The organism is Arthrobacter sp. YAF34 (assembly GCF_052113245.1).
Taxonomy (GTDB): domain Bacteria; phylum Actinomycetota; class Actinomycetes; order Actinomycetales; family Micrococcaceae; genus Arthrobacter.
Genome location: NZ_JBFRCV010000001.1, coordinates 282,557 through 338,751 on the forward strand (window position 1 = coordinate 282,557; position 56,195 = coordinate 338,751).

At 67.5% G+C, this 56,195-nt stretch carries 52 protein-coding genes and 1 tRNA gene (2 of these 53 running past the window's edge); 21 read left to right on the forward strand and 32 right to left on the reverse strand.

The window, feature by feature from the left end; all coding sequences use genetic code 11:
- Positions 1-549, reverse strand: the 5' portion of a protein-coding gene (locus tag AB4Y72_RS01365) for a TetR/AcrR family transcriptional regulator (protein ID WP_441424380.1). It extends 39 nt beyond the left edge of the window; 549 of the gene's 588 nt are visible here — the first part of the coding sequence; the start codon lies at positions 547-549; its stop codon lies off the left edge, out of view.
- Positions 550-767: 218 nt separating this feature from the next.
- Between AB4Y72_RS01365 and AB4Y72_RS01370 the strand changes: the two genes are divergently transcribed.
- The 4 genes from AB4Y72_RS01370 (at position 768) to AB4Y72_RS01385 (ending at position 5,663) form a co-directional block, all read left to right on the forward strand.
- Entirely contained in the window at positions 768-1,472 is a 705-nt protein-coding gene (locus tag AB4Y72_RS01370) for a TetR/AcrR family transcriptional regulator (RefSeq protein ID WP_441424381.1), read from the forward strand.
- Between the two features lie 134 nt (positions 1,473-1,606).
- Complete coding sequence (locus AB4Y72_RS01375; protein WP_441424382.1) at positions 1,607-2,863, forward strand: acyl-CoA dehydrogenase family protein; 1,257 nt, start codon at positions 1,607-1,609, stop codon at positions 2,861-2,863.
- Between the two features lie 29 nt (positions 2,864-2,892).
- Positions 2,893-4,089 carry an acetyl-CoA C-acetyltransferase gene (locus AB4Y72_RS01380; RefSeq protein WP_441424383.1) on the forward strand — a complete coding sequence of 399 codons (1,197 nt, stop codon included), beginning with the start codon at positions 2,893-2,895 and terminating at the stop codon, positions 4,087-4,089.
- A gap of 23 nt (positions 4,090-4,112) precedes the next feature.
- Entirely contained in the window at positions 4,113-5,663 is a 1,551-nt protein-coding gene (locus tag AB4Y72_RS01385; protein WP_441424384.1) for a long-chain-fatty-acid--CoA ligase, read from the forward strand.
- Here AB4Y72_RS01385 and AB4Y72_RS01390 read toward each other — a convergent pair.
- From AB4Y72_RS01390 to AB4Y72_RS01400, 3 genes are all read right to left on the reverse strand, one after another.
- Positions 5,660-8,053, reverse strand: coding sequence for an ATP-binding cassette domain-containing protein (locus AB4Y72_RS01390; RefSeq protein ID WP_441424385.1), 2,394 nt, complete (start codon positions 8,051-8,053; stop codon positions 5,660-5,662). The two genes, AB4Y72_RS01385 and AB4Y72_RS01390, sit on opposite strands and share 4 nt — an antisense overlap.
- 118 nt (positions 8,054-8,171) lie before the next feature.
- On the reverse strand, positions 8,172-8,594 hold the full coding sequence (locus AB4Y72_RS01395; RefSeq protein ID WP_441424386.1) for a VOC family protein: 423 nt from the start codon (positions 8,592-8,594) through the stop codon (positions 8,172-8,174).
- A 5-nt stretch (positions 8,595-8,599) separates the two neighbouring features.
- Positions 8,600-9,094, reverse strand: coding sequence for a helix-turn-helix transcriptional regulator (locus AB4Y72_RS01400; RefSeq protein WP_441424387.1), 495 nt, complete (start codon positions 9,092-9,094; stop codon positions 8,600-8,602).
- Positions 9,095-9,199: 105 nt separating this feature from the next.
- Between AB4Y72_RS01400 and AB4Y72_RS01405 the strand changes: the two genes are divergently transcribed.
- The 5 genes from AB4Y72_RS01405 to AB4Y72_RS01425 all read left to right on the forward strand — a co-directional run bounded on the left by AB4Y72_RS01405 (position 9,200) and on the right by AB4Y72_RS01425 (position 14,165).
- The gene (locus AB4Y72_RS01405; RefSeq protein ID WP_441424388.1) at positions 9,200-10,471 is read left to right on the forward strand and encodes a type III polyketide synthase; all 1,272 of its coding nucleotides are present in this window, start codon (positions 9,200-9,202) and stop codon (positions 10,469-10,471) included.
- 8 nt (positions 10,472-10,479) lie between these two features.
- Positions 10,480-11,247, forward strand: a complete 768-nt coding sequence (locus tag AB4Y72_RS01410; protein WP_441424389.1) for a class I SAM-dependent methyltransferase — start codon at positions 10,480-10,482, stop codon at positions 11,245-11,247.
- Positions 11,240-12,394, forward strand: a complete 1,155-nt coding sequence (locus AB4Y72_RS01415) for an FAD-dependent oxidoreductase (RefSeq protein WP_441424390.1) — start codon at positions 11,240-11,242, stop codon at positions 12,392-12,394. The genes AB4Y72_RS01410 and AB4Y72_RS01415 overlap by 8 nt, the downstream gene beginning before the upstream one ends.
- Before the next feature lie 97 nt (positions 12,395-12,491).
- The gene (locus AB4Y72_RS01420) at positions 12,492-13,484 is read left to right on the forward strand and encodes a hypothetical protein (RefSeq protein WP_441424391.1); all 993 of its coding nucleotides are present in this window, start codon (positions 12,492-12,494) and stop codon (positions 13,482-13,484) included.
- 9 nt (positions 13,485-13,493) lie between these two features.
- Positions 13,494-14,165, forward strand: a complete 672-nt coding sequence (locus AB4Y72_RS01425; protein ID WP_441424392.1) for a peptide deformylase — start codon at positions 13,494-13,496, stop codon at positions 14,163-14,165.
- On the opposite strand, the gene AB4Y72_RS01430 is transcribed toward AB4Y72_RS01425, so the two are convergent.
- Positions 14,162-16,231, reverse strand: coding sequence for a S9 family peptidase (locus tag AB4Y72_RS01430; RefSeq protein ID WP_441424393.1), 2,070 nt, complete (start codon positions 16,229-16,231; stop codon positions 14,162-14,164). The two genes, AB4Y72_RS01425 and AB4Y72_RS01430, sit on opposite strands and share 4 nt — an antisense overlap.
- A 162-nt stretch (positions 16,232-16,393) precedes the next feature.
- Here AB4Y72_RS01430 and AB4Y72_RS01435 point away from each other — a divergent pair, with 162 nt between their 5' ends.
- The 4 genes from AB4Y72_RS01435 (at position 16,394) to AB4Y72_RS01450 (ending at position 19,802) form a co-directional block, all read left to right on the forward strand.
- Positions 16,394-17,341, forward strand: a complete 948-nt coding sequence (locus tag AB4Y72_RS01435; RefSeq protein WP_441424394.1) for a putative RNA methyltransferase — start codon at positions 16,394-16,396, stop codon at positions 17,339-17,341.
- Between the two features lie 264 nt (positions 17,342-17,605).
- On the forward strand, positions 17,606-18,067 hold the full coding sequence (locus AB4Y72_RS01440; protein ID WP_441424395.1) for an NfeD family protein: 462 nt from the start codon (positions 17,606-17,608) through the stop codon (positions 18,065-18,067).
- Between the two features lie 94 nt (positions 18,068-18,161).
- A complete protein-coding gene (locus AB4Y72_RS01445; RefSeq protein ID WP_441424396.1) occupies positions 18,162-19,115 on the forward strand; it encodes an SPFH domain-containing protein in 954 nt (317 codons plus the stop codon).
- A gap of 339 nt (positions 19,116-19,454) precedes the next feature.
- Positions 19,455-19,802: an RNA polymerase-binding protein RbpA gene (locus AB4Y72_RS01450; protein ID WP_026266329.1), complete on the forward strand. Its 348-nt coding sequence runs from the start codon at positions 19,455-19,457 to the stop codon at positions 19,800-19,802.
- Between the two features lie 114 nt (positions 19,803-19,916).
- Here AB4Y72_RS01450 and AB4Y72_RS01455 read toward each other — a convergent pair whose 3' ends face one another.
- From AB4Y72_RS01455 to AB4Y72_RS01540, 18 genes are all read right to left on the reverse strand, one after another.
- A complete protein-coding gene (locus AB4Y72_RS01455; RefSeq protein ID WP_441424397.1) occupies positions 19,917-20,651 on the reverse strand; it encodes a polyprenol monophosphomannose synthase in 735 nt (244 codons plus the stop codon).
- Between the two features lie 488 nt (positions 20,652-21,139).
- Positions 21,140-22,825 (reverse strand): amidohydrolase, encoded by a 1,686-nt coding sequence (locus tag AB4Y72_RS01460; protein WP_441424398.1) that lies wholly within the window; start codon positions 22,823-22,825, stop codon positions 21,140-21,142.
- Between the two features lie 149 nt (positions 22,826-22,974).
- Positions 22,975-25,926 (reverse strand): DEAD/DEAH box helicase, encoded by a 2,952-nt coding sequence (locus AB4Y72_RS01465; RefSeq protein WP_441424399.1) that lies wholly within the window; start codon positions 25,924-25,926, stop codon positions 22,975-22,977.
- A 24-nt stretch (positions 25,927-25,950) separates the two neighbouring features.
- Positions 25,951-26,745 carry a twin-arginine translocase subunit TatC gene (tatC, locus tag AB4Y72_RS01470; RefSeq protein ID WP_441424576.1) on the reverse strand — a complete coding sequence of 265 codons (795 nt, stop codon included), beginning with the start codon at positions 26,743-26,745 and terminating at the stop codon, positions 25,951-25,953.
- Positions 26,746-26,793: 48 nt separating this feature from the next.
- Positions 26,794-27,063, reverse strand: coding sequence for a Sec-independent protein translocase subunit TatA (gene tatA, locus AB4Y72_RS01475; protein ID WP_441424400.1), 270 nt, complete (start codon positions 27,061-27,063; stop codon positions 26,794-26,796).
- 35 nt (positions 27,064-27,098) lie between these two features.
- Positions 27,099-27,488, reverse strand: a complete 390-nt coding sequence (locus AB4Y72_RS01480; protein ID WP_441424401.1) for a hypothetical protein — start codon at positions 27,486-27,488, stop codon at positions 27,099-27,101.
- 32 nt (positions 27,489-27,520) lie between these two features.
- Positions 27,521-29,536: a helix-turn-helix transcriptional regulator gene (locus AB4Y72_RS01485; protein ID WP_441424402.1), complete on the reverse strand. Its 2,016-nt coding sequence runs from the start codon at positions 29,534-29,536 to the stop codon at positions 27,521-27,523.
- Positions 29,537-29,652: 116 nt separating this feature from the next.
- Positions 29,653-30,048 carry an FKBP-type peptidyl-prolyl cis-trans isomerase gene (locus AB4Y72_RS01490; RefSeq protein ID WP_441424403.1) on the reverse strand — a complete coding sequence of 132 codons (396 nt, stop codon included), beginning with the start codon at positions 30,046-30,048 and terminating at the stop codon, positions 29,653-29,655.
- Between the two features lie 40 nt (positions 30,049-30,088).
- On the reverse strand, positions 30,089-31,030 hold the full coding sequence (locus tag AB4Y72_RS01495; RefSeq protein WP_441424404.1) for an FKBP-type peptidyl-prolyl cis-trans isomerase: 942 nt from the start codon (positions 31,028-31,030) through the stop codon (positions 30,089-30,091).
- Positions 31,031-31,141: 111 nt separating this feature from the next.
- A complete protein-coding gene (gene pafA, locus AB4Y72_RS01500; RefSeq protein ID WP_441424405.1) occupies positions 31,142-32,506 on the reverse strand; it encodes a Pup--protein ligase in 1,365 nt (454 codons plus the stop codon).
- 1 nt (position 32,507) lies between these two features.
- Positions 32,508-33,215, reverse strand: coding sequence for a proteasome subunit alpha (prcA, locus tag AB4Y72_RS01505; RefSeq protein WP_441424406.1), 708 nt, complete (start codon positions 33,213-33,215; stop codon positions 32,508-32,510).
- A 1-nt stretch (position 33,216) separates the two neighbouring features.
- Positions 33,217-34,059 (reverse strand): proteasome subunit beta, encoded by an 843-nt coding sequence (prcB, locus tag AB4Y72_RS01510; RefSeq protein ID WP_441424407.1) that lies wholly within the window; start codon positions 34,057-34,059, stop codon positions 33,217-33,219.
- A gap of 86 nt (positions 34,060-34,145) precedes the next feature.
- Positions 34,146-34,349, reverse strand: coding sequence for a ubiquitin-like protein Pup (locus AB4Y72_RS01515; protein WP_441424408.1), 204 nt, complete (start codon positions 34,347-34,349; stop codon positions 34,146-34,148).
- Positions 34,350-34,439: 90 nt separating this feature from the next.
- On the reverse strand, positions 34,440-36,050 hold the full coding sequence (gene dop / locus AB4Y72_RS01520; RefSeq protein ID WP_441424577.1) for a depupylase/deamidase Dop: 1,611 nt from the start codon (positions 36,048-36,050) through the stop codon (positions 34,440-34,442).
- Between the two features lie 59 nt (positions 36,051-36,109).
- Positions 36,110-37,921: a proteasome ATPase gene (arc, locus tag AB4Y72_RS01525; protein WP_441424409.1), complete on the reverse strand. Its 1,812-nt coding sequence runs from the start codon at positions 37,919-37,921 to the stop codon at positions 36,110-36,112.
- Between the two features lie 84 nt (positions 37,922-38,005).
- Complete coding sequence (locus tag AB4Y72_RS01530; RefSeq protein ID WP_441424410.1) at positions 38,006-39,109, reverse strand: tRNA (adenine-N1)-methyltransferase; 1,104 nt, start codon at positions 39,107-39,109, stop codon at positions 38,006-38,008.
- A gap of 101 nt (positions 39,110-39,210) precedes the next feature.
- Positions 39,211-40,398: a site-2 protease family protein gene (locus AB4Y72_RS01535; RefSeq protein ID WP_441424411.1), complete on the reverse strand. Its 1,188-nt coding sequence runs from the start codon at positions 40,396-40,398 to the stop codon at positions 39,211-39,213.
- Positions 40,391-41,200 carry an HAD family hydrolase gene (locus tag AB4Y72_RS01540; RefSeq protein ID WP_441424412.1) on the reverse strand — a complete coding sequence of 270 codons (810 nt, stop codon included), beginning with the start codon at positions 41,198-41,200 and terminating at the stop codon, positions 40,391-40,393. The genes AB4Y72_RS01535 and AB4Y72_RS01540 overlap by 8 nt, the downstream gene beginning before the upstream one ends.
- A 151-nt stretch (positions 41,201-41,351) precedes the next feature.
- Between AB4Y72_RS01540 and AB4Y72_RS01545 the strand changes: the two genes are divergently transcribed.
- Entirely contained in the window at positions 41,352-42,257 is a 906-nt protein-coding gene (locus AB4Y72_RS01545; protein WP_441424413.1) for a PAC2 family protein, read from the forward strand.
- Positions 42,258-42,345: 88 nt separating this feature from the next.
- Positions 42,346-42,864: a DUF1269 domain-containing protein gene (locus AB4Y72_RS01550; RefSeq protein ID WP_441424414.1), complete on the forward strand. Its 519-nt coding sequence runs from the start codon at positions 42,346-42,348 to the stop codon at positions 42,862-42,864.
- Between the two features lie 31 nt (positions 42,865-42,895).
- On the opposite strand, the gene mshC is transcribed toward AB4Y72_RS01550, so the two are convergent.
- Both mshC and AB4Y72_RS01560 read right to left on the reverse strand, forming a co-directional pair.
- The gene (gene mshC / locus AB4Y72_RS01555) at positions 42,896-44,176 is read right to left on the reverse strand and encodes a cysteine--1-D-myo-inosityl 2-amino-2-deoxy-alpha-D-glucopyranoside ligase (RefSeq protein WP_441424415.1); all 1,281 of its coding nucleotides are present in this window, start codon (positions 44,174-44,176) and stop codon (positions 42,896-42,898) included.
- Between the two features lie 15 nt (positions 44,177-44,191).
- Positions 44,192-45,025: an undecaprenyl-diphosphate phosphatase gene (locus AB4Y72_RS01560; protein WP_441424416.1), complete on the reverse strand. Its 834-nt coding sequence runs from the start codon at positions 45,023-45,025 to the stop codon at positions 44,192-44,194.
- A gap of 52 nt (positions 45,026-45,077) precedes the next feature.
- Between AB4Y72_RS01560 and AB4Y72_RS01565 the strand changes: the two genes are divergently transcribed.
- Positions 45,078-46,013, forward strand: a complete 936-nt coding sequence (locus AB4Y72_RS01565) for an aldo/keto reductase (RefSeq protein WP_441424417.1) — start codon at positions 45,078-45,080, stop codon at positions 46,011-46,013.
- A gap of 19 nt (positions 46,014-46,032) precedes the next feature.
- Here the strand turns inward: AB4Y72_RS01565 and AB4Y72_RS01570 are convergent, their stop codons facing one another.
- Together AB4Y72_RS01570 and AB4Y72_RS01575 are read right to left on the reverse strand one after the other, a co-directional pair.
- Positions 46,033-47,586 (reverse strand): N,N-dimethylformamidase beta subunit family domain-containing protein, encoded by a 1,554-nt coding sequence (locus AB4Y72_RS01570; protein ID WP_441424418.1) that lies wholly within the window; start codon positions 47,584-47,586, stop codon positions 46,033-46,035.
- Positions 47,587-47,790: 204 nt separating this feature from the next.
- The gene (locus AB4Y72_RS01575; protein WP_441424419.1) at positions 47,791-48,066 is read right to left on the reverse strand and encodes a hypothetical protein; all 276 of its coding nucleotides are present in this window, start codon (positions 48,064-48,066) and stop codon (positions 47,791-47,793) included.
- A gap of 39 nt (positions 48,067-48,105) precedes the next feature.
- Here AB4Y72_RS01575 and AB4Y72_RS01580 point away from each other — a divergent pair, with 39 nt between their 5' ends.
- On the forward strand, positions 48,106-48,339 hold the full coding sequence (locus AB4Y72_RS01580) for a DUF5703 family protein (protein ID WP_018772920.1): 234 nt from the start codon (positions 48,106-48,108) through the stop codon (positions 48,337-48,339).
- A gap of 51 nt (positions 48,340-48,390) precedes the next feature.
- Here the strand turns inward: AB4Y72_RS01580 and AB4Y72_RS01585 are convergent, their stop codons facing one another.
- Both AB4Y72_RS01585 and AB4Y72_RS01590 read right to left on the reverse strand, forming a co-directional pair.
- On the reverse strand, positions 48,391-49,551 hold the full coding sequence (locus tag AB4Y72_RS01585) for an acyl-CoA dehydrogenase family protein (RefSeq protein WP_441424420.1): 1,161 nt from the start codon (positions 49,549-49,551) through the stop codon (positions 48,391-48,393).
- Positions 49,552-49,566: 15 nt separating this feature from the next.
- On the reverse strand, positions 49,567-50,883 hold the full coding sequence (locus AB4Y72_RS01590) for a M20/M25/M40 family metallo-hydrolase (protein WP_441424421.1): 1,317 nt from the start codon (positions 50,881-50,883) through the stop codon (positions 49,567-49,569).
- 164 nt (positions 50,884-51,047) lie between these two features.
- On the opposite strand from AB4Y72_RS01590, the gene AB4Y72_RS01595 reads away from it, so the two are divergent.
- Positions 51,048-51,130 (forward strand) — tRNA-Leu (locus tag AB4Y72_RS01595).
- A 108-nt stretch (positions 51,131-51,238) separates the two neighbouring features.
- Positions 51,239-51,463 carry a tautomerase family protein gene (locus AB4Y72_RS01600; RefSeq protein WP_441424422.1) on the forward strand — a complete coding sequence of 75 codons (225 nt, stop codon included), beginning with the start codon at positions 51,239-51,241 and terminating at the stop codon, positions 51,461-51,463.
- A 23-nt stretch (positions 51,464-51,486) separates the two neighbouring features.
- On the opposite strand, the gene AB4Y72_RS01605 is transcribed toward AB4Y72_RS01600, so the two are convergent.
- A complete protein-coding gene (locus AB4Y72_RS01605) occupies positions 51,487-52,887 on the reverse strand; it encodes an NAD(P)/FAD-dependent oxidoreductase (RefSeq protein ID WP_441424423.1) in 1,401 nt (466 codons plus the stop codon).
- Positions 52,888-53,028: 141 nt separating this feature from the next.
- Between AB4Y72_RS01605 and AB4Y72_RS01610 the strand changes: the two genes are divergently transcribed.
- On the forward strand, positions 53,029-53,922 hold the full coding sequence (locus AB4Y72_RS01610) for an aminoglycoside phosphotransferase family protein (RefSeq protein WP_441424424.1): 894 nt from the start codon (positions 53,029-53,031) through the stop codon (positions 53,920-53,922).
- Positions 53,923-54,045: 123 nt separating this feature from the next.
- Positions 54,046-54,258, forward strand: a complete 213-nt coding sequence (locus AB4Y72_RS01615; RefSeq protein ID WP_441424425.1) for a hypothetical protein — start codon at positions 54,046-54,048, stop codon at positions 54,256-54,258.
- 36 nt (positions 54,259-54,294) lie between these two features.
- Here AB4Y72_RS01615 and AB4Y72_RS01620 read toward each other — a convergent pair whose 3' ends face one another.
- Both AB4Y72_RS01620 and AB4Y72_RS01625 read right to left on the reverse strand, forming a co-directional pair.
- Complete coding sequence (locus AB4Y72_RS01620; protein ID WP_441424426.1) at positions 54,295-54,981, reverse strand: TM2 domain-containing protein; 687 nt, start codon at positions 54,979-54,981, stop codon at positions 54,295-54,297.
- Between the two features lie 156 nt (positions 54,982-55,137).
- A protein-coding gene (locus AB4Y72_RS01625; RefSeq protein ID WP_441424427.1) for an AI-2E family transporter crosses the window boundary here: on the reverse strand, positions 55,138-56,195 show its 3' portion. The gene runs 40 nt beyond the window's last position; 1,058 of the gene's 1,098 nt are visible here — the last part of the coding sequence; the start codon falls outside the window, past its right edge — the gene reads right to left on this strand; the stop codon is at positions 55,138-55,140.

Here is a 56,195-nt window from a genome sequence, read left to right on the forward strand (position 1 = left end):
ATCCAGCGAGATTTCGCGGTCCACGGTCCAGCCGAGCCGCATTCGGCGCCGCGAAAGGAAGTCCAGCTCCCCGGAGGCCAGGGCGCAGCGCACCCGGCGGCTGCTGGGGTCAAACCGCCCGGCCCGGTCAAGGCCGGCCTGCATGTCGTCAATCGCCGTGTCGAACCACTGATCAAGGGCCGTCTGGATGTCCGGTTCACTGGCTGCGGCCTGGTGCGCCGCCACCACGTAGGGCCGGATTTCGGCCCACTGATCAAATTTGCGTCCGAGCCAGGCCCGGATCTGTTCACGGTCCCCGGATTCCACCACCGAATGCAGCGGCGGGACATCGGCCTCGGTCAGCATCTCGTTAGACCGCTCGACGAGCGCCCGCATCAGCTGGCCCTTGGACGGAAAATGCGAGTAGAAGGTGGCCCTGGTGGTTCCCACGGCGGAGGCTATGTCATCCACCGTGGTGGCGGCATAGCCCTTCTGCTCAAAAAGCTCCAGCCCCTTTTCAAGCAACAGCCGGCGGGTCATCTGCTTCTGAGCTTCTCGGATGCTTGCCACTCCCCCAGAGTAGTGCCATCAGGCTCCCACGCTGGGGTGTCCGCACCGGCTGCGGGCGACTCCCGGAGCGCTCCTTCCCAGTTGCCGGCCGGGAAGTCGGCCCGGAGCCGGGGACACGCCGGAGTGTTCCGCGTGTCGGCGTCAGCAACCGGGCAGGAGCGCGGTGCCCCGGCCCCCGGGGCGGATCCGGCACCCCCGGCTGTGCTACATTTCGGCCCATGACCTCGCACCCGCCAAGCCACCATGCCGACGCGCCCGCCGCCGCCGCGATCGGGCTGTTGGCGAGGCAGGGCTATGACGCAACGTCCGTTGACGACCTTGCGGACGCCGCAGGCATGAGCCGCAGCACTTTCTTTCGTAAGTTCGGTTCCAAAGAGGACGTGGTCTTCGCCGACCACGAGCGGATCCTGCGGCAGGTGACGGACAGCCTGGCGGAAACGATGCAGGAACCACTGGCAGCGATCGGGGACGCGGCGCTCCTGGTTTTCAACCATCACGTGCGGAACCGGGAAACGTCCCGGGCGCGCTATGAGCTGATGCAGGCCGTTCCCGCGCTCCGGGACCGGGAGCTGGTCACCTCGCACCGGTACGAAAGGGCTTTCCTCCAGCACCTTCTGGACAAGCTGCCCGACGCCGAGCATCGCGAATACAAGGCCGTCTCCTTCGCCGCGGCCGTGGTCGCCGTCCACAACGCCTTCCTCCGGCGGTGGCTTCGCAGCGGGCCGGCCCAGGAAGCGGAGACGGCAGCCCGGGACAGATCAACGGCGCTCGCGAATGAGCTTCAGGCCCTCGCCGAGATCTTCCGGCCGGCCCTGCTGGGCTCCGGCCCGGCGCACGAGTCCCCCGCCGTCGTCGTGACTGTCCTCGCGGCGGGCGCAGACAAGGAAGCGATACTGCAGGCTGTCCGGGACGCCCTTCCCTAAGGTCGGTCGACACACGCACTTTCTGACACTGAGTTTCTTGACGTGGGACTCAGTTTCAATGCATCCTTAGTCGGTGTGGTCTGAGCCACATTACGTTGGCGGTCAAAGCCCGCGCCCCAGACAGAGGATTACTCATGACGACGACGTCGCCCGGCTCCGGGCTCACCGCCACAGCGGCCGCGGATCAATTTCCGCTCGGCACAGTCGAACCCGACTACGTGCTGACCGAGGCCTTGGGCACGGATCCCGCCTCCCTGTTCACCGGCATCGGCGCCGAAGACCGCGCCTATTGGGACCGTGCCCGCAGCTTCGTCCAGGACGAGGTTCTCCCGGTCATCGACGGCTACTGGGAACGCGCCGAATACCCCCGCCAGCTGCTCCGGCGCCTCGGCGAGCTGGACCTGCTGCGCGACGGCGTTGCCGTGGAAGGCTTCGCGCCGATGAGCAGCATGGCTGCCGGGCTCGTGAACATGGAGATCAGCCGCGGCGACGGTTCCGTGGCGACGATGATCGCGGTCCAGGGCGGCCTGGCCCTGCGGTCTGTCGCGGAGTGCGGATCCGAGGAACAGAAGAAGCGCTGGCTGCCGGCGATCGCCGCCGGCACCGAGTATGCGGCGTTCGCCCTGACCGAACCCACACACGGCTCGGACGCAGTGGGGCTGGAATCGACGGCCACCGCCACAGACGGCGGGTTCCTCATCAACGGAGAAAAGAAGTGGATCGGCAACGGCTCGATCGGAGGCCTCACCGTGGTGTGGGCCAGGGGTGAGGACGGCCAGGTCCACGGCTACCTGGTACCGCAGGACTCCCCCGGCTACACCGGGACCAAAATCGAGGGCAAGCTGGCGCTGCGTGCCATCTGGCAGGCCCATATCCGGCTGGAAAATGTCTTTGTGCCGGAAGAAAACGTCCTCCCCGGAGCGCGGACCTTCAAGGACACAGCCCGCGTCCTCCTGGCTACCCGGCTCAGCGTCGCCTGGTCCGCCGTCGGCCACGCCACCGCGTGCTACGAGACCGCCGTCCAGTACGCCAAGCAGCGCAAGCAGTTCGGCCGGCCGCTGGCAGCCTCGCAGATCGTGCAGGAAAGGCTGGCACGAATGCTCAGCGAACTCTCCACCATGCAACTCATGGTGGTCCAGATGACCCGGCTCGACCAGGAAGGCACGCTCACCGCCGAACAGGCCTCGCTGGCCAAATACACCTGTACCCGGCTGGCCCGTGGCATCGCCGCCAACGCCCGGGACCTGCTGGGCGGCAACGGCATCCTGCTGGCCAACCGCGTCGCCCGGCATTTGGCCGACATCGAAGCCATCCACACCTACGAGGGCACCGAGACCATGCAGGCGCTCATCATCGGCCGCGGAATCACCGGCACCTCAGCCTTCGCCTGACCAACGTTGTCCCTCCGAAAGGACTTCCCATGAACCAGAACGCCACCATCCCCGTCATTCTCGGCGGCGCCCGCACCCCGTTCGGCCGCTTCCGCGGCGGCCTGACGCCCTTCTCCGCCAGCGAACTCGGCGCCCACGCCATCCGCGCCGCGCTGGAGCGCACCGGTGTCTCCCCGGAACAGGTCGGCGCGGTCATCGTCGGCCAGGTCATCCAGGCCGGCTCCGGCCAGGGACCCGCGCGCCAGGCCAGCCTCGCCGCCGGCATCGGCTGGGACGTTCCGACCGTCACGATTAACAAGCTGTGCCTTTCCGGGCTCACGGCCGTCATCGACGCCGCCAGGATGATCCGCGCCGGGGAGGCCGACTTCATAGTCGCCGCCGGCCAGGAATCGATGACCAACGCCCCGCACCTGGTCCCCGGACTGCGCGCAGGCGTCGTCATCGGTGACGCTCCCATGCTCGATTCCCTGAACCACGACGGCCTGCAGGACCCGGTCAGTGGCAAGCTGATGGGCGAAGCCACCGACGCCGGCAACGCAGAGCGGGGCATCAGCCGGGCGGAGCAGGACGCCGTCGCGGCTCGCTCCCACCAGCGCGCCGAGGCGGCACGCGCCGCCGGGGTGCTTGCGGAAGAAATTGCGCCCATCCAGGTGCCGCAACGCAAGGGGCCCGCCCTGTCGCTGGAACACGACGAGGGAATCCGGCCGGAGACCACCGCCGAATCCCTGGCCCAGCTGCGGCCCGCGTTCTCGAAGGACGAGGCGGCCACCATCACCGCCGGTTCGGCCTCCCCGCTTTCCGACGGGGCCGCCGCGCTGGTGATTGCCAGCAAGGAGGCGGCCATCGCCGCCGGCTTGGACTGGATCGCCGAGATCGGTGCCCACGGCCAGACCGCCGGACCGGACGGCTCCCTGCACTCCCAGCCCGCCCGGGCCATTGAACGCGCCTTGTCTCAGGAAGGGCTCACCGCAGAGGACCTCGACCTGGTCGAAATCAACGAAGCCTTCGCCTCGGTCCTCATCCAGTCAGCCAACGACCTCGGCATCGAGACCGACGTCGTCAACGCCGACGGCGGCGCGATCGCCCTCGGCCACCCGGTGGGAGCTTCGGGCGCCCGCCTGGTCCTGCACCAGGCGCTGGCCCTGAAGCGCCGCGGCGGAGGAACCGGCGTCGTGGCCCTCTGTGGCGGCGGCGGCCAGGGCGATGCCCTGATCCTTAAAGCTTAATCAACCCTACGAAGAAGCAGGCCATGACCAACACCACCACCGGCGACGGATTCGCCACCATTTCCGTTGCGGCGATCCTGGCGGAATCCGCCAAGCGGACGCCGGACAGCGTCGCCCTGATCGTCGGAGAGGATGAGACCAGTTACGCCGGTCTCTGGCGCCAGACCAAGGCGTATGCCGGCGCGCTCCGGGACCGCGGCGTGGGCCCGGGCGACGCCGTCGCCGTCCTTATCCCCAACGTCCCGGACTTCGCCCGCGTCTACTACGCCATCCTGTCGCTCGGAGCCATTGTGGTCCCGGTGCACGCACTGCTCAAGGCACGCGAAATCGAGTACGTGCTCCAGGACAGCGGGGCCAGGATGTTGATCTGCGCCGCCCCGCTCCTGAAGGAAGGGGCCGCAGGTGCCGCCAGCGCCGGGATCGATCTCTTGACCGTGATGGCGCCCGACGACGGCGCTCTGCCGCGGCTTGAGGCCGAGGCGGCCGCGTCCCAGCCCATCGACACCTACGTCCCCTGCCGGCCCTCGGATACCGCCACCATCCTGTACACCTCCGGCACCACCGGCAAACCGAAGGGCGCCCTCGGCACCCATTTCGCCCTGGTTGAGCAGACGAGCGTGCTGCTGACGAGCGTCATGGATTTCAAGCCCGGCGACGTCCTCTTCGGCGGCCTGCCGCTGTTCCACACCTTCGGCCAGACGGTTGTTCTCAATACCGGGCTGCGCGCCGGCGCCACGATCGTGATGATGCCCCGCTTCAGCGGCGAGGGGGCCCTCAATCTGATCGCGCGGCACAACGTGAATATTTTCATCGGGGTGCCGACCATGTATGTGGCGCTTCTGGAGGCGGCCAAGACGGTTCAGGTGCGCCCGGCCGCACTGCGGTACGGCATCTCCGGCGGAGCGTCCCTGCCGCTGGCCATCATGGACAAGTTCCGCGACGTCTTCGGCGTGGAAATCCATGAAGGCTACGGCCTGACCGAAACATCCCCCGTCGCCGCGTTCAACCACGTCGGCACACCACCCCGGCCGGGCACCATCGGGGTCGCGATTTGGGGAGTCGATATTGAAATTGCGCGCGCCGAAATGGTCGAGAGCATCGAGCTACTGCCCCGCGGCGAACTTGGTGAACTTGTCGTCCGTGGACACCTGCTGATGAAGGGCTACCTCAACCAGCCCGAGGCGACCGCCGAAGCGATCGTCGACGGCTGGTTCCGCACCGGAGACCTGGGTACGAAGGACGACGACGGCTACCTGACAATCGTGGACCGCAAAAAAGACATGATCATCCGAAACGGCTACAACGTCTACCCCCGCGAGGTGGAGGAAATCCTCCTGACCCATCCGCAGGTCATCAGCGCCGCCGTCTACGGAATCCCGCACGACGTCCACGGCCAGGAAGTTGCCGCCGCGATCGTGCTTGATGCAGGAGCCACGGCCACCGAGACGGACCTGATGGACTTCGCCAGCGCACAGCTCGCCGCGTACAAGTATCCGCGCGTCATCCGGCTGCTGGCCGAGCTCCCCCTCGGCCCCAGTGGAAAGATCCTCAAGCGAAACCTGGCGAGCGGTTAGGCGCCGACGTAGGCCGCGAGGTGTTGGCCGGTGAGTGTGGACCGGCCGGCGACGAGGTCTGCGGGGGTGCCTTCGAAAACCAGCCTGCCGCCGTCGTGACCGGCGCCTGGGCCAAGGTCGATGATCCAGTCGGCGTGCGCCATGACCGCTTGGTGGTGCTCGATGACGATCACCGACTTGCCGGAGTCGACGAGGCGGTCCAGCAGGCCGAGCAGGTTCTCGACGTCGGCCAGGTGCAGGCCGGTGGTGGGCTCGTCGAGGACGTAGACGTCGCCCTTCTCGGCCATCTGGCTGGCCAGTTTGAGCCGCTGCCGCTCGCCGCCGGACAGGGTGGTGAGCGGCTGGCCCAGGGTGAGATAGCCGAGCCCGACGTCGGCGAGCCGTTCCAGGACTTTGTGGGCGGCCGGCGTTTTCGCGTCGCCTCCCCCGAAGAATTCCTCAGCGTCCGTCACGGACATCGCGAGGACCTCGGCGATGTTTCGGCCGCCGAGCGTGTATTCCAGCACCGACGCCTGGAACCGCTTCCCCTCACATTCCTCGCAGGTGGATTCGACAGTCGCCATGACCCCCAGGTCGGTGTAGATCACGCCGGCTCCGTTGCACGTGGGGCAGGCGCCCTCGGAGTTTGAGCTGAAGAGCGCCGGCTTCACGCCGTTGGCCTTCGCGAACGCCTTGCGGATCGGATCCAGCAGCCCGGTGTACGTGGCCGGGTTGCTCCGCCGCGAACCACGGATCGCCCCCTGGTCGACCACCACCACGCCCTCGCGGCCGTCGATCGAGCCGTGGATCAGCGAGCTCTTCCCGGAGCCGGCGACCCCCGTGACCACGCACAGGACTCCCAGCGGGAGGTCGACATCGACGTCCCTGAGGTTGTGCGTCGACGCGCCGCGGACCTCCAGGGCGCCGCGGGAGCGACGCACCGAATCCTTGAGGGAAGCCCGGTCATCGAAATGGCGGCCGGTGGTGGTGTCGCTGCCCCGCAGCCCCTCCACGGTGCCCTCAAAGCAGACTGTCCCGCCGCCCGTGCCGGCGCCGGGGCCGAGGTCGACGACGTGGTCGGCGATCGCGATCATCTCCGGCTTGTGCTCCACGACCAGCACGGTGTTGCCCTTGTCCCGCAGCTGCAGCAGCAGCTCGTTCATCCGCTCGATGTCGTGCGGATGCAGGCCGATTGAGGGTTCGTCAAAGACGTAGGTGACGTCGGTCAAGGAGGAGCCCAGATGGCGGATCATCTTGGTGCGCTGCGCCTCTCCCCCGGACAGGGTCCCGGCCGGCCGGTCGAGGGAAAGATAGCCCAATCCGATCCCAACGAATGAGTCGAGGATGTGCTGCAGCCCGGCGAGCAGCGGGGCTACCGACGGCTCATGGAGGCCCCGGACCCAGTCGGCCAGGTCGCTGATCTGCATCACGCATAGGTCCGCGATGTTCCTGCCCTGGATCTTTGCGGACCTGGCCCCCGGGCTGAGCCGGGTGCCGTCGCACTCGGGGCAGGTCTGGAACGTGATGGCGCGCTCCACGAAGGCCCGGACGTGAGGCTGCATCGCATCGACGTCCTTGGAGAGCATCGACTTCTGGATCTTCGGGATCAGCCCCTCATACGTCAGGTTGATGCCCTCGACCTTGATCTTGGTCGGTTCCTTGTACAGCAGGTCGTGCATTTCCTTCTTGCTGAACTTCGCGATGGGTTTGTTCATGTCGAAGCCGGCGCCGCTGAAGATGCGCCCGTACCAGCCGTCCATGCTGTAGCCAGGGATCGTCAGCGCGCCCTCACTGAGCGACTTGGTGTCGTCGTACAACGCCGTCAGATCGAAGTCGGAGACCGAGCCCATGCCCTCGCAGCGCGGACACATGCCGCCCAGATAGACAGCACCCTGCACCACACTCTTCTCCACCCGGCCGCCGGCTTTCTCGGTGCTCATCACGCCGCTCGCCTTGCGCGTCGGGACGTTGAAGGAAAACGCCGTGGGCGGCCCCACGTGCGGCTGCCCCAGCCGGCTGAAGAGGATGCGGAGCATGGCGTTGGCGTCGGTGGCGGTGCCGACGGTGGAGCGCGGATTGGCACCCATCCGCTCCTGGTCGACGATGATGGCCGTCGTCAGGCCTTCCAGCAGGTCGACATCCGGTCGCGCCAGCGTCGGCATGAAGCCCTGCACGAAGGCGCTGTAGGTCTCGTTGATCATGCGCTGCGACTCCGCGGCGATCGTCTCGAACACCAGCGAGCTCTTGCCCGAGCCGGAGACGCCGGTGAACACCGTCAGCCGGCGCTTCGGGATTTCGAGGCTGACGTCCTTGAGGTTGTTCTCGCGGGCGCCCCGCACGCGGATCAGGTCGTGGGTGTCGGCAACATGCTGCTCGGGCGCCTCCGTGTCCGTCCCCGTGGCCATGCTCATCGTGTCTCCATCTGTCAGGGGGCCCGCCGTCGCGGTCTCCGTCGGTGTCGCTGTGCTCCATCTAACCAGCTCCGCGCAGTCAGCTGACGTCGGCATGTCGGCACGGCCGGCGTCGGGCTCAGCCCGGCTGCTGGACCGGCGCCTGAATACGAAGGAGGTTGCCCGCGGGATCGCGGAAGGCGCAGTCACGCACCCCGTACGCTTGGTCCGTCGGCTCCTGGACGACCTCGGCGCCGCTGGCCTGCAGCCGGTCGAAAGTGCCGTCGACGTCGCTGGTGGCCAGGAGGACGCGGGCGTAGGTGCCCTTGGCGATCATCTCGGCGATGGTGCGGCGTTCGTCCTCGGTGATGCCCGGGTCCGCAGCCGGCGGCTCCAGGACAATGGATGTGCCCGGCTGGCCTGCGGGCCCGACCGTGATCCAGCGCATCCCGCCGTATCCGACGTCGTTGCGGACCTCGAAGCCGAGGACGTCGCGGTAGAAGGCGAGGGAGGCGTCGGGGTCGTTGTGGGGAAGGAAACTCGCGTGAATTGTGATGTCCATGACGATCATGCTAGCTGCGGCTCGGGGGCCGGCGCTTCTCGATTCCTGACCGGTCTGGTGACTTGTTTCGCCACGCACGACGGCATCCCCGCGGTCGTGCGCGCCGCCTGGCGGTAGACGCTCGGCGGCACACCCACCAGCTCCGTGAAGCGGCTGCTGAAGGTGCCCAGCGACAGGCAGCCGACCGCGAAGCAAACCTCGGTGACGCTGAGGTCGCCGAGCCGCAGCAACGCCATGGCGCGCTCGATGCGCCGCGTCATCAGGTAGCTGTAGGGAGACTCGCCGTACGCCACGCGAAACTCGCGGCTGAGGTGTCCGGCCGACATGTGCGCGCCCCGGGCAAGTGCCTCGACGTTCAGGGGCTGCGCGTATTCCCTGTCGATCCGGTCCCGGACGCGGCGCAACCGCGCGAGGTCGCGCAGGTGCTGCTGGACCCTTGGCTCTGGGTCCGGCAGCCGTGGCTCCGGTAGCGGTGAATCCGGGACGGGCAAGGTGGTCACATGTGAGATCGTGCTACGCCGCGCCGGAGTTGTCCAGTGCAGCTGACGTGCCCGAATCTGCGGCCAATCCATTGTCTTTGGCGGCGGCCTCATTGAGAATGAACCATGACGGTCTACCTGAGGTCCCTGGAAACTGCTGTCCCGCCAACCATTTTGGTCCAGCCTGAGGCAAGGGCCGTGTTCGCCGCCCAGCCGGGCCTGACGCGGCTCGGCTCCCGGCTCGTCAGCACCTGCTTTGACTCCGCCGCCATCGATACCCGGCACACGGCGGTCCGGGAACTCACCACGGACAGCCGGGCGCAAGATCCCCAGTTCTTCGACCCCGCGACCGGACTGCTGCTCAGCCCGAGCACCAAGGTCCGGAACGACATCTTCGCGACGGAAGCCACCAAGCTCTTCATCGAAGCCGCCCAGAAGGCCTTGGATACCTGTCCGGGCATCGACGTCCCGGATGTCACCCACCTGATCACCGTTTCCTGCACCGGATTCTTCAACCCGGGCCCGGATTACAAGATCGTCCGGGCGCTCGGCCTGAACCCTGCCGTTCAGCGGTACCACCTGGGATTCATGGGCTGCTACGCCGCTTTTCCGGCGCTCCGGGCCGCGAAGTCCTTTTGCGAGGCAGATCCAGAGGCCGTGGTGCTGGTGGTCTGCGCCGAACTGTGCTCGCTGCACGTCCGGACCTCCAATGATCCGGACACCATCATGGGCTCAGCCCTGTTTGCCGATGGCGCCGCCGCAGCCATCGTCACCGCCCGGGACATCCCCGGTGAACCCGCACTGCTGCGGTTGGACCACTTCGAAACCGTCCTGACGCCGGTTGGGGAGGAATCCATGGCCTGGAACATCGGTGACGAAGGTTTCGAGATGGTCCTGGGCAACTACGTCCCTCACATCATCGACGACCACATCATCGACGCCCTCGAGCCCCTGCTGTCACGTGACAGCTCGCTGCACGGGCTGCCCTACCGCGACATCCAACACTGGGCCATCCACCCGGGCGGCCGGAGCATCCTGGACAAGGTCCAGACCCGGCTGGATCTCAGCGACGAACAACTGGTGCCCGCCCGTGAAACTCTCCGAACATTCGGAAACATGAGCAGCGCCACCGTCTTGTTCGTCATCAAGCACATTCTGGACCTGCCGGCCGCCGAAGACGGGCAGGACAGCACGGGCGGCGGGGCCGGCGCCGAACGGATCTGTTCGATGGCGTTCGGCCCGGGCCTGACGGTGGAAACGGCGCTCTTCACCCGGCTGCAGGCACCGCGCGGCGCCACGGCCCCCCGGCAGGAACAGTCCTCCACGGACACGGAGACCCCCGGCGCCGGTGCTGGCGCGGGTGCGGTACGGGCGCAGCCGGTACCGGTGCGGACCTGAAAGGGGCCATGCTGAAACCGTTCAGCGCCACGCCGTTCAGCACTGGACGGCTCCGCGCTGCCCTGCTGCGGGACCGTGCCTCAGACGCCGTCGAGGAGATGGACCTTCCCGGCTGCGATCCCGACCGCCTGGAACGCACCTATGCCCAGTTCGCGCTCGTCAACCGTGCGGTTGCCGGCTGGCGGGGCATCTATCGGACCCGGGTGCGGCCGCGGCTGTCCAGGGACACCCCCACATCCATGCTGGACATCGGCTGCGGCGGCGGAGACGTTCCGGTGCTGCTCGCCCGGTGGGCCGCCCGCGACGGACTGCGCCTCGAGGTCACCGCCATTGACCCCGATCCGCGGGCCATCCTGTTCGCCAGGGGCCGCCACGCGTCTGCGGGGGTCACGTTCCGCCAGGTGGCTGCCGCGGATCTGCTTGCAGAGGGCCGCCGGTACGACCTGGTGGTGTCCAACCACGTGCTGCACCACCTTGACGCGCTGCAGGAATTCCTCGCCGAGTCGGCGCAGCTGGCCAGCGGAGCCGTGGTCCACAACGACATCCGCCGCAGTCCTGCCGCCTACGGGTTCTTTTTTGCGGCCTCCTGGATGTTTACCGGCTCTTACATCCGTCAGGACGGGTTGACCTCGATCCGGCGCAGCTACACCGCCGCGGAGCTGGCCGACGCCGCTCCCCGGGGATGGACGGTGACCCGGCACACTCCGTTCCGGAACGTGCTGGAGCTGGACCCCGCATCCGGGGCTCGCCCGGAAGGGCCTGCGCCCCGTGGCTGACGTGCTGATCATCGGCGCCGGCCCGGTGGGACTGTTCATGGCTGCGCTGCTGCTGCAGGCAGGCGTGGACGTGCAGACCGTGGAGCAGCGGAGCGCCCCGGAACCGCATTCGCGGGCCATCGGCATCCATCCTCCGGCGCTTGCTGCCCTGGCCCGGGCCGGCGTGGGCGAGGCCCTGGTTGGCGAGGGCGTGCGGATCCGCCGCGGGGTTGCCCTGGCCGGCGGGAAGAGGCTTGCCGAGATGTCCTTCGCCGGCGTCTCGGACTGTTTTCCGTTCATCCTGTCCCACCCCCAGGGCCGCACGGAGGCTCTGCTGGAACGGCGCGTCAACGGGCTCAAGGCGGGCGCCGTGCACCGCGCCGTCCGCCTTACCGGACTGTCCGACGACGGCGGACAGGTCACGGTGGACGCCGTTGGCCCCTGCGGCGCGGTCCGTTATGCCGCGCCGCTGGTCATAGCGGCCGACGGCGTGCGCTCCTCGGTGCGGGCCTTGCAGGGCATCGGCGTGCGCGGCAAGGACTACCCCGACAGCTACGTCATGGGCGACTTTGCCGACGGGACTGGTTTCGGTGCGGACGCCGCGCTGTTCCTGGCCGGTGACGGCATCGTGGAATCGTTCCCGCTGCCCGGTCAGCTCCGCCGCTGGGTGGTCCGGCTGGGTGCCCGCGACGCCGCCGGCCTCACAGCGGACGGTGGCGACTGCGCCGCGTGGTTCACGCAGTGCGTCCGAGGCCGGACGGGATTCGAGATCGACCCCGGGACCAACAGCATGCTCAGCAGCTTTGGGGTTCGGACCCGACTGGCCTCCCGCATGGTGGCTGGCCGGGTGATCATGATCGGGGATGCTGCCCACGAGGTCAGCCCCATCGGCGGGCAAGGCATGAACCTGGGCTGGCTGGATGCAGAGGCCCTGGCGCCGATCGTCACGGCCGCGCTGGGCGGTGAGGACGTGGCGGGTTCCCTCCGGATTTTTGAACGGACCCGGCTGAGGGCGGCGGCCAAGGCCGCACGCCAGGCGGAAATCAACATGGCCCTGGGCCGGCCCCTCGCGGACCGCCGCCTGGCGCTCCGAAACCGTGGCATCGCGGGCGTCGCTGCGGTCCCGTTCGTGAATTCCCTGATCGCCCGCCGCTTCACCATGCATTAGGGGCGTCGGCCGCGGGGGCGCGTCACCGGGAGTCTGCACGTAAAGTGCAGAAAACCCCAGGCGGGCCCGCTCCCCCGCCTCGGAATAGACTGTGCGCATGGACGGCCTTCCTGTGACGCGCCGGCGCCCCACAGTCTTACGCACTCTGTGCGGCGTTGCGGCGGCTGTGACCGTGCTCGGCGCTGCAGGGTCCTGCAGCGCGGGTAGTAGTGGCGACTCGACCGGCACGGCGTCCGCGCCGTCCGCGGGTGCCGGGCCGGTGACCGCTGAAATCAGTCAGTTTCGCGACAACTACAGCAAGCGGATCATCGAAATCCAGCTCACCAACACCACCAGCCGCGCCCTGACGGTCCTCGGCGCGGAACTGACCAGCCCGCTCTTCGCAGGACCCGTCACGTGGCCCGGGAGCGCCGGCGGGATCGAGCTTCCGCCCGGGCAGGCGAAGAGCCTGCCGGCACCGCTGCCCGCACCGGATTGCAGCAGTCCGGCCACCACCAGCGTCGGACCGGGAGATGCATCCGGCCAGGCCGGTCCAACATTCGTCTCCCTCCGCCTGGTGACGCCGGAAGGTACCGCGCCGCCGACGTCGGCCGCCCCAATCCCGGCTGCAGACCCGTTCGGCGTCCTGGCGCGGAACAACGCCGAGATGTGCGTGGCGCTGGAGGCCGCGAAGGTGGCCACGATCAGAATGGCTCCGGAACTGGAGGTCTCCGCTGACGGTCGGACCGCCGTCGTGCGTTTGTTGATGACACCGCGCCCGAAACCGCGCGATGGCGGCGGCGCAGCGGACGCCGGCGCGACGGGTCTGGTGATAGACAGGATTGAGGAAACCACCCTACTGGCCGAGTCCCCGGTCGCCCCATGGCCCCGGGGGGTCACGCTCCGGCCCGGCGAACCACCCTCGGAACTGAGGCTCGGGATCCGGCCCGCCCGTTGCGATCCGCACGCCGTAGCTGAGGACAAGGTGGGCACACTGCTTCCGCTGCAGGTCCGGGTGGCGGGACGGCAGGGCGTGCTGAAGATCGACTCCGGCGACAAACTTCGCGTCCGGATCTACGAATTTGTTACAACGGCTTGCGGTCGCCAGTAGTCTGAGGGCATGTCCATTGATGCCAGGCCCACCGACTTCAGCACTGCCCGGATTCGCGAGACCGTTCAGGAGATTCTGCGGGCCGGTATCCTTCCGCCGATTGTGCAGGCGGGGCATCCGGTCCTCCGGCACGTGGCAGCGCCGTTCGACGGCCAGCTGAGCGACTCCGAACTCGGTCACCTCATCGACCTCATGCGCAGTGTGATGCACAAGGCCCCCGGCGTCGGCCTGGCGGCCCCGCAGCTGGGAATTCCAATTCAACTCGCCGTCCTGGAGGACCAGTTCGCCGTCGATCCCGAGGTAGCTGCGGTCCGCGGGCGCGAGCCGTTGCCGTTCTTTGCCATGCTCAACCCGAGGTATCAGCCCATCGGCACCGGCACTGCGGCGTTCTACGAAGGCTGCCTCTCCATTGGCGGCCTGCAGGCGGCGGTGCTACGCCCGGAATCGGTCCGGCTCGACTTCACGGCGCCGGATGGGACGGACCTTCAGCGGTCCTTCTCCGGATGGCAGGCACGGATTGTTCAGCATGAGACCGACCATCTGCATGGCATCTTGTTCCTTGACCGGGCCGAGCTGCGCTCCATCAGCAACAATGCCGAATACGCCTCGCGCTGGGCCCAGCCGGACATCAGCCGCGCCCGGCAGGAACTTGGGTTCCTGCCGGACCCGGCGGAGGACTAAGGCCGCTCTGCCGGATTCCCTGCGGATGGCAGGTAACGTGCCCACCACTTGAGGATTTCATCGAACCGCTGCTTGCGGTGGTGCGGTGTGCCCGAGCGTGACAGCTCATGGTTCTCCCCCGGGAAGACCAGGAACCCGGTCTCGACGCCGAGCTGCTTGAGCGCGGTGAAGTACCGCTGGCCCTGCTCGACGGGACACCGGAGGTCCTCCTCGCTGTGGATCACCAGCGCCGGCGTCGAGACGTTGTGCACACGGGCCATGGGGCTTTGGGCCGCCATCTGTTCCGCCGACGAGCCGGTGTATTCGCCGCCGAAGAACCAGCCGATATCAGACGAGCCGGTGAAGCTCACGGGGTCCAGGAATCCGCGCTCGACTATGGCCGCCCGGAAGCGGTGGTCGTGACTGATGGTCCACGCCGTCAGGTAGCCGCCGTAGGATCCGCCCATGATGCCAACATTGTCGGCGTCCAGTTCCTCGAACTTCGCCACGGCCCCGTCCAGGAACGCGAGGACGTCCTGCATGTCCACGGTCCCCATGCGCTCCTTGATGGAGCGCCCGTGATCCTGGCCGTAGCCGGCCGAACCGCGCGGATTGCACATGAGCACGGCATAACCGGCCCCGACGTAGACCTGGGCCTCGTCGAACAAGGCCACGGTGAACTGGGCAAACGGCCCGCCGTGGATGTTCAGCAACACCGGGTGGGGGCCGGCCCCGGCCGGCCGCACGAGCCACCCATGGACCGGGTAGCCGTCGGCCGAGGGGAACGTCAGCTCCTCCGGCTCGGTGATACCGGCGACGCTCCGCAGCGGTGCGGAGAAATCCGTGAGGCGGCGCAGCTGCCCGCCGTCGAGCACGGCAACATCCCCGGCCGTGGACGCGTCGCTGAAACTCACCACGAGCGAGGGCCCGGCGGCTGCGGCGCCGGTCGCCACCCGGCTCCCCTCCAGGTGGACTGAATGGGCGCCGGCCGCGCCGAATTCGTGGAGTTCCACGGTTCCCCGCGCATTGTTTAGGACCAGGGCGCCAGCCGCACCGCGCAGCTCGATCCGGCTGCCGCCGGACAGGTCCAGGGTCTCGACGTCGCTCAGCGCCGTGGCGTCGCCGCCGGTGGCCGGCATGGCATACAGGGCGGTATTGCGCGCAACGAAGTCCCGGCCGGAGGCGCCCAGATCCTGAGCCAGGAAGAACAGCCACTGCCCGTCGGCGGACTGGCGCACGGCGCTGACGGTCTGCCGTCCGGTATTGGCCGGCACGACCGCCTGCGGCTCCCCGCCGGCGGTCGGGATCGAGTAGATCCCGCTCACGAGATCCGAGTCGTGCTCCTCGTGGAGGGCTGCGGTGAAATAAACGGTGCCGCCGTCGGCGCTAAAGCTGGCGCCGTTGTGGTCGGTGGCCCCGGTGGTGAGCTGCTTGGCGGCCGGCAGCAGACCGGCTGCGGATTCCGCGGGAGCGGGGGCGCCGCCGCGGGCCATCAAGGCGCGTCCGGTCGGGGCCACGCGCGGTTCGGCGTCAAGCGGCGGCACCTCGACGAGGAACAGCTGCAGGGGCTTGTCGGCGATATAGCCCAGACCGTTCATCCGGTACTGGAAACCGGTGATCAGCCGGGCGTCTTCGCCGCCGGCAGCGACGCCGTCGATGCTGCCGTACCGGCCCTCCTCGGGCACCCTGGCACTGAAGACGATGCTCCGGGAATCCGGCGCCCAGGCGAAGGAACTGACCCCCAGGGGAGCCGCCGTTATCGGCTGGGGTTCGCCGCCGGCCGCTTCCACCACATGGAGCTGCGGCTTTCCGCCCGCGGCGGCGCGCAGGAATCCGAGGACCTGGCCGTCCGGCGAAAAGTCCGGCGCGGTGTCACGGAAACCCCGCGTCAGCCGGCGGGGCCGCCGGCCCGGATCCATGGGGTACTGATCCGTCGCTTCACCGCCCAAGGGGACGGTCCACAACTGCCCCACGTAGGCGTCGGCATCGAAATCAGGGCGGATCACCGACACCACGGCGCGGGACCCGTCAGGGTGCACGGCGGGGGCGGAAACGGAATTGAGCAGCGGCAGATGTTCAGATTTCACGTTTGCGAGCCTAGCCCGTGGTGCGCCGCCTGTGAAACACCTCACGTCCCCGGAGCGGCGCGGCAACGCACACCGGCGGCGGCCGAGCGAAGGCACGCCCGGGCGCCGAGGCCAGCTTCAGTCCCGCGCGCCGGGCCCGGTATCCGCGTTTAGGATGAAGGTATGCCTCCCGCCACCGATCTTTCCCTGCTGTGCCCGGTGTGCCGGAACAGCCTTCGGCCCGGCGACGGCGGCACACGGACCCTCGAATGCGGCGCAGGCCACCACTTCGATGCGGCTAAGCAGGGGTACTTCAATTTCCTGGTGGGCAAGGGCACCGTTTTTGAGGCGGACACCGCAGACATGGTGGCGGCGCGCTTCGATTTCCTCTCCGCAGGGCACTATCAGCTGCTGGCCGATGCCGTTGCGGAACTGGCCGCGCCGGCACTCTTATCAATGCCCGGCAAGCGGCCCGCGGTACTGGACGCCGGAACAGGTACCGGCCACTACCTCAGGGCCGTGCTGGACCGTGTCCAACAGAACCGTCTCCGGCCGCAGGCCGGCGAGCCAGGCGAAGCGCCTGAGGGTTCTGCGCCGGAGCCTGTTCCGGTGCAGGCAATCGGACTGGATATTTCCAAGTTCGCCCTGCGCCGCGCCGCCAGAATGAACCCGGACGCGGTGAATGTGGTCGGAGATGTCTGGCAGCCGCTGCCAGTCGCGGACAACGCCGTCGACGTCGTGACGGTGGTCTTTGCGCCCCGCAACGCGCCCGAGTTTGCCCGGGTGCTTCGCCCCGGCGGTCGCTTGGTGGTGGTTACGCCACGGCCCGGCCATTTGGAGGAGATAGCCGGGCAGGCCGGGCTGCTGGGCATCGAACCGGCCAAGGACGAACGGCTAGCGATGTCGCTGGGCCAGCACTTCACTCCCGCCTTGTCCGTGTCCCGGAACCTGGACCTCGCGTTGTTCCTGAACCCCCGCGACGTCGCCAACCTCGCACTCATGGGACCGGCGGGCCACCACCTGGACCGCGCCGCACTGGCGGTCCTCGAGGCGGGTCTGCCCGCGCGGACCGCCGTCTCGGCGCGGTTCCGGATCAGCGTCTTTGAACCGATGCCCCCGTCCGGCCGCTAGTCCGCCGCTAGTCCCGGGCCCCAGAGCCGCCTACCGACCCCTATCGAACCCCGGAACCAGGGGGTGCGTGACGTCGGTTGCTGCGCCCCCACTGGCCCGCGGAAGCCCCTCGCATGGCCCGGGATTCAACCGGACACGTAACGACTTGGCCACTTTGCCGATGAATTTCCGGCGGCAGGCCCCACCGTTTGCCGTTCCGCTTAGGATGGAAACACAGTTACTGGGGATCTGTGCCTTCCGCTCCCGGAACTCAAGGGGGAATTGATGTCTGAATGGCTGGTTGAGAATTGGTGGGCGCTCTGGCTCACGCTCTTTCTCCTGTTTGCCGTGGTCGAGATGATCACCCTGGACCTGTTCTTCATCATGCTTGGGGGCGGCGCCCTCGCCGGACTCGTGGCGGACTTCGCCGGCGCGGATCTGTGGCTGCAAATCATTGCCTTTTGCGTGGTGTCCCTGCTCATGATCGGCTTCGTCCGGCCCGTTGCTCTCAAGCACCTCCATAAGGGGCCGGCGGACCGGCGCAGCAACGTCGAACGGCTCATTGGCGAATCCGCCCTCGTGATGGAGGCCGTGAGCGAGAGCGGCGGCCTCGTCAAGATTGGCGGCGACGTCTGGAGCGCCCGGTCCGAATCGGGAGTGCTGGCGCCCGGTCAGCAGGCCGTGGTCAGCGCCATCGACGGTGCCACCGCAATTGTGGCCCAGCAGCCGGAGCCGACCATCCAATAAAAGCCGGCAGAACTTCCTGCGGGCAGGAAAGCACTAAACCGCCGACCCTCCGCAGCGAAACCAAAAACAAAACAACCTGGGGAATAGGTGATGTATGGATATCGCAGTCGCAATTGTGCTGCTGGTACTTATTGTGTTCGTCATTATTGTGCTGGTCCGATCCGTCCGGATCATTCCGCAGGCCCGGGCCGGTGTTGTTGAACGGCTGGGTAAATACCAGCGCACCCTGAATCCCGGCCTCACCCTCCTCATCCCGTTCGTGGACCGCTTGCTGCCCCTGCTGGATCTGCGTGAGCAGGTGGTTTCGTTCCCGCCGCAGCCCGTTATCACCGAGGACAACCTGGTGGTTTCGATCGACACCGTGGTCTACTTCCAGGTCACCGATGCCCGGGCCGCGACGTACGAGATCGCCAATTACATCCAGGCCGTGGAACAGCTCACGACGACGACGCTCCGCAACGTCGTCGGCGGACTCAACCTCGAGGAAGCGCTGACGTCGCGCGACCAGATCAACGGCCAGCTCCGCGGGGTCCTGGACGAAGCGACCGGACGCTGGGGCATCCGTGTCTCCCGGGTTGAGCTCAAGGCGATCGATCCGCCGCACTCGATCCAGGATTCGATGGAAAAGCAGATGCGGGCCGAACGTGACCGCCGTGCCGCCATCCTGACCGCGGAAGGCACTAAGCAGTCCGCCATCCTCACCGCCGAAGGCCAGCGCCAGTCCTCCATCCTGAAAGCCGAGGGCGACGCCAAAGCCGCGATCCTGCGCGCCGACGGCGAGGCCCAGGCCATCCAGAAGGTCTTCGACGCCATCCACAAGGGCAACCCGGACCCCAAGCTGCTGGCCTACCAGTACCTCCAGACCCTCCCGAAGATCGCCGAGGGCACCTCGAACAAGCTGTGGATCATCCCCAGCGAGGTGGGCGAGGCACTAAAGGGGATCGGCAGCGTCCTGGGTGCCGGTACGCAACAGCAGGCGGCGTCGACGTCGGAGGTCACTCCGCAGTCATCCCCCAATGGCGCCGAAAACCCGGGGAGCCGGCTTTAGGCCTCCGTACGCAATTCCCGCAGGCCCGCCAGCTTTTGTGGCGCTCCAGCGCGTAGTCGATGCGCGATTCCTGCCGTCCCGGTACCCGCTTTACCTCAGGCACACCACTCACGTATACTTGAATATTTGTCCGGCCGGTTCAGCCGACCGGAACAAAAACGCTTCGCACAGCGTTGATTCCATTGACGTGCCAAACAGTTTTTTGTTCACTGGTGGCTGTCATCTGGCCCCGGAACACGGGCCAGTCACAGGGCAGCGCAGTGCAACCAGATATCCGGCGCCTGACGGTCCCCGGATAACGCAGGGCTGGACCCTGCGAACCGAATAGAGGGAGAAAAGATGAGCGATCGCAGCCTGCGGGGTATGCGCCTTGGCGCACAGAGCATGGAGACCGAATCCGGCGTCGAACCGGCTCCGCGCCAGCGGGTTGAATACCGTTGCGAGGACGGCGAGCAGGTGTTCGTGACGTTCTCCTCGGAAGCCGAAATCCCCCCGGTTTGGGTTTCGAAGACGGGCAAAGAGGCCTTGCTTGTCGACGGCGAACGCCCCGTCAACAGCAACGAAAAGGCAGTGCGCACCCACTGGGACATGCTGCTGGAACGCCGCAGCCTCCCGGAGCTTGAGCAGATCCTCGAAGACCGCCTCACGATCCTGCGCGAACGCCGCGGCGAACGCCGCTCGGCCTAAGCGGCCAGCGAACCAGCTGGCAGCGCCAGCTAAAAGGGACCGGACCCGCAGTGAACTGCGGGTCCGGTCCCTTTTTATGTGCGTCGCCTTGCGGTCCGGCGCCGTGCCGGGCTGCTAGGCCTCTTTCTTGCCCCGGAGTTTGTTCCAGCGGGCCGTCAGGCCCCATTTGGTGACGTTGATCATGGCTTCCACTACGATGTTGCCGCTCATCTTCGACGCACCGAGCTCACGTTCGACAAACGTGATGGGACGCTCCACGATTGTCAGGCCGAGCTTGGCCACCCGCCAGGCCAGGTCCACCTGGAAGCCGTAGCCGACCGAGTCCACCGCATCCAGGTTCAGCTTCTCCAGAGTCGTCCGGCGGAAGGCGCGGAACCCCCCGGTGACGTCCTTGATCTTCACGCCCAGCATGATGCGGGCGTAGGTGCTGCCGACCCGGCTGATGGCCTGCCGGTAGAGCGGCCAGTTGACGACGCTGCCGCCGGGGACCCAGCGTGACCCCATGGCGAGGTCCGCGCCCTGTTCAACGGCCTCGATCAGCTGCGGCAGCTGCTCGGGCTGGTGCGAGCCGTCGGCGTCCATCTCCACAAGGATGTCGTAGCCGGCGTCCAGGCCCCACTTGAAGCCCGCGATGTACGCGGCGCCGAGCCCGGCCTTGCCGGCCCGGTGCAGGATGTGGACCTGGCTGTCTTCGGCGGCCATGCGATCCGCCAGCGCTCCTGTGCCGTCCGGGCTGTTGTCGTCGACAACCAGCACATCGGAGGCAGGCACGGCTGTGCGCAGGCGACCGAGGGTCTTGGGCAACGATTCCAGCTCGTTGTAGGTGGGGATGATGGTGAGGACACGCACAGCGAGGCCTTTCCTTGAAGGGAGCGGTCGGTACGCCGGCAGAGAATCGTCGTAGACTTCCAGGCGCAACTTCCCATTATAGGGAGTCGCGCGGCCGTGCCGGTTCGCCGGGCCCCGCCGGGCAGGTCCACTCGCCTCGGGCCAGTTCCGGCAGGCCCCGAATTGGGGCGCCGGAACCGTTTTCTGCTGCGAAGTGGACCCGCCCCCTCGGGGCGCCCGTGGCCATGACCAGAAAAGCTCCCGCGGGTGCGGCAACCTGGAATGTACCTGGGACTGCCGGAGCCTGCGCCGTACGCAACCCTCCGTTGAACCTCAATGCTACGGGGGCACCCGGATCTGTCAACCGAGCCGTGACCTGCCGTTTCGTCCATCGCCCCAGCTCAGGGCCGGGTCCAGGGTGCCCATGTTTCGGTCCCGCGGCCCGACGAACGGGTTGGATGACGGACCCGGATGGGGTGGCCGGGGCGCGCCCGACGGCGGCGGCAGGTTCAGGCGCCGAGGGCGCCGCTGGCGTAGAGTTCCTGGCCGTCACGCACCGTCTGGAGGCAGACGGGATCGTTGCCTGTGTCCAGCGCCGGCAGCAGCGGTGTGCGGGCGCGCGGATCGGTGCTCCACGACTGCACCCGGCCGTCGGCAACCTGGACCATGAGTTCCTCGACCTCCCAGACCGCGAAGCTCGCCGGGGCCCCGGGCACCAGCTGTCCAGCCATGGGGTTCCGGTACCGGGCGGCGCGCCAGCCAGCCCGCGTGTGGCCCAGGAACGCGGCGCGGGCGGAGATCCGTTCGGCCGTATTTGTGTGCTCCAGGCAGGCGCGCACGCTGGACCACGGCCGCAGGGGCGTTACCGGGCTGTCGCTGCCGAAGCAGATCGGCACACCGGCCGCGTAGAGGCTTGCGAATGCGTTCATGCCCTGCTGCCGGGAACCGAGGCGCTGCTGGTACAGGCTGTCCCCGCCGCCCCAGAGGGCGTCGAAGATCGGCTGGGCGCTGACCGTGACGGAGTAGCGGGCCAGCCGGCTGATGGCCGCGGAATCAGCGAGCTCGACGTGCTCGAGGCGGTGTCCCGCAGCCCGGACGCGCTGCTCCCCCACCTCGGCAGCGGCAAGGTCGAGGGCGTCTAAGGCTGCGTCCAGGCCGGCGTCACCGATCACGTGGAATCCTGCCTGGATGCCCAGCAGGGAGCACGCCGCCAGGTGGGCGGCCGCCTCGGCCACGGAGAGGTACTGGCTGCCGCGCTCCCCCGGCGCGTCCGCATAGTCGGCCCGAAGCGAGGCGGTCCGGGAGCCGATCGATCCATCGATGTTGAGGTCTCCCGCCAGGCCCAGGACCGGTACGCCCAGGCCGTCCAGGATGGACCGGGCATGATCCGCCGAGGAGGAAAGCTCGCCCCAATACGGCAGGATCTCCGGCACTGCCGCGGCGTCAGCCGGACTGGACCCCGGTTCCCCGCCGGCGGTGCCGTTCCAGGACGCCGCGACCCGCAGGTCCTCGACGCCGCCGATGTGCGGGGCCGCCATCTCGGCGAGGGCCACATACCCGTTGGCGGCGGCCTCCGCGAGGGCCCGCCGCTGGTAGCGGTGCACGGTGCCGGCAGGAAGCCGGCGGGCTGCCAGCCGGGCCGCGGTGTGCGCACCGCGTTTGACCTGGCTGCCGGCGGCGTAGCCGTCCATTCCCTCCAGCCCGGCCGCCGTCACCAGCGAGTTCGAGACCAAGGCCGAGTGGACGTCCACCCGGGACAGGAAGACCTCGCGACCACCGGCGGCGCGTTCGAGCTCCTCCCGGGAGGGCAGCGCGGGTTCGGCCCACGTGGTCTCGTCCCACCCGTGGCCCAGCACGGTGCCGCCCGCGCTGGAGGCGGAGCCGGCGTAAGCGGCGACGGCGTCGAGTAGTTCAGCGGCGGAGCGTACGCCGCCCAGCTGGAGCCCGTCCAGCGCGATGCCGGTCTCCGTCAGGTGGACGTGGGAATCGACGAAACCGGGGGCCAGGAGCGCGCCTTGAAGGTCGATCACGTTCATGGAGGCGTCTGCAATGGAGGTGGCGGCCTGCTCGGAACCGACCCAGGCGACGGTGTCGCCGTCGACCAGCATGGCGGTGGCGAACGGATCGGCGGCGGTGTAGACGGAGCCGTTGCGGTAGAGCGTGACGTTGCGAGGGGCGGCCGGCGAATCGGTCATGGGGCGGGAACTCCTTGTAACTGGTGGCCGGATCAGCGCCGGCGGGTTCGAAATACGTTTAGAACTACGCGTTAGAAATACGGTTCGGTGGGAGGGTGCGCAGCCGGATCGGCGCCCTTGCACGGCCTGGTCGCGGTGGCTGCGACCCCTTACGCCACCGAGGAATAGGCGACGACGCCGCGTTTGACGAGTTTGATGGCCTCCGCACACAGCCGCGCCACCCGGGGGTCCAGGTTCGGGATATCGGCCAGCTGATCCAGGAGGTCAATCACCTGTTTCACCCAGCGGACAAAATCACCTGCGGCCAGGTCGGTGCCGCTCAGTACGTCCTGGAGATGCCGGCCCTTGGCCCATTTGAAGATCGGCCAGACGAGGCCCAGTTCAGGCTCCGCGGTGAGGGGCAGCTTGTTGGCTTCTTCCACATCTTCCAGTGCCGACCATTCATGGACCACGGTATCCACGGCCGATTCCAGGGACACGCTCGGCATCTTGGGCCGCAGGCCGCGGTCCTCACGCTTGGCCTGGTATACGAGTGCACTGGCCAGGGCGGCGATCTCGGCGGCGTCGAGGTCGTTGAACGCGCCCATCCGCAGGGACTGCGAAATCAGCAGGTCCTTTTCGCCGTAGATGCGCCGCAGCCGCTGCCCGTCCGCGCTGATGGTCAGCACGCCGGTGTCCGAGGTTTCCAGGTAGCCGTAGCCCGTCAGGACCCCGCACACGCGGTCGAATGTTTTGGCGATCGTGTTGGTCCGGCCCTGGATCTGCCGGATGAGGCCGTCCGTTTCCTGGCGGAGCTTCCACCAGCGTTCGGACCACCGGGCGTGGTCTTCGCGTTCGCTGCACCCGTGGCAGGGGTGCGCGCGGAGCTCCCGGCGCAGCTCGGCGATCCGCTTCTCCTGGTTGGGCGCGGCCGCGGACCGGCCAAAGTCGTCGTCGCGGCGCGGAGGTGCCGGCGGCCGGTGCTCGCGGATCGCGTTGCGGACCGAGGACGCCAGATCACGGCGCGACTTGGGGACCTTCGCGTTGAACGACTTGGGAATCCTGATCCGGGTGATCGGCGCCAAAGGACCTTCCACGTCGTGCAGGCCGATCCGGCGCAGCTGGTTGTCCAACGTCATGACGGCAGGCCGTGGCTCCCGCGATTCGTGGTCGGAGCTGAGCACCACCGCGAAGCCAGGCGACTTGCCGCCTGGAACGTCCACCACGTCGCCAGGTAGCAGCCGGCTCAGGGAGTCCTCGGTGAGCGACTTCGTGGCCCTGGAGCTGCTCTTGGAGGCGGTCTTCTCGGCGTCGGCAAGGGCACGCCGCAGCCGCGCGTATTCGGTGAAATCGCCCAGGTGGCAGGTCATGGCCTTGCTGAACCCGGCGAGGGATTCCTCCCGGCTCCTGACCTGACGGGCCAGCCCGACGACGGAACGGTCGGCCTGGAACTGCGCAAAGGACGATTCGAGGATCTCCCGGGCACGGGCCCTGCCGAACTGGGCCAGCAGGTTGATGGACATGTTGTAGGTGGGCCGGAAACTCGAGTTCAGCGGGTAGGTCCGCCGTGAGGCGAGGCCGGCCACGGCGGCCGGGTCGGTGCCCGGCTGCCAGAGGACCACCGCGTGCCCCTCGACGTCGATGCCACGGCGCCCGGCACGGCCCGTCAGTTGGGTGTACTCCCCCGCCGTGATGTTGACGTGCGCCTCGCCGTTGAACTTGTCCAGCTTCTCCAGCACGACGCAGCGGGCCGGCATGTTGACGCCAAGAGCGAGCGTCTCGGTGGCGAAGACGGCCTTGACGAGCCCGTCGACAAAGAGCTTTTCCACGACCTCCTTGAAGGTCGGCAGCATCCCGGCGTGGTGCGCTGCAAGGCCGCGCAGCAGGCCGTCCCGCCAGCTCCAGAAGCCGAGCACATCGAGGTCATCGGAGGGGATGTCCTGGGCGGCTTCGTCGACGCGCTGGGCGATGATCAGTTGTTCGCGCTCGTTGGTCAGCCACAGTCCCGCGGAGACGCACTGGGCCACGGCCGCGTCGCAGCCGGCGCGCGAGAAGATGAAGGTGATGGCCGGCAGGAGGTCCTGCCGGTCCAGGCTGGCGATGACCTGGGGCCTGCTGGCCTTCCGTACCGGGCTGCGCTGGGCGCCCTGCGGTTCGTCCCGCTGGCTGCGTTGCTGCCGGCGCTGGTTCCTGCCGCCGTGGCCGAAGCGGCCCCGGAAATTCATCTGGCTCTCCGCACGCGCCATGGAGAGAAGCTCGGGGTTGACCTCGAAGCCGTTCCGGCCGGGCAGCGCCGCTGTGACGGCGGGCGTGGATGCATCGGCCGCAATTCCTTTGCCTGCAGCGACTCCGCCCGCGGCGGTCCGGCCTGCCGCGTCGTCGGCCGTTGCCTCCACAGACGGCGCGATCTCGTCAAAGCTGGTGTCGCCGGCGAACAGGTCCACGATCTTCCGGCCCACCATCACGTGCTGCCACAGCGGCACCGGGCGGTGTTCGGAGACGATCACGTCCGTCTGCCCCCGGACCGTGTCGAGCCAGGCCCCGAACTCCTCGGCGTTGGAGACCGTGGCGCTGAGGGACGCTACCTGGACTTCGCTGGGCAGGTGGATGATGACTTCCTCCCACACGGCACCGCGGAAGCGGTCGGCGAGGTAATGGACCTCGTCCATGACCACGAAGCCGAGGTCCACGAGGGTATCGGAATCGGCGTAGAGCATGTTGCGGAGCACCTCGGTGGTCATGACCACCACGGGAGCGTCGCCGTTGATGCTGGTATCGCCGGTGAGCAGGCCCACCTGGGCAGCGCCGTACTTGGCGGCCAGCTCGGCGTACTTCTGGTTGCTCAGGGCCTTGATGGGGGTGGTGTAGAACGCCTTGAGCCCGCGCTGGAGGGCGAGGTAGATGGCGAACTCCCCGACGATCGTTTTTCCGGCGCCGGTAGGCGCGGCCACCAGCACCCCCCGGCCTGCCTGCAGCGACAGGCACGCCTCGCGTTGGAAATCATCGAGTTCGAATTCAAGCGAGCGAATGAAGCCGCCCAGGTAGGTCTTGGCTTCGGCGGCCCGCTCTACGCTGGCGCGGTAACGTTCGGACGGGGACTCCGGCCCGGGGTGTGACGACATGCTTCCAGCCTAATGCGCGAAAGCCTAGAGATTCTCCAGCTCGGAGCTGGGGGTGGCCCGGTCGGCGGTTGCTTCGGTCTCGGCATCCCGCTTGACGGCGCGTCGTTCGCGCCGGCGGTCGTTGAGCAGGCACAGCCCGATGGCGGCGAAGAACAGCGCCAGCATGGGCACGGCAAGGTAGAACATGCTCGTGGCGTCGGCGCCGGGTGCGGCCATGGCGGCGAAGAGGCACACCAGGAACACGGTGATCCGCCAGCTCTTCAGGAGCTGCTGGCCCTTGACGAGGCCGGCCAGGTTCAGGCCGACCAGGACCACCGGAAGCAGGAACGCGATGCCGAAGGCCAGCAGCAGCCGCAGCACGAAGGTCAGGTACACCTGGGCGCTGATGAAGTTGGAGCCGCCCGCCGGTGTGAACTCGGTCAGGACGCGCACCGCGTTCGGCAGCACCAGCCAGGCCAGCAGCACGCCGCCGACGAACAACGGCACGGCCGCCGCGACGAAGGACAGCGCCACGCGCCGTTCCTTCTTGTGCAGCCCGGGGACAATGAAGGCCCACAACTGATAGAGCCACACCGGGCTGGCGATGATCAGGCCGAGGAACACGGAGACCTGGATCATGAGGTCGAACGAGCTCGCGACGCCGTCGAAGTTCAGGGTGGCCTCGCGGCCCTGCTGTTCATTCAGGTCCCGGATCGGCTTGGTCAAAGCGGCAAGAAACGGCTGGTAGACGACGAAGCCCACCACGGTCCCAATGACCACGGCGATTGCGGCCTTGAAGAGCCGGTTGCGCAGCTCTTTCAGGTGGTCGAGGAGCGCCATCCTCCCCTCGGGGTTCGATCGACGGCTCATGGTTACTGCCATGCGGTCTTAGGCGCGGGTCGACGGCGGAACGTCGGTTCCGTCGCCGGTGCGGCTCTCCGGTGCGCCGGCCCTGGGGTGGTTGATAACCCGGCCTTCGACCGGCCCGGAGTCATCCGTGGCGTCGGGAGTGCCGTCCTTCTTCATTTCCCGGACTTCCGACTTGAAAATGCGCATCGACTGGCCCAGGCTGCGGGCCATCCCCGGCAGCTTCGGTGCAGCGAAGAGCACCAATGCCAGAACAATGATGATGATGAGATGCCAGCCTTCAAGCCTCATGTCAGAAGGTCCTTTCGTTTGATTACATCCTATGTCTAACCCAATTCGATGTCGCGCAGCGCCTGGGGCTGCCCGCGGTCCTTCTTGCGCTGGATGCGGCGCAACCGACGGGTTTGTTGCCGGGACAACTTGGATGCGTGGTAAGCATGCCGCATCCGGGCGGGAGAGGCAAAAACTGCGATGCCGGGAGCCGGCCGGGAGGCAGCGTCCGCGCCGTCTTCCACTCCGGGGCCGGCGCCGTCCGTGCCGGATCCATAACTGGTCCCCGCCGGCGACGGCAGACTGGAGAACCGGTCCGCTGCTTCACCCAACTCCCGGAGCGTGGTCGTGAATTTGCGGAACAGCCGCACTCCGAGCACGACGTAGAACAGCAGCGACAGCGCGACGAGCGCTATCCAAATTAGGATCCAGGACCACCAAGGCATGCTGACCAGTCTATCGGGCAGCCCGGCGAGTCTTAGTATTGCGCCAGGGCGGCGGCGAGCCACTCCCGGGATGCGTCCGCGAGTCCGCCGGGCTGCAGGATCCGCATCATGCCGCCGTGCTGGGCCACCAGCATCGGCAGCCAGTCCGTGCTGCCGAACCGGATTTCCGCGAGCATGCCGCCGCCGGGCAGGGCCGCGGTCCGTTCGGCATAGTAGTCGTCGGCCAGGCCCGTGCCGCGGGGGGCGAGTTCCACGACCACCAGCGTGTCGTCGTCGTTCGGCGTGAAGAGCTTCACCGGGAAGCCGTCCACCGGCCGCGCCGTCCCGGCCGCCGGCCGGCCGTTGGGAGCCAGTGCCTCGATCCGGTCCAGGCGGAAGTTGCGCAGGCCCAGGGCGGAGTGGCAGTACGCCTCGAGGTACCACGTGTTGTCCAGCGAATAGAGCCGCAACGGGTCTACGTCACGTTCGGAGACAGCGTCGCGCTGCGGCGAGAAGTAGGCCAGGTGCAGCTGGGCGCCGGAGCGGATCGCCGTGCGCGCGGTCTCGAGGATGGCGGAGTTGCCCGGAGCCACCTCGGGTCCGGAGAGAGCGGCCGCTTTGAGCCCCTCCTCCCCCGCCGCGGCCAAGAGCTTGAGCGTCACGGATTCGAGCGCGCCGCCTTCGGCGAGTTCGGGCAGGCCGTTCAGGGTTTCCAGCCCGGTCAGGAGGGCGCAGGCCTCGTCGACGGTGAAGCGCACGGGACGGGTCAGGTCGAGGGCCTGGGTGATGAAGACGTGGTCATCGTCCCACTGGATGTCCAGCAAATCGTCGGGGTAGCCTTCGGGCAGGCCCGAGCAAATCAGGATCCGCAGGTCATCCTCGAGCTCCTTGCGCGTGATCCCGAACCTGGCGGCGACCTCGCTGATGTGCAGCCCCTGGTTGTGGACAAGGAACGGGACAAGTTGCAGCATCCGCTTGAGCTGGTCCTCGGACGTCCGGCTGCGCGGCCGGACGGCGCGCCCGGCCGCGGGGAAGGCCACGTCCGGAACCGGCCGGGCGGCGAACTCGGCGGCGGCGGCGAGGCGGCGGCGCACAGCGGCGGCGAGATCGGGAGGCGAGACCACCCTGGCCCGGGGACCGTAGGAGGCCAGTTCCTCGCCGAGCGTCTCGGCGTCGCGGAACGGCACCATGAGCCGGTCGGTGCCGGCGGCGGCCCCGACGTTCTCCTGTGTGACGTTCTCCTGTGGACCGTTCCCGCCGGCGCTGCCCGGTTGCGGCACGGCGCGTTTCCGGAGTCCCAGCAGGCGTCCGTGCTCGACGTCGACGACGGCGGTCTGCACCGGCAGCTCGGCCAGGCCGGCCAGCTCGGCGCGGACATTGAACCCGGCCGGAGGCGCGAATGTTTCCTTCTCCAGCACTGTCACGGCGGAGGTCAGGCGGGAGAGCCGGAAGAACCGCTTGTCCCCGCGCGCCCGGTCGTGGCCCACGAGGTACCACTGGCCGAAGCGGCTGCCGAGCCCCCAGGGTTCCACAAGCCGGTCCTGTTCGGTGCCGGTGCTCCCGGCGGCATACCTGAAGCTGACCGGGTGCTGGGCGTGGATCGCGGCCACGAGGTCCTCGAAGGCCTGCCCGGCCGGCCGGATGCGCGGTTGGACCCCGGAGGGGAGTTCGGCGTCAAGGAGGCCGCCGGCGGCCTGCAGCTTGCGGACCGCGTCCACGGCGGCGGAGCCGAGGGCGGCATGCTCCCAGAGCTGCGCCGCGAGGATGAGGACCGTGCACTCCTCAGGCGTCAGGCTGACATCGGGCAGCCGGTTCGATTCCTTGCCGATCCGGTAGCGGGTGGTCGCGGGGTCGTCTGAGCCCCAACCTTTGTCCGTCACGGTCTCGACGTCGAAGCCAAAGTGCCGGAGTTCGCCCTTGTCGCGTTCGAACATGCGGCCGAAGGCGACATCGCTGCTGGTGGTGTCGTGGTAGACCTTTTCCCGCAGCTCGCTGCGGCGTAGGCCGTACTTGGTGTTGAGCAGGGCTATGAGCAGGTTCAGGAGGCGTTCTGTACGTGAGGCGGACACCCCGCAAGGGTACTAAAGCCGGTCCCGGAAAATGGCGAAAGCGCGGCAACAGCCGGAAGAACTTTTCCGATTGTTACCGCGCTCGCGCCGGACCGGCAGGGTCCGTGTGACGTCCCCTAGCGGACGGCGACCAGGTCCACGACGAAGATCAGGGCTTCGTTGGGCCCAATCGCTCCGCCGGCGCCACGTGATCCGTAGGCCAGCTCAGAGGGGATTTCGAGGCGGCGGCGGCCGCCGACTTTCATGCCCAGCAGGCCCTGGTCCCAGCCCTGGATGACCTGGCCGACGCCGACCCGGAAGTCCAGCGGCGCGCCGCGGCCCCAGGAAGCGTCGAATTCTTCGCCGGTGGACCAGGCAACGCCCACGTAGTGGGTGGACACGGTGTCGCCGGGCTTGGCCTCGGCGCCGTCCCCTTCGATCAGGTCGGTGATGACCAGTTCGGTGGGGACGTCTCCTTCGGGGAATTCAATTTCCGGCTTCTCGCGGTCGAGGTTGCGCTGTCCAAATGACATGGTTGCTCCTTTGGGGGTGACGTGTGCTGAGTGCGGTGGATTACTTGACGCCGAGGATGTCGACGACGAAGACGAGGTCGCCCTTCGCGTCGCCTTGGCCCTTATCACCGTAGGCGAGGGCCTTCGGGACCACCAAAAGGACGCGGGAGCCGACCGTCTTGCCGGTCAGGCCCTGGGTCCAGCCCTTGATGACGCCGGTGAGCGGGAAGGTGGCCTTCTTGCCGCGGTCAAAGCTGGAATCAAAGATCTTGCCGCTGGCCAGGGCAACACCCACGTAGTTGACCGTGATGGTGTCCGACGCTTTGAGGGCCTGTCCCTTGCCCTTGATGAGGTCCTGGGAAATCAGCGCGGCCGGTGCCTTGACGCCGGCGACCGAGATCTCCGGGACGCCCTTGGCGTTGTCCTTCACGGTCGGCAGCCCTGCCGGCGGGGTGACGGCGTCGCCCTGGGGCTTGTCCAGGACCGGCGGAGCGTCCTTGGCAGCGAGAACCTTGACGATCAGGAGCTGCGTGGGCTTGGCGGGGGCGCCCTGGGCCGCGGCCTGGCCGGGGACGGCCAGGGCCAGGTGGGAGCCAACCTTGGCGCCCACGAAAGCGTTGTAGATCACGGGGCTGCTGGTCTTGAGCTCGTCATTCAGTTCCAGCGGCTCGGGATCGTTCGGGAACGTGTCTTCCAGGGTGGAGCCGTCCGTGCCGTTGAAACCGATGATCGAGATGTCGGCGATCTGGTTGGCCTTGACCCGGTCGCCGCTGCCCTCGGTGACCACCTTTACGGTGGGTTCCTTGACGTCGAGCGGCTTGGTGAATTCGACAGCGGGTGCCTTCTTGTCACCCTTCTCCGTGATCTTGACCGAGTCGAGCTTCGCGGTCTCACCCGCGGACTGGCTGGTGGGCTCCGGAGAGGAAGACGCTTCGCCGCTGCCGCCGCCGCAGGCGGTCAGCAGCAGCAGTCCGGGAAGAAGAATTGCTAGTAGTCGGCGCACTTAGAAACTTTCGTCGAGGCAGGGTGGACTCAGTGCCGTTCGGTTTCCCGCGGCAAAGAAAGCAGCCGCCGCGAGGCGGCCCTACCTCAGAATAACGTGCCAAGCTGGGTATCAGCCCATCGAGTCCAGGAGCGCATCCACCCGCTCGTCCACGCTCCGGAACGGATCCTTGCACAGGATGGTCTGGTGGGCGCGGTCGTTGAGCTTCAAATGAACCCAGTCCACCGTGTAGTCGCGGCCGAGCTCCTGGGCGCGCCGGACGAAGTCGCCGCGGAGTTTGGCCCGCGTCGTTTGCGGCGGGGCGTCCACCGCGTCTTTGACCGCGGTGTCGTCCACTATCCGGCGGGCGGCTCCGCGTGCCTGCAGCAGGTAGAAGAGGCCGCGGCTGCGGGAAATGTCGTGGTACGTCAGGTCCAGCTGCGCAATCCGGGGAGCGTCCAGGCCGAGCCCGTGCCGTTCGCGGTAGTTGTCCATGAGCTTCTTCTTGATGGCCCAGTCCACTTCGGTATCGATCGTGCTCGTGTCGCCGCTTTCGATGGCGTCCAAGGTGCGCCCCCAGAGGTCCAGGATCAGCGGCACGTGCGCGTTGTGCGCACCTTGTTCGGCCACGAATGCCGTCACCTTGGTCAGGTATTCGCGCTGGATTTCCAGGGCCGTGAGCTGCCGGCCGTTGGCGAGCCGCACGAGTGCCCGGCCGCTGAGGTCATGGGAGATTTCCCGGATGCTGCGGATTGGATTTTCCATCCGCATGTCGCGCATGATCACCCCGGCCTCGATCATCCGCAGGATCAGGTCCACCGTGCCGATTTTGAGCATGGCCGTGGTCTCGGACATGTTGGAGTCACCCACGATCACGTGCAGGCGCCGATAAAACTCCGCGTCCGCGTGCGGCTCGTCCCGGGTGTTGATGATGGGCCGGGAGCGGGTGGTGGCGGAGGAGACGCCCTCCCAGATGTGGTCGGCCCGCTGGGAGAAAGCGAAAGTGGCCCCGTGCGGGGTCTTCAGGATCTTGCCTGCGCCGGCAATCAGCTGGCGCGTCACCAGGAACGGAATGAGGATCTCGGCCAGCCGGGAGAACTCGCCGCGGCGCGGGATGAGGTAGTTCTCATGGCTGCCGTAGGAGTTCCCGGCGGAGTCGGTGTTGTTCTTGAACAGGTAGACGGTGCCGTTGAACCCCTCTGCTGCCAGCCGTTCCTGGGCCTCGTCCACGAGGTCGCAGAGGATCAGTTCCCCGGCGCGGTCGTGGGCAATCAGCTGGGCGAGGTCGTCGCACTCGGCCGTGGCGTACTCCGGGTGCGATCCGACGTCCAGGTACAGGCGCGAACCGTTGGTCAGGAAGACGTTGGAGGACCGCCCCCAGCTGACCACCTTGCGGAAGAGGTAGCGGGCCACCTCCTCGGGCGCCAGCGGCCTGGACTCCGGACTTGAATAGGAAATTCCGAATTCGGTTTCGATGCCGAAAATGCGCTTGTCCATCTCACTTCTCCTCAGCCAGCAGTGCCACGATGTCTGCGTCCTCCAGGCGCCGGAAGGCCCGGCGACTGCCGCGGCCGCTTTCCGAGCCGCGGTCCAGCACCGCGACTTCCAGCGCCGATGCAGGCAACGTGGTTGTTTCCTTGTCCGCCACGAGACCGGCGAGGGCCAGCCGGATAGCCCCGGCGAAGTCGAGTTCGCCCCGCCAGCCCGCCGCGACCGCTTCCGACACCTTGTCCGCCTGGCCGCCCATCACGATAAATCCGTGTTCATCGGCGATGGACCCGTCAAAGGTCAGCCGATACAGGTGGTCCTCTTCCTGGATCGTAGCGACTTCTGCCACAGCCAGTTCCACCTCGAAAGGTTTCTGCTCGGCAGTAAAGACCGCGCCGAGGCTCTGCGCGTAGACGCTCGCCAGGCCTCGTGCCGTGACGTCCTCGCGGTCGTAGGAGTAGCCGCGGACATCGGCATACCGCACCCCTGCTTGCCGCAGGCTCTCAAACTCGTTGTACTTGCCGACGGCGGCGAATGCGATCTTGTCGTAGATCTCGCCGATTTTGTGCAGCGACGGGGACGCGTTCTCCGCCACGAGGGCGATTCCGTCCCGGCAGCTGATGACGACCACCGAACGACCGCGGGCGATGCCCTTCCGTGCGAAATCCGCACGGTCCTTCATCAGTTGTTCGGGCGAGACATAGAACTGCTGGGTCATCTCAGGCCTCCCGTTGGGCGACGGCGCGGGATTCGATGATGCGGCCGGCGACGGCGGCGAGATCGCGGTCCGGCACCCGTACGGCTCCCGAGCGGTTCACGACGTACACCACCGGCCATAGTTGCCGGACGGGGTCCGGCCCGCCCGTGGCGGAGTCGTCGTCGGCGGCGTCGTACAGGGCCTCGACGGCGACGGCCACGGCGTCCTGCTCGGAGAGGCCGGGGCGCCAGAGTTTCTTCAGCGCGCCCCGGGCGAACATTGACCCGGACCCCACGGCGTGGTGTTCCTGCTCCTCATACCGGCCGCCCGTGACGTCGTAGGAGAACAGCCGGCCGAAGCCGGCGGGACGGTCGAATCCGGCGAACAGGGGCACGACGGCCAGGCCCTGCATTGCCATGGGCAGGTTGCCGCGGACCATGGCGCCGAGCCGGTTGGCCTTGCCGTCCAGGCTTAGGAGCGTTCCCTCGATCTTCTCGTAGTGTTCGAGTTCGACCTGGAACAGCCGGGTGATATCGAGGGCGATTCCGGCGGTGCCGGCGATGCCCAGCACCGAGTACTGGTCGGCGGGGAAAACCTTTTCGATGTGCCGGCTGGCGATCACATTGCCCATCGTGGCGCGGCGGTCCCCGGCCATGAGCACTCCCCCTGCGTAGGTCATGGCCACGATGGTGGTCCCGTGCGGGACCTGGAGGGGTGACGCGGGGTGGGGTGCCTGGCCGGTGGCGGGCAGCTGGTTGAACGGCACGTGACCGAAAGGCATCAAGTCGGGCCGTTCGCGCTGCAGATGCTCGGTGAATGAGGACGTCGCGTTGGCTGATATGCGGTTGGCTGTTGTTTCCTGCACTGACGCTCTCCCTCACCGTGGTGGATCAACGACTCTTCCGGCTCTTAGCCCCTCCTGCCGCCCTCATCCGGCGGCCGGCGGCGCTCCTACTGACCGCCCTTTTGGACGAATGCGCGCACGAACTCCTCGGCATTGGACTCGAGAACGCCGTCGATCTCGTCGAGCAGATCGTCAACGCCCTGGGTCGCTGCCGACGCCTGGGTGTCCGCCGGGCCCGGCGGCGCGGCAGGGACGTCCTCGTCGATCTCAGTGTCCCGCGACTGCGGCTGCTGCTGCTCCTGGCCTGCCATTGTTCTTCTCCTTCATGTCCGTCCCTTTCTCCTAAGGGACATCCTGTAGCAATAGTGCCACGCCCGGGGCGCCCGCGGGGGGCTTTGTTCCTAGGATCCCGGGCTGAGTCCCAGCAGTTCTGCCAGGAACGGTCCGGCCTCCCGATGCCGGGCAAACAGGGCGCCGGTGAGGGCCTCGGTTCCGCGCAGCGGTTCGCGGGTCGGGACGCGCTGGAGCCTGCCGCGGCCGGGGACATCGAAGATCACGGAGTCCCAGCTCGCGCCCGCGAGGTCTGCGCCGAACCGGCTGACGCAGCGCCCGCGGAAGTATGCCCGGGTGTCCGACGGCGGTTCGGTCACTGCCCGGCCGATCGCGGCGTCGTCCACGATGCGCTGCATCCGGTCGCGGGCCAGCAACCGGTAGTACAACCCCTTTTCGGGCCGGATATCGGCCCATTGCAGGTCCACGAGGCCCAGCCGCGCATTGTTCCAGTCAAGGCCGTCACGCTGGCGGTAGCCCTCCAGGAGGGACAATTTCGCGAGCCATTCCACTGAGGATGCTGCCGCTGCCCGGTCCCCGCCCAGTTCGGTCAAGGTCGCGGACCACCGCTCCAGGACCTCGTGGGTGTGCCCGTCACCGTCCACGGCGTCCGCGACCCCGGTGTCCTGCGCGTGCTTGGAGGCAGCCTCGAAATAGATCCACTGCAGGTCCAGGGCGGTAATCCGTCGCCCGTCACCCAGGCGCAGCATCGCGGTGAGCGAGGTGTCGTGGCTGACGGCCTGCAGGGCGGCGACGGGCTCGTGGATTTCAATCCGAGGCGCCAGACCGGCTTCAATCAGGCTGAGAACCATCGCGGTGGCGCCGAACTTGAGGAAGTTGGACGCCTGGCTGAGATTGGCGTCGCCGATGATGACGTGGAGCCGGCGGTATTTGTCCGCGGTGGCGTGGGGTTCGTCCCGGGTGTTGATGATGGGCCGCCGGATGGTGGTTTCCAGGCCCACCTCGGTTTCGAAGAAGTCGGCGCGCTGGCTGATCTGGTAGCCCGGCCGGCTGCTGTCCTGTCCGAGGCCCACGCGCCCGGCACCGCACATGATCTGCCGGGCGACGAAGAACGGCGTCAGGCCGCGGACAATGTCGCCGAAGGGGACCGAGCGGGGCATCAGGTAGTTCTCGTGCGAACCGTATGAGACCGACTTGTTGTCCGTGTTGTTCTTGTAGAGGTTGACCGGCGGCAGGTCGGGGTCTGCGGCCAGGCGGCGGACCGCGGCCAAGGCTACGAGGTCACCGGCCGCGTCCCAGGTCACGGCGGCGCGGGGGCTGGTCACCTCGGGGCTCGAATACTCCGGGTGCGCGTGGTCGACGTACAGCCGTGCCCCGTTGCCCAGCACCATGTTCATGAGCAGCGTGCCGGACGCGTCCTCGCCGTCGGCCTCCAGCTCCTGCCGTCCGTAGGCGAGGGCGACGGCCTCCGCGTCCAGGACCGGCGGCTGGTCGGTGAGTTGCTCGGGGTCTGCGCTGGCGCGCTCCAGCGTCCACCCGCGGGCGTCGTGCAGCGGCTCCTCGTCGGTGTAGTCCCAGCGGGTTTCAGCGCCGCCGGCAGCGCGCTGCCGGGTCACCTGGGCGTAGGCCTGGATGACGCGGGCGGACATCATCGTGGCGTTGGCGCCCGGGGCCGAGGGGGCGTGGATGCCGTACTCGGTCTCCGAGCCCATCACCCGCATGGCCCCGCCGACGGGCAGTCCACCAGCTGTGTCGGCCGTGCGGCCCGGGACGGCAGCCGTCACAGGTACTGCCCGGTGCTGGGCATCGTCTCGATGGACTTGCCGGGCTCCTGCCCGGCCTTGCCTTGGACGATGGTGCGGATATAGGTGATGCGCTCGCCCTTCTTGCCGGAGATCCGTGCCCAGTCGTCAGGGTTGGTGGTGTTGGGCATGTCCTCGTGTTCACGGAACTCGTCCACCACCGCCCGGAGCAGGTGGTCGATCCGCAGTCCCTTCTGTCCGATGGTCAGCAAGTCCTTGATGGCGTACTTCTTGGCCCGGTCCACGACGTTCTGGACTACGGCTCCGGAGTTGAAGTCCTTGAAGTAGAGCATTTCGGTGTCGCCGTTGGCGTAGGTCACCTCGAGGTACTCGTTGGACTTCTCCGTGGCGTACATCGCCTCGACGGTCCGCTGGACCATGGCGTCCACGGTCGCCTGGACATCCCCGTTGTGCTCGGAGAGGTCGGACTCGTGGAAGGGCAGGTCCGTGGTGATGTACTTGTTGAAAATGTCTGCCGCGGCCTCGGCGTCGGGGCGCTGGATCTTGACCTTGACGTCCAGCCGGCCGGGACGCAGGATCGCAGGGTCGATCATGTCCTCCCGGTTGGACGCGCCGATCACGATCACGTTGTCCAGCCGTTCGACGCCGTCGATTTCGCTGAGGAGCTGCGGAACGATGGTTGTTTCGACGTCGGAGGAAATGCCGGTGCCGCGGGTGCGGAACAGCGAATCCATTTCATCGAAGAAAACCACGACGGGGCTGCCCTCCGAGGCCTTTTCACGGGCGCGGGCGAAGATCAGGCGGATGTGCCGTTCGGTCTCGCCGACGTATTTGTCGAGCAGCTCGGGTCCCTTGATATTCAGGAAGTAGCTCTTCATGTCCGTCTTGCCGGCCCGTTCGGCGGCCCGTGCGGCCAGCGAGTTCGCCACGGCTTTGGCGATCAGGGTCTTGCCGCAGCCGGGCGGCCCGTACAGCAGAATGCCCTTGGGCGCCTTGAGCCCGTGCTCGCGGTACAGGTCAGGGTGCAGGAACGGCAGTTCGACGGCGTCGCGGATCTGTTCGATCTGCGGGCCCAGGCCGCCGATGTCCTGGTAGGTGATGTCCGGGACTTCCTCGAGCACGAGGTTTTCCACCTCGGAGCGTGGGATCTTTTCCAGCGCGTAGCCGGTGCGGGAATCGACCGACAGGGCATCGCCCACCCGGAGCCGCTGGGCGAGCAGCGCCCCGGAGAGCCGGATGACCCGCTCCTCATCGGCGCGGCCCACCACGAGGGCCCGGTCCGCCCCGAGCAGCTCCTTCAGCGTGACCAGGTCCCCGGCGCGCTCGTAGCCGAGTCCTGCGACCACCATCAGGGCCTCGTTAAGCAGGACTTCCTGGCCGACCGCCAGCTGGCTGATGTTGACCAGCGGGCTGACCCCCACGCGCATCTTGCGGCCGGCGTTGAAGATGTCCACGGATTCCTCCGTGGTGGCCTGGCCGCTGCTCCCGGCGCTCGGCTGCCGCCTGGGATTGAGCTGGAGGATGGTGCCGAAGCTGTAGGGCGGCTGTCCCTCCTGGTCGAGGGCGTTCTTGAGCCGCAGGATCTCAGCCTTGGCGGTTTCCAGCATGCTGACGAGCTTGGAATTGTTCTGGGTCGCGGCGGCGAGCTGGCGGTCAATGTGCCGGAGCTTGTCCCGGAGGATATTGACCTGCCGCTCCGCGACGGACAGTTCATTGGCGGCGTACCGCTCGGTCTCGCCGCTTGCGGCCCGGGCCGCGTCCGCTCCTGCGGCGGCAACCGCCGCGTCCTCGGCCGGTGTGCGGCCCGGGTCAGTGTTCGGAGTCTCCATCGTGCATCAGCCCCTTCCTGCTCTTCTGTTAAGACCATAGCCCTAAGAAGGCGGGTGCCGCTGGAGACATCCGAAATATGCTGCCTAGTTCGTTATGTCCGGGGTGTCCACGACGTTGGTTCCGGCGATTGCGTCGCGGGCCGCGCGGCGCAGCTTCTTGTCCGAGACGGCGCGTTCGCCGACGGCGCCCGGGGTCCAGGCGTTGACGTCTTCTTCATTGAAGTCGGTCTTGGAGGGGCGGCGCTTGACGGAGATTCCCGTGACTCCGTCGGCAAGCCGGCGGGTGACCAGCAGGAAGCCCGTGTGGGCGACCATGCGGTGGTCCGGACGCACCGCCAGTCCTTCGAGGTGCCAGCCGCGGACCATGGATTCCCAGGCGTCGGGCTCGGTGAAGCGTCCGTCGGCACGGATCGCTTCGGCTGTCCGCGAAAGCTGCGTCACAGTCGCGACATAATTGATCCAGACCCCGCCGGGGGCCAGAACCGTGGCGACGGCGTCAAGGCATTCCCAGGGGGCGAGCATGTCCAGGACCACCCGGTCCACGGAGCCAGGCTCTTCGGTGCGCACCACTTCCTCCTGGAAGTCGCCGAGGGAGATCTTCCAGGCCGGGTGCGGGCCGCCAAAGATGGTCTCGACGTTGCCGCGGGCGATGTCCGCGAACTCCTGGCGACGTTCAAAGGAATGCAGGTAGCCGTTGTCACCCACGGCGCGAAGCAGGGAGATGGACAGAGCGCCGGAGCCGACGCCGGCCTCCACAACGCGTGCGCCCGGGAAGATGTCCGCCATGGTGACGATCTGGCCGGCGTCTTTGGGATAGACCACGGCGGCGCCGCGCGGCATCGACAGGACGAAGTCCGAGAGCAGCGGGCGCAACGTCTGGTACTGCTGGCCAACGTTATTGACGACGACGGAGCCGTCCGGTTGGCCGATGATCTCGTCGTGGTTCAGGAAACCGCGGTGGGTGTGGAAGGCGCCGCCGACTTCGAGCGTGATGGTGTTCATGCGGCCCCGCTCGTCCGTGAGCTGGACCCGTTCCCCCTCGCGGAACGGTCCGCGGCGCCGCGCCGCACCGGTCGCGCCGGTTGCGCTCGCGGCGGCCGCTGTGACCTGAGGCGCCTCGGCGGCTGTGCCAGTGTCTGCGGTTGTGCTAATGCCTGCGGCGGCGGTGGCTGCGGTGTCGCTGCTCATGAAGATGTTCCTCGCTCCTGTAAAGCTGTGTGGCCGCGGACATGCCGGCGGGCACCGGTCCTTGCGCGTGGGGGCCGGAAATTCACGACCGCCCAGTAACTCTACCGGTTTTGGCCCTGGTTCTGGCGTTCAGTCCGGTACTTGCCCGTTATGGCGCTGAGGACAGCGGACTGCCGGAGCAGCCCGGTAACGACGCCCTCGCGGTCCACCACGGCGTACTCCTGGCCTTCGAGCTGGGCCAGATACTGCACCAGTTCCTGGCCTTTGGACCATTCGGGGACGTAGGCGCCGGCGCCGAGGGGGTAGGAAACTGCCGTGAGCGCCGTCGCAGCGGCCAGCGCCGGAGGCACGGTGGCCGCCGCCCCGGCGTCGACGATGCCCACCGGCCGGCCGTCCCGGTCGTACAGCACGACGGCGGGCTTGCCTGCCGTGGTGCACTCGAGGAAGTCAGCAACCGTGGCGCTTTGCCTCAGGCCGACGGCGGGTTCGGCGAGAGCCGCGGCGTCCACAAGGTACAGCCGGGCCCGCATGCGGGCCTGCTGGATCGACGCCGACGCCCCCACCCACAGGAAACTGCCCACCAGTGCGGTGATCAGGGTAAAGGAAATGTCCGGGCGCGCGCCGCTGAGCAGGGGCAGGACGATGAACCACAGGGCCAGGGCGACCACGATGATCCGGCCCGCCCAGCCGGCCGCGATCGTTCCCTTGTCCTGGCTTCCGGTGGCCTTCCAGACGGCGGATTCGACCAGCCGGCCGCCGTCCAGCGGAAGCCCGGGAAGGACGTTGAAGATGCCGATCAGGAGGTTGGCCCAGACGAAGATGTTGGCGAGGATGTCGGCCACACCGCCCAGGTCCCCATAAAAGAGCAGGAGCCAGCCTGCCCCGGCCAGGACGAAGTTCGCCGCCGGGCCGGCCATCGCCACCAGGACGGACCGGCCCGGGGACGCCGTGAAGCTTTGGAACTGGGTGTGCCCGCCCCAGAGGTTGAGGACAATTTTCTCCGTGGGCCAGTGGAACAGCTTCGCGGTCAGCGCGTGGGCGAGTTCGTGGGCCAGCACGGAAATCAGCAGTAGCAGCGCATAGGCGAAGGCAACGAAGAACGCGGTGACGCCGAGGCGGGGATTATTGGTCTGCAGGACCGGTCCGTAGGCGATCACCGTGAATGCCGCGATGATGAACCAGGAATAGGCCAGAAACACGGGAATGCCGGCGATGCGGCCCAGCGGGATCCCGTCCCGGCGGCTGGCCGGACTCTTGCCCGGCTGCCCCGGGCCGTTGGCGTCAGCCACGGGCGTGCCCCGCAGTGGAGGGCACGGCCGCGTGCATTGTCGAGGGGGCGGTCGAGGGCGCGGTGGTATCCGGGGCCGGGTCCGCCGCACGGCCAAACGTGGCATCCGGGAATTCATGCCGCAGGGCGACCAGCTCTTCCAGATCGGCCACGGTGCGGCCTTCGAGGGTGTCCCAGGTGGCGCGGCGCGGATCATGCGGCAGCGGCAGGATGTGCGGGATGGCGACCGTGACGACGCCGGAGGCCACGGCGGCCGCGACGCCCGGCACGGAATCTTCCAGGGCAACGCAGTGGTGCAGGTCCAGCTCGGGGTCCTGTTGCTGCAGGAGCCCGACGGCAGTCAGGTAGGCCTCCGGGTGCGGCTTCCCCTGCGAGACGGTGTCCCCCGTGACCAGGAACTCGAAATAGGGCTCGGGCAAGCTCGCGACGATCTCCCGGGCCAGCGGGGCCTCGGACATGGTCACAAGGGCGCAGCGGATGCCGGCGTTGTACAGTTCGTCGAGCAATTCGCGGGCACCGGGGCGCCAGGGAACGGATTTCCGCACCTGGCTGACTACATGCTCGGTGAGGGTGTCGATGATTTCGCGTCGCTCCAGCGTCACGCCGGCCTCCTGCAGGAGGCCTGCGGAAAACACCAGGGACTGCCCCACGAGCTGCAGGGCCTGCTCATGGGACCACCGTCCGCCGTGGGCCTCAACGAGAGCACGTTCGGCCTCGATCCAGTAGGGCTCGGTGTCGACGATGGTGCCATCCATGTCCCACAGCGCTGCTTTAAGAAGGGGCGGGGAAGCTAAGGATCGCATGCCTTCCAGTCTACGGGGACGCATGGTGCCGGGCGCCCGTGCTACGCCTTCGGCGAATTTTGGGCCCTGCCGCGGGGTTCCGCGGCACGTCCGGGCGCCCGCGCCGCTTGATTGCCTGCACGGGGAGCGGACTTGGAAGTAGGGTGTTGGGATGAACAGCTTCGAGGCAGACCCCACCGAACCAGGCGCCGTCTCCGAGCCGGAGCGGCTGCTGCAGCCCGTCCCCGAGGGCAGGCGCGTCACCGTCATGTTGGCGGCCTTTGAGGGTTGGAACGACGCCGGGGAGGCCGCCAGCGATGCCCTTCGCTATCTGAACAAGCTCTGGGGCGGCAAGAAGGTCGGGTCGATCGACGCCGACGAGTACTACGATTTCCAGTTCACCCGGCCCACGATCCGCCGGACTGCCTCCGGCGAGCGGAAGATCAAGTGGCCGTCAACGCGGATCTTCAAGGCCAGTGTGCCCGATTCGAATGTGGATGTGATCTTCGTCCAGGGCACCGAGCCGTCCTACAAGTGGCGGGCCTACACCGCCGAGCTGCTGGTGCATGCCGAAGCCCTGCATGTGGACTACGTCATCCTGGTCGGTGCCCTGCTGGCCGACGTGCCGCACAGCCGGCCGATCCCGGTCAGCACGTCCACGGACGACAATGCCCTGCGTGAACGGATGGACTTCGAGGCCTCGCAGTACGAGGGTCCGGTGGGGATCGTGGGCGTCCTTGGCGAAGTGGCGCTGCTCGCCGGGCTCCCCACAGTCTCGCTCTGGGCAGCCGTGCCGCACTACGTGGCACAGGCGCCGTCGCCGAAGGCCCAGCTGGCAATCCTGCACCGGATCGAGGAGCTCCTGCAGGTGCCGCTGGACACCACCGAACTGGTCGAGGAGGCCGACGCGTGGGAGCGCGGCGTGGACGAGCTCGCCACCGAGGATCCAGAAATTGCGGCATATGTGCGCCAGCTTGAGGAAGCCAAGGACACCGCCGACCTCCCCGAGGCCAGCGGCGAATCCATTGCCCGCGAGTTCGAGCGCTACCTCAAGCGTCGGGGCAAGGACAAGCCCTAGGCCGGGTCCGGCGGGCCGCCGGGTTATTCTTCGGACCAGACCCTTAAGCCACTGCCGGTGAACGCCTGCCGGAACAAGAGTTGGACCTATGTCTGATCGCAACTACATCTTGTTCGTGTCGTCGTATGCCGACGAAAGCTCGGCGGAAGACGATTTTAAGGCGATAAAGAGCATGGACGACGCGGCTGTGGCCGCTGCGGTCGTCCTGTCGCGTGACGCCTCGGGCAAGACCGAGGTCAAGGAGCACGGGGGCGGACTGGTAGCCGGCGGCAGCACGGCCGGCGCCATCGGCGGGCTGGTGGTCGGACTGTTCGCTCCGCCGCTCCTGCTGTCCGGTGTGATCGGTGCCGGAATCGGCGCAGGCGTCGGCGCCATCAAGAAACGTCACGAGGAAAAGTCCATCGGCGTCAACGCGGAAGAGTGGCTGCCGCCGGGCTCGTCCGCGATCGTTGCCCTCGTTGACGACCTCTACCTCGACCGCGTCGATGAGGCGATCGGCAAGGCCACCCGGAAGGTCAGCAAAGCCGTCGAGAGTGGAGACTACGACGCCGTGGTCAAGGCCGTGAACGAGGGCGACCAGAAGATCATCGAAGCTGCGTCGTCCTGATCGGCCGGCGCACCCGACACGGTTCCGGTGTTTAGAGTTCGACACCGAGCAACGCGTTCACGGCGTCGCTGACGAGGGCGGCGTCCGTGGCTGATGCCGTCTCCGGGGTGTCCAGGGCGGCCTTGGCCCAGGCGTCGACGGCGGCCAAGGCGCCGGGCGCGTTGAGATCGTTGGCGAGCTCGGTCCGAAGCGCGCCGATGAGGGACCCGGCGGAGCCTTGGGGCGCAACGGCGAGGGCTTGGCGCCAGGTGTGGAGCCGGTCCTTGGCCTCGTCGAACCCGGGGGCGGTCCAGGACCAGTCCGTGCGGTAGTGGTGGGCCAAGATCGCCAAGCGGATCGCGGCGGGCTCCTCCCCCTCGGCGCGGAGCCTGGACACCAGGACAAGGTTGCCCTTGGACTTGCTCATCTTTTCGCCGTCGAGGCCCACCATGCCGGCATGCGCGTAGTGGCGTGCCAGCGGCACGCCGGCCAGGGAGTACGCGTGGCCGGCACCCATCTCATGGTGCGGGAAGATCAGGTCCGAGCCGCCGCCTTGGACGGTGAACGGTTTGGGCAGGTACTGCTGGGCGATCACGGTGCACTCGATGTGCCAGCCGGGCCGCCCTTCCCCCAGCTCTCCCCCGGGCCAGCGGGGTTCGCCTTCGCGGGCAACCCGCCACAGCAGCGGGTCCAGTGCCTGGCGCTTGCCGGCCCGGCCCGGGTCACCGCCGCGTTCGGCGAAAAGTTCCAGCATCTCGGCGTCGGAAAGTCCGGAAACGGACCCCAGGGTCCAAGCGTCAACCGCATCGGAAGCGTGCTTCCCGGCGGCCTCGACGTCGTAGTAGACGTCGCCGTCGGGCTCCCCGCCGGTGCCGGGAACGCGGTAGGCCAGGCCGTTCCGCAGGAGACGCTCGATCGCCGGAACGATCAGGGGAACTGCCTCGACGGCTCCGACATAATGGTCCGGGGCGATCACATTCAGGGCTTCCATGTCCGTTTGGAACAGCTCGATCTGGCTCGCCGCGAGCTCACGCCAGTCGACGCCGGTGGCCGTCGCGCGCTCCAGGAGGGGGTCGTCGACGTCGGTCACGTTCTGAACGTAGGCCACGTGCTGGCGGCCGTCGCGCCAGGCGCGGTTGAGCAGGTCGAAGGCAACGTAGCTGGCCGCGTGGCCCATGTGTGTGGCGTCGTAGGGGGTGATGCCGCAGACGTACATGGACTGCTCACCCGTGGCCTCCAGGGTGACGATTCCGCCCTGGGCGGTGTCGAAGAGGCGGAGGGCAGGCATGCTGCCCGGGAGCTGGGGAACAGGGCGGGAGATCCAGGATTTCACAGCCCAAGCCTAGTGCTAGGCACTGATGACATTGAAACCGAGCAGCAGGAACAGGGCCAGGCCCAGCAGGATCCGGTACCAGACGAACAGCCGGTAGCCGCGGGTAGAGACGTACTTGAGGAACCAGCCGATGATGACGTAGCCCACAAAGAAGGCGATAACGGTGGCCAGGGCCGTTTCCGGAAGGCCGTACGGGCCGGTGATGCCTTCCTTGGAGACCACCTTGTACAGCTGGTACAGGCCGCTGCCGAATACGGCGGGAATGGCCAGCAGGAACGAGTAGCGTGCCGCCGCCTCGCGGGTGTAGCCCATGAAGAGGCCGGCACTGATGGTGCCGCCGGAGCGGGAGACCCCGGGGAACAGGGCCAGTGCCTGGGCCAGTCCGTAATAGAGGCCGTGCTTGTAGCTCAGTTGCGCGAGCTCGCGGTCCTGCCGCCCGAGGGTGTCGGCCACTGCGAGCACCATGCCGAACACAATGAGCATGGTCGCGACGCCCCAGAGACTGCGGAGTACCGATTCGATCTGGTCCTGGAACAGCAGTCCGAGGACGATGATCGGCAGGCTGCCCAGGATGACCAGCCATCCCATCCGCGCGTCCGGGTCCCGCCGGGAGACCTTGCCGCTCAGCGAACCGGCCCATGCGCGGAGGATCCTCAGGATGTCGCGCCAGAAATAGACGATCACGGCCGTCTCGGTGCCCAGTTGCGTGATCGCCGTGAAGGCGGCACCGGGGTCGGACGCGTCCGGGAGGAAGGCGCCGACAATCCGCAGATGGGCGCTCGAGGAGATCGGGAGGAACTCGGTCAGTCCCTGTACCAGGCCCAGGAGAGCCGCTTGTATCCAGTTCACGTTTATAGACCCTACGTTATGAAGGCGCGCGAATCCCCGTAAGCTTGCTGACATGCAGCAGCGTTATGTCGGCAACAGTGGGTTGCGTGTGTCCGCCTTGTCCCTTGGCACCATGTCCTGGGCCCGGGAGACTGAGGAGCAGGATGCGGCGTCCCTGCTGCGGACCTTCCTCGACGGCGGCGGGACCCTGATCGATACCGCGGCCTCCTACGCCGATGGGCAGGCCGAGGCGATGCTCGGCGGCATGCTGGGCGACGTGGTCGCCCGCTCCGAGGTGGTGATCTCCACGAAAGCCGGGCTGACGACGGCGGACGGGCGGCGCAGCGTGGACACGTCCCGCAACGGCATGCTCTCCGGCCTCGACGCGAGCCTGGCCCGGCTGGGCACTGATTACGTGGACCTCTGGTTCGCCCACGCCTGGGACCCTAACGTGCCGCTGGAGGAGACCCTGTCCGCGCTGGACTACGCGGTGCGCTCCGGCCGGGCGCGCTACGCCGGCGTCTCCAACTTCAACGGCTGGCAGACGGCCAAGGCCGCCGCCATTGCGGGGTTTCCGCTGGTGGCCAACCAGTCCGAATACTCGCTCCTGCAGCGCGGCGCCGAAATCGAACTGATTCCGGCCATCGAGGACGCCGGACTCGGCCTGATCGCCTGGGGTCCGATGGGACGCGGCGTCCTGACCGGAAAGTACCGCGGACATATCCCCGCGGATTCCCGTGCCGCCCACCAGCGGCTCGCCACCTACGTGGAGCCCTATCTCGAGGCCCCCGCGTCCAGCGTGGTGGAAGCCGTCGCCATGGCCGCCAAGGGTCTGGGCCGGACGCCCCTGGACGTGTCGCTGAGCTGGCTGCTGTCCCAGCACGGCGTGGCCACCGCCGTCGTGGGGGCACGGACGCCGGTGCAGCTCAAGGAGATCCTGGATTCTGCCCTCGCGCCGCTCCCGCCGGAGATCGCGCAGGCCCTCGAGGACGTCTCCGACCCGGCCTGAGCCGAGGCAGCCTTCGCGCTCAGCCCGGGGCAGCGGTGCGGCGGAGCCCGAGCGGTCCCAGCGCCGCTGCCCGGATAATATTCTGCGTGACCCGGGCGGCGAAGTCTCGGGAACGGGCAGGGACGGCTTCATCGGTCTGGGCCTGGAGCCAGTTCATGGTGCCCATATTCAGCACGCCCGCGCCGGACGCGGCAGTGTAAAAGGTCGAATCTGCCCAGCCGCGGGAGGTATGCGCCCCCGCTGCCGGCGAGTGGGCAAAGACAACAAGGTCTCTTGCGTGGGCAAATTCAGGCCGTTCTGCCGTCGGGAACAGCCGGTCAACTTCGCCGGCAGTGAGCCCGGCGTAGGTGTCGCCTTGCGCCGCACCGGTTCCCCCGAAGGCGAAGAAACCGGGTTCCGTCACGGTGAACATTCCCGTGACGCCGAGGTCGCCGTATACCGAGCCTGTCAGCGTCGATTCCGGATCGGGGACGGGGCCCTCGCGCCACCGCGTGGTCGTGGCATCGGGGTGGCTGAAGCGGTAAGGATCCAGTCGGGCCTTCCGGTAGCAGACCAACACACGGTCCTCCCCCGTGGAGGAAGGCTCCAGGCGAGTACGCCAATAGACGTTGTTCGCGCCGAAAAAGACAATGTTGGTGCCCGCGTCCCGGGCGCCCTCGACGGCCCGGCGCAGTGCAGGCGACCAGTATTCTGAATGGGCTGAGAAGATCACGGCAGCGGCGCCGGTCACAAGCTGTGGGTTTCCGCTGATCCGTGCTTCGGTGGTGTACGCGAGGTTGAGCTCGGTGTCTGTGATGGCTTCCGCGGCCCTGATCAGCGGAGCGTTACGACGATCGACCTCGTCGAAATTCCGGTAGGGCCGGTCGAAGGAGACTTTGTAGGACCGGTCAGTCCGCACATGCGTCGGTCCGGTGTAGAGCGAATAGCCGCCCCATTGGTTGTACGCCTGCATGGTGCAGTCGTTAAAGACCAGCACTGTCTTACCCACGACCGACGCCGACTCTACGACGAGGGGGATCATGTGGTCCCGCCCGGCACCACCGGTCAGCACCAGGTAGTACAGGCCCTCGGGCCATCCGGTCGTGTTGATCGACGTTGTTACCTGCCACGGGCAGGACACCATCCGAGTTCCCGGCTGAACGTTAAAGGGCCGCTGCCGCCGGACCGGCACTGGTCCGGAGGTCCACACCAGACGTTGGCCCTCCCCGTCATAGTGCCCGATCCGATAGGCCGTGATCCGGACACTGCGCAGACTTGAGTTGACATACACATCCACGATGCGCCGCCGCGCGGTCGAGGCATGCTGGCCCAGGAACCCCTCCAGGGTTGGGGTGGCCGACCAATTCGATGCGACCTCGGTCCTCGGGGTGCCGGGCAGCCGGTTCTCCCAAGTAGCGCTAAACGCGGTTCCCGAGGGCCGCTCCGGGAGCTGAGTGCTTGCATGCGCCGTTTCCACAGGGGTCCGAGACAACCGGTCGATGGCTGCGGACTCTGCGGCGACCCAAGCCAATCCGGCAATCGCAGCACGGATCACTGCCCTACGGTCGGGGCGATAGCCATTTTCGCCCATCATGGCCTCGATTCGCGCCAGTCAATGTGTGGCACGAGACAGATCCTCAGCGGCGTTGACAGTCCGTTCCACGACCTCCCTTCAGGCTACAAACAACAGTCCATTTAGGCAGGGGTAGGAAGTACTTGTTTTTCCCCGCGGACGCCCCATCTGGACGACGCGGGTACTCGCGTAGGCGTCCGGGGGCGCCAGGGAGCGCGAATCCCCTTAGTTCTCTGAGTTCTGCAGGATTTCGAGGTCTTCGTCGTCGTCAACGTCCTCGTCGTCCTCGTCGTCTTCGTCGCCGTCGATGACTTGGAGCGGGGTCACTTCCCCATACGCTTCGTAGAGGGCGTCGTCGTAGACTTCAAAGGCATCGGCGACGGCAAAGAACGCCGCTTCGACCGCGGGATCCCCGTCACTTCTGCGGGCGGAGGCAGCCGCCAGGTGTTCTTCCAGTGCAGAGGCCAGGGACGCAAGCGCGACACGCGGATCGATGCTCATGACTTCACGTTAGCCGGAAAAGGACGAAAATGGAGAGCAATGAAAGAACATTTTCTGAGCAGCTCGGTCCGGCGGGAGCGGGACTACGTCAAGCAGTACGAGTACCTCGTACTGACGGTCGGCCCTGAGGATTCACTGCCCGAGGCCCGCCGCCGGCTCGTGGAACATTCCGAATACGGCAAGTGGGAGCTGGAACGCAGCCGCCTCTACGTCGGGGGCGGCCGGCGCTTCTGGCTACGCCGGAAAGTCATCCAGGTCCAGCGGACCGTCTAGGATTCCAGCGTCCAGCGGACCGTCTAGGACTCCTAGCGTCCAGCGGACCGTCTAGGATTCCAGCGGACCCAGCCAGGCGTTCGCCACGGTGTTGTGCGCGGATTCGTCGTCCGACGGGTGGAACAAGCCTGCCAGCACGTCCCGGTACAGCCGCTCCAGCTCGGAGCCGCGGAAGTAGCTCGACCCTCCGGATACCCGGATGGCGAGATCCACCACGGTGCGGGCCGTTTCCGTGGCCCGGACCTTGAGGCCTACCAGCCGGGGAAACCACTGATTGCCCAGGTCTGCCAGTTCGTCGACGTCGGCCGCCACCCGGGACAGGTGCGGGTACAGCGCATCCATGGCCATCGCCGCTTCCGCCACTTTCCAGCGGATGTCCGGATCCTGGGCGTAGCTGCGGCCGCCGTTCTTGAACGATGTCCGGCGCTGCACGGCCTCCACGCCGAGCGTGAAGGCCCGCTCCCCGATCCCCGTGTACACCGCCGCTAGCAGTGTCTCGAAGCAGGCAAAGATGGCGAAGATCAGCGGGTCGGCGTTCGGCCCTACGGGCAGCTTCCTGAAGATCCGTTCCGCCGGCACGACGGCGCCGTCCAGCACGGTCGTATTCGACTGACTCGCCCGCATCCCCAGCGTGTCCCAGTCGGGCAGGATCTCGTACCCGGGGGTTTCCCGGGTGATGAACCCGTGGACCAGTTCCCCGGCACCGTCCCCGGCTGAGGCGTCCTTTCCGAAGATCCCCAGCCGGGTCCACGCCGGCGACAGGCTCGTGAAGATCTTGCGGCCCGTGAAGCTGTAGCCGCCGTCGGGCAGCGGGACGGCCTCGGTCCGGGAGTCAAACAGCACGGAGTCGTTCCCGGCCTCGGAGTTCCCGAACGCAAAGACCTCCCCCTGCGCGGCGTCCTTGAGGACGAAATCCAGCGATGAGTCGCCCCGGGCGCCCAGGACGTGCGCGACGCCGGTCCACACGAGGTGCATGTTGACGGCCAGTGCGGTGGCCGGGGCCGCCGTCGCGAGTCGGCGCTGCAGCTGCGCCGCGTCGGCCAGGCCGAGTCCCAGGCCGCCGTCGGACACGGGGACGAAGATCTTCAGATAGCCGGCCGCCTTCAAGTCCGCGAGGTCCTCGTGGAAGAAGGCGTTGTCACGGTCGTAGCCCGCGGCGCGGCCGCGGATCCGTTCCAGCAGGGCCCCGGTGAGGATGTCCTCGGGCGTCATGGCGGGCGGGTCCGCTCAGTAGTTGGTGAGCAGGGTGTCCAGCACCCGCGCACCGAACTTCAGGGAATCGGCCGGGACGCGCTCGTCCACGCCGTGGAACATGCCGGTGAAGTCGAGTTCGTCCGGGAGCATCAGCGGGGCGAACCCGTAGCCGGTGATGCCCAACCGGCTGAGCGACTTGTTGTCGGTTCCGCCGGAGAGCGTGTAGGGCAGCACCTTGGCGCCGGGGTCCTCGGAGTGCAGGGCATCGATCATCGCATCGACGAGGTTGCCGGCGAAAGGTACTTCGAGCGAGACGTCGTTGTGGACGTAGCTGATGTCAACGCCGGTGCCGGCGAGCTCCCGTACCATCTCCAGCACGTGCTGCTCCTGTCCGGGCAGCGTGCGGCAGTCAATGAGGGCCTCGGCCGCTTCCGGGATGACGTTGTGCTTGTAGCCGCCCTTGAGCAGGGTGGGGTTGGTGGTGTTCTGCAGCGTAGCGCCGACAAATCGGGCCACCGTGCCGAGTTCCTTGAGGATCTTGTCCGGATCGTCGGGATCGAATTCGACGCCGGTGAGTTCAGTCACACCGTCGAGGAACTGCCGGGTGGTGGGAGTGAGCTCAATCGGCCAGTTGTAGGCGCCGATTCGGGAGACCGCGCCGGCAAGCCGCGTCACGGCGTTGTCGGTGTTGATCTGGGAGCCGTGCCCCGCGCGGCCGTGGGCGACGAGGCGGAGCCAGGACAGACCCTTCTCGGCGGTCTGGAGCAGATACGTGCGCTGGCCGCCGATGGTGGCGGAAAAACCGCCGACCTCCGAGATCGCCTCCGTGGCGCCCTCGAAGAGTTCGGGCCGCTTGTCGACGGCGTAGCGGGCGCCGTAGGTGCCACCGGCTTCCTCATCGGCGAAGAACGCAAAGATGAGGTCCCGCTTGGGCTTGCGGCCCCTGCGGGCGAAATTGCGCAGCACGGAGAGGATCATGGCATCCATGTCCTTCATGTCCACCGCGCCGCGGCCCCAGATCAGGCCGTCTTTGAGTTCGGCGCCGAAGGGGTCCACTGACCACTGTTCGCGGAGGGCCGGAACCACGTCCAGGTGGCCGTGGACCACGAGGGCGCTGGCGGAGGGGTCCTCCCCCGCCAGCCGGGTCACCACGCTCGCCCGTCCCGGGGCTGCCTCGAAGATTTCGGCGTCCAACCCCACCTCGGCCATGAGCCCGGCAGTGTATTCGGCGGCCGCCCGTTCACCGGGGCCGGAGCCGTCACCGTAGTTGGATGTGTCGATTCGGATCAGCTCCTGGCAGATCCTGACGACCTCGTCCTCGGGCCTGGGTTCGGTCCGGTGATCAGTCATAGCGGCTCCTCGTGGCGGTGGCTCAATTGCTTGCTTCAGCCTACCCATACGCCCCCCGCAAGCCCCGATTATTTGTTTCCGGAAAAGTCGTGCTAGAGTCTTTCTCGCTGCTTCCGAGAAAAGCAAAACGCTGAGAGGCGAAAATGATCTCGGAATTACCACCTGCGCGGGTGGCGGAATGGCAGACGCGCTAGCTTGAGGTGCTAGTCCTCGAAAGGGGGTGGGGGTTCAAGTCCCCCTCCGCGCACAAGGGAAAACCCCTGGAATCCACGGATTCCAGGGGTTTTTTTCGTCCCGCCCTCACCGTGCTCGCGAGGCTGCTACTGCAGGCGGACGTCCAATGCGAGACTGAACCATGCCGCTCATCCAGGTCTCTAACGCCAGGCCATCCTCAACAGCCAAGACGCGCCAACTGCTTGCCGAACTCACGGCAACGTATGCGCGCATTATGGAAATACGGCCGGACACCATCAGGGTCACCCTCCAAGAATTGCCCCGAGAGAACTGGTCCGTCGCAGGCGTCACGCTGGCCGACTCCGGCCAAGATGCATCACTGACCAATCTGACCCCCGGTTTCTGAACTGCCGGTTTTTGCCCGTCGTGTCAGGGCGGAGGCATGACGGGTGCAAGCAGCGAGGTGCTTCGTGCGTTCCGTTGCGTGCGTTCTTCGTAGTGATCTGCGCTCGACAGGACTTTCACGATTGCGCTGGAGGCTAGAAAGCGAAGTGGCTCGGGCTCCCAGTTCCTGGAGCGGTGCCCCACCCAAGGCAGGCGGGTCAGGTCCGTGTTGCGTCGGAGCAGGAGGTCGGCGAGGGTCCGCCCGGAGATGTTCGCGGCGGTGACACCGTGCCCGGAGTAGCCTCCTGCCGTGCCGAAGCCAGTGCGCTGGTCAAAATTGATGCCCATTGACCAGTCACGCGGAACGCCGAGCGGACCGCCCCAATGGTGCGTGATTGCAGCGTCGCGTACCGCCGGGAATGCCGCGTGCAGCGTGGCGATCAGCCTGGCACGCACCCCAGCGTCGCGTTCACGCCGCTCATCGATCGGGTGCCTTAGGGCATACGGTGCGCCACGGCCGCCGATGGCGATTCGGTCATCTGGCGTGCGCTGGGCGTAGAAGAAGAGATGCATCAAGTCCCGGACCGTAAGTCCCCTGGTCCAGCCGAGTTCCTCCCAGACTTCCGCGGACAGCGGTTCCGTGGCGATCATCAGGGATGTCAGGGGCAGATAGCTCCTTGACTGGCCCGGCAACTGGATCGTGTAGGCCTCGGTGGCGCGTATGACGGCGTCGGTTTTCACCGATCCGTGGTGGGACCGGACGAGGCCCGGGGCCACGTCGGTGACTTCGGTGCCCTCGTAGATCACGACGCCCCGCGCTTCGCAGGCGCGCGCAAGGCCCCGGATGAACCTGGCGGGGTCCATCCCCGCGCAATGCGGCGTGTAGAGGGCGGATTCCCAGCCTTCGACGTGGACGAGCCGTTCCGATTCGGTGCGGCCGACGGCCCGGTCGCCGGGACACAGCGTCCCGGCGCGCACGGCTGCGTCGATCCCTTGCAGCATCCGATGCTTCTGCGGCGCTGAAGTGGCGACGGCGAGGCTACCTGCCTTGACGTACCCGCAGTCGATCCCCTCCTCGGCGATGACTCGGCCGATCTCATCGACGGTGGTGCAGGTTTCCAGGATGGCGCGGCGGACGGCGTCCTGGCCGTGGCGTCTGGCATAGACGCCGGCCGAGCCGGCGATGCCGGCCCCGACCCAGCCGCCGTTGCGGCCGGAAGCGCCGAATCCGGCAATCTCGCGTTCGAGCACGACGATCCGCAGATCGGGCTGATGGACGGCGAGGTAGTAGGCGGTCCAGAGCCCGGTCATGCCGGCGCCGACGATCGCGACATCGGTGGTCGTATCGCCTGCCAGACTAGGACGCGGCGTGAGCGGCTCATCGAGTTGGTCCAACCAAAGGCTGCGGTTACGGTACCGTCTTGCGGGTGACGGTTCGGTGGTCACGGGTTGCCTCCTGCGAGTGCTTGGGCCAGTTCCGGGTGGGATACATCCTCGCGAACGGAGGCGCTTGGCGGTAGCGTGGCACGCTTGCTACGGCAGGTCGCGGAAGCTGTGCTGATCCACGAGAGCGCCTAACATCGCCTCATGACCCAGGTTACGTTGCCAAATGCTGCCCGCGACCGTCTGCTGGATCGATTCGGTCCCGTCGCTGCTGCCTGGATCGACGACTTCGGACCGCTTGTTGGTGAACTGTGCCAGAAGTGGACGCTCGAACCTCGTGCTGTCCACGCGGGCGGGACGGGCGCCGTCGTCGAGTGCGTGTCGGCCGCCGGAGGAACCCGGTACGCGCTCAAGCTCTCACCGGACAGCACGGTCACGCAGCAGGAGGCGGCTGCACTGGCGTACTGGACGGATGCCGCCACCGTCGTCGACCTGGTGGATACGGATGCAACTTGTGGTGCGATCCTGCTCGAATGGGTACCCGAGCCCGCGGAGTTGACCGCCGATGCATCGGGCATCGCGGACGTTGCCGGCCTCATCGGAGACCTCTACCTACCACGCGGGGCACTGCCCGCTGAGGTTCCCCCCGCCCGCGAGCGCGTGGAGTTCGTGTTCGAGTTGTGGGACCGACGCAGGCGTACTCTCCGGGACTCCCCGATCGATGAGGCAGTCTGGCGCCGGTGTCGCGAGACTGCGTTGGAGATGGCAAACGAAGGGGATTCGCTTCTTCACGGCGATCTTCATCCCGGCAACATGCTGCGGACGGGTAACGGCAGCCAAATTGTCGCGATCGACCCTCGCCCGTGCATCGGCGATCCGGCAATGGACCTCGCCGACCTCGCCATGACTCGAGCGGATAGCGAATCGGCCATCCGCCGCCGGTGCCGTCAGCTCGCTGAACTTGCTGATCCCATCGACGCCGACCGGCTATGGCGTTGGTGCTGCAACTTCGCCCCAATCATGGCGGTCTCCCCCGTCCGGCGTGCCGCGAGGAGCGCGGACCTCACCCTCATACGCGCCCTCGCCAACACCCGCTGAGTTGTGGGCCGCGTTTGCTCTGGCCGGCTTCGGGCAGCTGCTATTCGGCATGGCCATGGGAGTCGAAGGGCCGCTGGAAATGGGCTACCAGCAGGCTGTGACTCCGCACAGGCTCATACCCGCATGAGTGCCACGAGGCGGTCGGTGAACCGGGGCATGATCGTCATCGGAGCCCCCTTGGGCGGCGCCATAGCCACCGTCGCGGGTGCCGATACGGCGCTCTGGGCCGCCGCCGCCTTCCTCCTGCTGGCCTCCCTCGTGCTTCTGTTCTCCAGGTTCAGAGACGCGCGGATTGAAGACCAACAACTTTCCGACGAGGAAGCCCTCATTCCCTAGGCGGCGGCCCCCGCAGCCATTTGTCCGCATCCGACGCTACCCAGGAACGCGGAACTCCTCGGCCTTCAGCCGCCACGAGCTGCCGGCAGCACTGACCGTGAGCTTGTAGGTCCCCGGGAACACGGTAACGCCGGTCGCCCCGGCGCCGCCCTTGGCCAGGGACAGAATGGTGAGGGCCGGTCCTTTCGCGGGTTGGAGGAAGACGACGGCCGGGCCGGGGAAGGCGTATTCGATGTGTAGCTTGCCGGTAACCGTCACGACCGGCCCCGGGGGCTTGGTGCCGGATGCCTCCACGACGGTAACCCACTCTTTCGCCGGTGGCGGCGGGGTGGGGTTCAGGAGTGCATCCAGGGCGGTGACAGTGGCGGCAACAGTCCCGGTGACGGGGGCCGCGGTGAGGTAAATCACCCCGCCCGCGACGGCGGCGGTCAGGACAGTCGAGGCCAGGCGCAGACTGCGGCGCAGGGGGGCAGTCCCGACCAACGGGACGGACGCGCCGTCGGCGGCGTCTTCTCGGGTGATACGGAACAAGTCAATGACCCACCAGATGCCGGCGCCGCCGAACGTCAACAGCTTCAGGCAGCCGGTGACGGGCTTGCGGAGGTAGAACCGGTCCGCGCCGGTGAAGCCCAGGAACAACGCCAGAAACCACGCGGTCCGCAGGGAGCGCCGCGGCGGCAGGTCGCGTACGAAGACCAGCCCGTCCTGTTCGGTCAGGGGCATATCCCGATTCTGGACCCGCGACACCGGGATGTCTATGGCGTTCCGAGGCGAAAATCGGGCGGTCCCCCGGGCCGCCGCGCCGGTGCCGGATTCGGGGTGCCGTGAAATCGGCCATTGGACGAGGGACATCCGCGGTACCCGGGCCGGGATGGCAGCCTAGGCCCGGGGTTCGCCGGCCGGCACCTCAGGCTCCGGCAGCGGATCGCGGCCGGACCACGTCTTCAGGACGGTCCAGGCGACGGCGGTGATCGGTACGGCGAGAAGCGCTCCTACGATGCCGGCGAGCATGGTGCCGGCGGCGAGGACGAGCAGGATGGCCAGTCCGTGGATGCTGAGTACTTTGCCCATCAGCACCGGCTGCAGGAAATGGTGTTCGAGCTGGTTCACCGCAATCACAACCGCCAGGACAATGAGCGCCTGGAGGGGGCCGTTGGAGATCAATGCGACGGCGATTGCCAGGGTTCCGGCGACTGTGGCGCCGACGATCGGGATGAATCCGCCCAGGAAGATGAACACGCCCAGCGGCAGGGCCAGCGGCACTCCCATGATGGCGAGGGTGATCCCTACGACGAGGCCGTCGATCGCGGCGACGATGGCGGTGCCGCGGACGTACCCGCCCAGGACAAGGGTGCTCCGGTCCGCGGCCAGGCGCGCCTTGGCGCGGTGGTCGGCGGGCAGGAATCCGATGAGAAAGGTCCGGATCTCGGGGCCGTCCTTGAGGAAGAAGAACAAGGTCACAGCCATCAGGACCGCGCCGGCGAAGACTTCCCCCACGGTGCGGGCCCCGGTGAGTGCTTCTGCCCCGAAGGAGCTGGAGGTGAGGAACTCCCGCACCGAGTCGATCGCGGCGGTAATCTGCTGGTCGCTAACGGGGACAGGTCCGTTGTTCAGGAAAGAGTGCAGCTGGTCAACCCCGGCAGCGGCGCGCGCGGATAGTTCGGCCCACTGGTTGCGGACCAGGATCACGATGCCGGTGACGATGCCGCCGACGACGGCGAGGATGGCGACGAATGAGGCGACGACGGCGAGGGCACGCGGCCACGAGCGGCCTGTGAGCCAGCGGACCAGCGGGGAGATCGCGGCGGCCAGGATGCCGGCAATCAGGACCGGGATGATGACGAGTGGAACCCGGGTCGCAGTCCAGATGATGGCCCACACGAGGGCAGCCACCGTGAGCGCCTGGACGGAGCGGATACTGGCGCGGCCAAGGCCGT

Bases quoted from the DNA above. Each gene is read 5' to 3' on its own strand.
- AB4Y72_RS01370 (WP_441424381.1), top strand. From the start codon at position 768: ATGACCTCGCACCCGCCAAGCCACCATGCCGACGCGCCCGCCGCCGCC.
- AB4Y72_RS01375 (WP_441424382.1), top strand. From the start codon at position 1,607: ATGACGACGACGTCGCCCGGCTCCGGGCTCACCGCCACAGCGGCCGCG.
- AB4Y72_RS01380 (WP_441424383.1), top strand. From the start codon at position 2,893: ATGAACCAGAACGCCACCATCCCCGTCATTCTCGGCGGCGCCCGCACC.
- AB4Y72_RS01385 (WP_441424384.1), top strand. From the start codon at position 4,113: ATGACCAACACCACCACCGGCGACGGATTCGCCACCATTTCCGTTGCG.
- AB4Y72_RS01390 (WP_441424385.1), bottom strand. From the start codon at position 8,053: ATGAGCATGGCCACGGGGACGGACACGGAGGCGCCCGAGCAGCATGTT.
- AB4Y72_RS01395 (WP_441424386.1), bottom strand. From the start codon at position 8,594: ATGGACATCACAATTCACGCGAGTTTCCTTCCCCACAACGACCCCGAC.
- AB4Y72_RS01405 (WP_441424388.1), top strand. From the start codon at position 9,200: ATGACGGTCTACCTGAGGTCCCTGGAAACTGCTGTCCCGCCAACCATT.
- AB4Y72_RS01410 (WP_441424389.1), top strand. From the start codon at position 10,480: ATGCTGAAACCGTTCAGCGCCACGCCGTTCAGCACTGGACGGCTCCGC.
- AB4Y72_RS01420 (WP_441424391.1), top strand. From the start codon at position 12,492: ATGGACGGCCTTCCTGTGACGCGCCGGCGCCCCACAGTCTTACGCACT.
- AB4Y72_RS01425 (WP_441424392.1), top strand. From the start codon at position 13,494: ATGTCCATTGATGCCAGGCCCACCGACTTCAGCACTGCCCGGATTCGC.
- AB4Y72_RS01435 (WP_441424394.1), top strand. From the start codon at position 16,394: ATGCCTCCCGCCACCGATCTTTCCCTGCTGTGCCCGGTGTGCCGGAAC.
- AB4Y72_RS01440 (WP_441424395.1), top strand. From the start codon at position 17,606: ATGTCTGAATGGCTGGTTGAGAATTGGTGGGCGCTCTGGCTCACGCTC.
- AB4Y72_RS01445 (WP_441424396.1), top strand. From the start codon at position 18,162: ATGGATATCGCAGTCGCAATTGTGCTGCTGGTACTTATTGTGTTCGTC.
- AB4Y72_RS01450 (WP_026266329.1), top strand. From the start codon at position 19,455: ATGAGCGATCGCAGCCTGCGGGGTATGCGCCTTGGCGCACAGAGCATG.
- AB4Y72_RS01460 (WP_441424398.1), bottom strand. From the start codon at position 22,825: ATGACCGATTCGCCGGCCGCCCCTCGCAACGTCACGCTCTACCGCAAC.
- AB4Y72_RS01465 (WP_441424399.1), bottom strand. From the start codon at position 25,926: ATGTCGTCACACCCCGGGCCGGAGTCCCCGTCCGAACGTTACCGCGCC.
- tatC (WP_441424576.1), bottom strand. From the start codon at position 26,745: ATGGCGCTCCTCGACCACCTGAAAGAGCTGCGCAACCGGCTCTTCAAG.
- tatA (WP_441424400.1), bottom strand. From the start codon at position 27,063: ATGAGGCTTGAAGGCTGGCATCTCATCATCATCATTGTTCTGGCATTG.
- AB4Y72_RS01480 (WP_441424401.1), bottom strand. From the start codon at position 27,488: ATGCCTTGGTGGTCCTGGATCCTAATTTGGATAGCGCTCGTCGCGCTG.
- AB4Y72_RS01490 (WP_441424403.1), bottom strand. From the start codon at position 30,048: ATGTCATTTGGACAGCGCAACCTCGACCGCGAGAAGCCGGAAATTGAA.
- pafA (WP_441424405.1), bottom strand. From the start codon at position 32,506: ATGGACAAGCGCATTTTCGGCATCGAAACCGAATTCGGAATTTCCTAT.
- prcA (WP_441424406.1), bottom strand. From the start codon at position 33,215: ATGACCCAGCAGTTCTATGTCTCGCCCGAACAACTGATGAAGGACCGT.
- AB4Y72_RS01515 (WP_441424408.1), bottom strand. From the start codon at position 34,349: ATGGCAGGCCAGGAGCAGCAGCAGCCGCAGTCGCGGGACACTGAGATC.
- dop (WP_441424577.1), bottom strand. From the start codon at position 36,050: ATGCGGGTGATGGGCTCGGAGACCGAGTACGGCATCCACGCCCCCTCG.
- arc (WP_441424409.1), bottom strand. From the start codon at position 37,921: ATGGAGACTCCGAACACTGACCCGGGCCGCACACCGGCCGAGGACGCG.
- AB4Y72_RS01530 (WP_441424410.1), bottom strand. From the start codon at position 39,109: ATGAGCAGCGACACCGCAGCCACCGCCGCCGCAGGCATTAGCACAACC.
- AB4Y72_RS01540 (WP_441424412.1), bottom strand. From the start codon at position 41,200: ATGCGATCCTTAGCTTCCCCGCCCCTTCTTAAAGCAGCGCTGTGGGAC.
- AB4Y72_RS01545 (WP_441424413.1), top strand. From the start codon at position 41,352: ATGAACAGCTTCGAGGCAGACCCCACCGAACCAGGCGCCGTCTCCGAG.
- AB4Y72_RS01550 (WP_441424414.1), top strand. From the start codon at position 42,346: ATGTCTGATCGCAACTACATCTTGTTCGTGTCGTCGTATGCCGACGAA.
- AB4Y72_RS01565 (WP_441424417.1), top strand. From the start codon at position 45,078: ATGCAGCAGCGTTATGTCGGCAACAGTGGGTTGCGTGTGTCCGCCTTG.
- AB4Y72_RS01570 (WP_441424418.1), bottom strand. From the start codon at position 47,586: ATGATGGGCGAAAATGGCTATCGCCCCGACCGTAGGGCAGTGATCCGT.
- AB4Y72_RS01575 (WP_441424419.1), bottom strand. From the start codon at position 48,066: ATGAGCATCGATCCGCGTGTCGCGCTTGCGTCCCTGGCCTCTGCACTG.
- AB4Y72_RS01580 (WP_018772920.1), top strand. From the start codon at position 48,106: ATGAAAGAACATTTTCTGAGCAGCTCGGTCCGGCGGGAGCGGGACTAC.
- AB4Y72_RS01585 (WP_441424420.1), bottom strand. From the start codon at position 49,551: ATGACGCCCGAGGACATCCTCACCGGGGCCCTGCTGGAACGGATCCGC.
- AB4Y72_RS01590 (WP_441424421.1), bottom strand. From the start codon at position 50,883: ATGACTGATCACCGGACCGAACCCAGGCCCGAGGACGAGGTCGTCAGG.
- AB4Y72_RS01600 (WP_441424422.1), top strand. From the start codon at position 51,239: ATGCCGCTCATCCAGGTCTCTAACGCCAGGCCATCCTCAACAGCCAAG.
- AB4Y72_RS01610 (WP_441424424.1), top strand. From the start codon at position 53,029: ATGACCCAGGTTACGTTGCCAAATGCTGCCCGCGACCGTCTGCTGGAT.
- AB4Y72_RS01615 (WP_441424425.1), top strand. From the start codon at position 54,046: ATGAGTGCCACGAGGCGGTCGGTGAACCGGGGCATGATCGTCATCGGA.
- AB4Y72_RS01620 (WP_441424426.1), bottom strand. From the start codon at position 54,981: ATGCCCCTGACCGAACAGGACGGGCTGGTCTTCGTACGCGACCTGCCG.